Annotated in this window: 51 protein-coding genes and 2 tRNA genes (1 of these 53 cut by a window edge); 28 read left to right on the forward strand and 25 right to left on the reverse strand. The window is 44.0% G+C overall.

The features are described 5' to 3' along the window. Window positions 1–41, reverse strand: a tRNA-Arg gene (locus tag OFY17_RS11620) (it extends 36 nt beyond the left edge of the window). A 445-nt stretch (window positions 42–486) separates the two neighbouring features. Between OFY17_RS11620 and OFY17_RS11625 the strand changes: the two genes are divergently transcribed. Next, window positions 487–1,443, forward strand: a complete 957-nt coding sequence (locus OFY17_RS11625) for an NAD-dependent epimerase/dehydratase family protein (protein WP_263530900.1) — start codon at window positions 487–489, stop codon at window positions 1,441–1,443. Between the two features lie 134 nt (window positions 1,444–1,577). Next, window positions 1,578–1,919: a c-type cytochrome gene (locus tag OFY17_RS11630; protein ID WP_263530901.1), complete on the forward strand. Its 342-nt coding sequence runs from the start codon at window positions 1,578–1,580 to the stop codon at window positions 1,917–1,919. Window positions 1,920–1,938: 19 nt separating this feature from the next. Here the strand turns inward: OFY17_RS11630 and rep are convergent, their stop codons facing one another. Together rep and OFY17_RS11640 are read right to left on the reverse strand one after the other, a co-directional pair. After that, entirely contained in the window at window positions 1,939–3,987 is a 2,049-nt protein-coding gene (gene rep, locus OFY17_RS11635) for a DNA helicase Rep (RefSeq protein WP_263530902.1), read from the reverse strand. A gap of 86 nt (window positions 3,988–4,073) precedes the next feature. Continuing rightward, a complete protein-coding gene (locus OFY17_RS11640) occupies window positions 4,074–4,538 on the reverse strand; it encodes an Lrp/AsnC family transcriptional regulator (RefSeq protein WP_263530903.1) in 465 nt (154 codons plus the stop codon). A gap of 138 nt (window positions 4,539–4,676) precedes the next feature. On the opposite strand from OFY17_RS11640, the gene OFY17_RS11645 reads away from it, so the two are divergent. Next, window positions 4,677–5,621, forward strand: a complete 945-nt coding sequence (locus tag OFY17_RS11645) for a DMT family transporter (protein ID WP_263530904.1) — start codon at window positions 4,677–4,679, stop codon at window positions 5,619–5,621. A 48-nt stretch (window positions 5,622–5,669) separates the two neighbouring features. Next, complete coding sequence (locus tag OFY17_RS11650; protein ID WP_263530905.1) at window positions 5,670–6,848, forward strand: amino acid aminotransferase; 1,179 nt, start codon at window positions 5,670–5,672, stop codon at window positions 6,846–6,848. Between the two features lie 101 nt (window positions 6,849–6,949). Here the strand turns inward: OFY17_RS11650 and urtE are convergent, their stop codons facing one another. The 6 genes from urtE to OFY17_RS11680 all read right to left on the reverse strand — a co-directional run bounded on the left by urtE (window position 6,950) and on the right by OFY17_RS11680 (window position 13,789). Beyond that, window positions 6,950–7,657 (reverse strand): urea ABC transporter ATP-binding subunit UrtE, encoded by a 708-nt coding sequence (gene urtE, locus OFY17_RS11655; protein WP_263530906.1) that lies wholly within the window; start codon window positions 7,655–7,657, stop codon window positions 6,950–6,952. Beyond that, window positions 7,654–8,517: an urea ABC transporter ATP-binding protein UrtD gene (gene urtD, locus OFY17_RS11660; RefSeq protein ID WP_263530907.1), complete on the reverse strand. Its 864-nt coding sequence runs from the start codon at window positions 8,515–8,517 to the stop codon at window positions 7,654–7,656. The genes urtE and urtD overlap by 4 nt, the downstream gene beginning before the upstream one ends. Beyond that, window positions 8,514–9,656 carry an urea ABC transporter permease subunit UrtC gene (gene urtC, locus OFY17_RS11665; protein ID WP_263530908.1) on the reverse strand — a complete coding sequence of 381 codons (1,143 nt, stop codon included), beginning with the start codon at window positions 9,654–9,656 and terminating at the stop codon, window positions 8,514–8,516. The genes urtD and urtC overlap by 4 nt, the downstream gene beginning before the upstream one ends. Further along, on the reverse strand, window positions 9,653–11,275 hold the full coding sequence (urtB, locus tag OFY17_RS11670) for an urea ABC transporter permease subunit UrtB (RefSeq protein ID WP_263530909.1): 1,623 nt from the start codon (window positions 11,273–11,275) through the stop codon (window positions 9,653–9,655). Before urtB ends, urtC begins: the two co-directional genes overlap by 4 nt. Window positions 11,276–11,419: 144 nt before the next feature. Continuing rightward, window positions 11,420–12,703, reverse strand: coding sequence for an urea ABC transporter substrate-binding protein (urtA, locus tag OFY17_RS11675; protein WP_263530910.1), 1,284 nt, complete (start codon window positions 12,701–12,703; stop codon window positions 11,420–11,422). Window positions 12,704–12,892: 189 nt separating this feature from the next. Next, window positions 12,893–13,789 (reverse strand): LysR family transcriptional regulator, encoded by an 897-nt coding sequence (locus tag OFY17_RS11680; RefSeq protein WP_263530911.1) that lies wholly within the window; start codon window positions 13,787–13,789, stop codon window positions 12,893–12,895. 128 nt (window positions 13,790–13,917) lie between these two features. Between OFY17_RS11680 and speB the strand changes: the two genes are divergently transcribed. From speB to OFY17_RS11730, 10 genes are all read left to right on the forward strand, one after another. Next, complete coding sequence (gene speB, locus OFY17_RS11685) at window positions 13,918–14,874, forward strand: agmatinase (protein ID WP_263530912.1); 957 nt, start codon at window positions 13,918–13,920, stop codon at window positions 14,872–14,874. Window positions 14,875–14,912: 38 nt separating this feature from the next. Beyond that, window positions 14,913–15,770, forward strand: coding sequence for a sugar phosphate isomerase/epimerase family protein (locus OFY17_RS11690; protein WP_263530913.1), 858 nt, complete (start codon window positions 14,913–14,915; stop codon window positions 15,768–15,770). A 37-nt stretch (window positions 15,771–15,807) separates the two neighbouring features. Then, window positions 15,808–16,857, forward strand: coding sequence for an isopenicillin N synthase family dioxygenase (locus OFY17_RS11695; protein WP_263530914.1), 1,050 nt, complete (start codon window positions 15,808–15,810; stop codon window positions 16,855–16,857). A gap of 68 nt (window positions 16,858–16,925) precedes the next feature. After that, window positions 16,926–17,726, forward strand: a complete 801-nt coding sequence (locus OFY17_RS11700) for a transporter substrate-binding domain-containing protein (RefSeq protein ID WP_263530915.1) — start codon at window positions 16,926–16,928, stop codon at window positions 17,724–17,726. Window positions 17,727–17,794: 68 nt separating this feature from the next. Beyond that, window positions 17,795–18,523, forward strand: a complete 729-nt coding sequence (locus tag OFY17_RS11705; protein WP_263530916.1) for an amino acid ABC transporter permease — start codon at window positions 17,795–17,797, stop codon at window positions 18,521–18,523. Next, window positions 18,436–19,365, forward strand: a complete 930-nt coding sequence (locus tag OFY17_RS11710; protein ID WP_263530917.1) for an amino acid ABC transporter ATP-binding protein — start codon at window positions 18,436–18,438, stop codon at window positions 19,363–19,365. The genes OFY17_RS11705 and OFY17_RS11710 overlap by 88 nt, the downstream gene beginning before the upstream one ends. Further along, entirely contained in the window at window positions 19,365–20,096 is a 732-nt protein-coding gene (locus OFY17_RS11715) for a class II aldolase/adducin family protein (protein WP_263530918.1), read from the forward strand. The genes OFY17_RS11710 and OFY17_RS11715 overlap by 1 nt, the downstream gene beginning before the upstream one ends. A gap of 17 nt (window positions 20,097–20,113) precedes the next feature. Next, window positions 20,114–21,046: a 2-hydroxyacid dehydrogenase gene (locus OFY17_RS11720; RefSeq protein ID WP_263530919.1), complete on the forward strand. Its 933-nt coding sequence runs from the start codon at window positions 20,114–20,116 to the stop codon at window positions 21,044–21,046. Window positions 21,047–21,086: 40 nt separating this feature from the next. Further along, window positions 21,087–22,223 (forward strand): aromatic ring-hydroxylating oxygenase subunit alpha, encoded by a 1,137-nt coding sequence (locus OFY17_RS11725; RefSeq protein WP_263530920.1) that lies wholly within the window; start codon window positions 21,087–21,089, stop codon window positions 22,221–22,223. A gap of 2 nt (window positions 22,224–22,225) precedes the next feature. Next, the gene (locus OFY17_RS11730) at window positions 22,226–23,164 is read left to right on the forward strand and encodes a LysR family transcriptional regulator (RefSeq protein WP_263530921.1); all 939 of its coding nucleotides are present in this window, start codon (window positions 22,226–22,228) and stop codon (window positions 23,162–23,164) included. Between the two features lie 94 nt (window positions 23,165–23,258). On the opposite strand, the gene gabT is transcribed toward OFY17_RS11730, so the two are convergent. From gabT to OFY17_RS11745, 3 genes are all read right to left on the reverse strand, one after another. Next, the gene (gene gabT, locus OFY17_RS11735; RefSeq protein ID WP_263530922.1) at window positions 23,259–24,536 is read right to left on the reverse strand and encodes a 4-aminobutyrate--2-oxoglutarate transaminase; all 1,278 of its coding nucleotides are present in this window, start codon (window positions 24,534–24,536) and stop codon (window positions 23,259–23,261) included. 60 nt (window positions 24,537–24,596) lie between these two features. Continuing rightward, window positions 24,597–26,063 (reverse strand): NAD-dependent succinate-semialdehyde dehydrogenase, encoded by a 1,467-nt coding sequence (locus OFY17_RS11740; RefSeq protein WP_263530923.1) that lies wholly within the window; start codon window positions 26,061–26,063, stop codon window positions 24,597–24,599. Between the two features lie 325 nt (window positions 26,064–26,388). Continuing rightward, the gene (locus OFY17_RS11745; protein ID WP_263530924.1) at window positions 26,389–27,282 is read right to left on the reverse strand and encodes a LysR family transcriptional regulator; all 894 of its coding nucleotides are present in this window, start codon (window positions 27,280–27,282) and stop codon (window positions 26,389–26,391) included. Between the two features lie 116 nt (window positions 27,283–27,398). Here OFY17_RS11745 and OFY17_RS11750 point away from each other — a divergent pair, with 116 nt between their 5' ends. After that, window positions 27,399–28,388, forward strand: coding sequence for a zinc-dependent alcohol dehydrogenase family protein (locus OFY17_RS11750; protein ID WP_263530925.1), 990 nt, complete (start codon window positions 27,399–27,401; stop codon window positions 28,386–28,388). A gap of 41 nt (window positions 28,389–28,429) precedes the next feature. Beyond that, complete coding sequence (locus tag OFY17_RS11755; protein ID WP_263530926.1) at window positions 28,430–29,239, forward strand: SDR family NAD(P)-dependent oxidoreductase; 810 nt, start codon at window positions 28,430–28,432, stop codon at window positions 29,237–29,239. A 90-nt stretch (window positions 29,240–29,329) separates the two neighbouring features. On the opposite strand, the gene OFY17_RS11760 is transcribed toward OFY17_RS11755, so the two are convergent. Together OFY17_RS11760 and OFY17_RS11765 are read right to left on the reverse strand one after the other, a co-directional pair. After that, window positions 29,330–30,016, reverse strand: coding sequence for a response regulator (locus tag OFY17_RS11760; RefSeq protein ID WP_263530927.1), 687 nt, complete (start codon window positions 30,014–30,016; stop codon window positions 29,330–29,332). 24 nt (window positions 30,017–30,040) lie between these two features. Next, window positions 30,041–31,645: an ATP-binding protein gene (locus tag OFY17_RS11765; protein WP_263530928.1), complete on the reverse strand. Its 1,605-nt coding sequence runs from the start codon at window positions 31,643–31,645 to the stop codon at window positions 30,041–30,043. Between the two features lie 195 nt (window positions 31,646–31,840). Between OFY17_RS11765 and OFY17_RS11770 the strand changes: the two genes are divergently transcribed. The 3 genes from OFY17_RS11770 (at window position 31,841) to OFY17_RS11780 (ending at window position 35,034) form a co-directional block, all read left to right on the forward strand. After that, a complete protein-coding gene (locus tag OFY17_RS11770; RefSeq protein ID WP_263530929.1) occupies window positions 31,841–32,824 on the forward strand; it encodes a tripartite tricarboxylate transporter substrate binding protein in 984 nt (327 codons plus the stop codon). A 187-nt stretch (window positions 32,825–33,011) separates the two neighbouring features. Beyond that, window positions 33,012–33,485 (forward strand): tripartite tricarboxylate transporter TctB family protein, encoded by a 474-nt coding sequence (locus OFY17_RS11775; RefSeq protein ID WP_263530930.1) that lies wholly within the window; start codon window positions 33,012–33,014, stop codon window positions 33,483–33,485. A gap of 4 nt (window positions 33,486–33,489) precedes the next feature. Then, entirely contained in the window at window positions 33,490–35,034 is a 1,545-nt protein-coding gene (locus tag OFY17_RS11780; protein WP_263530931.1) for a tripartite tricarboxylate transporter permease, read from the forward strand. 246 nt (window positions 35,035–35,280) lie between these two features. On the opposite strand, the gene OFY17_RS11785 is transcribed toward OFY17_RS11780, so the two are convergent. Both OFY17_RS11785 and OFY17_RS11790 read right to left on the reverse strand, forming a co-directional pair. After that, entirely contained in the window at window positions 35,281–36,363 is a 1,083-nt protein-coding gene (locus OFY17_RS11785) for a hypothetical protein (protein WP_263530932.1), read from the reverse strand. 191 nt (window positions 36,364–36,554) lie between these two features. Further along, window positions 36,555–38,018: an ankyrin repeat domain-containing protein gene (locus OFY17_RS11790; protein ID WP_263530933.1), complete on the reverse strand. Its 1,464-nt coding sequence runs from the start codon at window positions 38,016–38,018 to the stop codon at window positions 36,555–36,557. Window positions 38,019–38,229: 211 nt separating this feature from the next. Here OFY17_RS11790 and OFY17_RS11795 point away from each other — a divergent pair, with 211 nt between their 5' ends. Then, window positions 38,230–38,571 carry a hypothetical protein gene (locus tag OFY17_RS11795; protein ID WP_263530934.1) on the forward strand — a complete coding sequence of 114 codons (342 nt, stop codon included), beginning with the start codon at window positions 38,230–38,232 and terminating at the stop codon, window positions 38,569–38,571. A gap of 81 nt (window positions 38,572–38,652) precedes the next feature. Here OFY17_RS11795 and OFY17_RS11800 read toward each other — a convergent pair whose 3' ends face one another. Beyond that, window positions 38,653–39,549: a LysR family transcriptional regulator gene (locus OFY17_RS11800; protein WP_263530935.1), complete on the reverse strand. Its 897-nt coding sequence runs from the start codon at window positions 39,547–39,549 to the stop codon at window positions 38,653–38,655. Between the two features lie 183 nt (window positions 39,550–39,732). Between OFY17_RS11800 and OFY17_RS11805 the strand changes: the two genes are divergently transcribed. Beyond that, complete coding sequence (locus OFY17_RS11805) at window positions 39,733–40,260, forward strand: hypothetical protein (RefSeq protein ID WP_263530936.1); 528 nt, start codon at window positions 39,733–39,735, stop codon at window positions 40,258–40,260. Further along, window positions 40,261–40,632: a DUF4260 domain-containing protein gene (locus OFY17_RS11810; RefSeq protein WP_263530937.1), complete on the forward strand. Its 372-nt coding sequence runs from the start codon at window positions 40,261–40,263 to the stop codon at window positions 40,630–40,632. Window positions 40,633–40,729: 97 nt separating this feature from the next. Here OFY17_RS11810 and OFY17_RS11815 read toward each other — a convergent pair. Next, window positions 40,730–40,806: transfer RNA gene (locus tag OFY17_RS11815), tRNA-Ile, on the reverse strand. A gap of 267 nt (window positions 40,807–41,073) precedes the next feature. Between OFY17_RS11815 and OFY17_RS11820 the strand changes: the two genes are divergently transcribed. From OFY17_RS11820 to OFY17_RS11830, 3 genes are all read left to right on the forward strand, one after another. Further along, window positions 41,074–42,045, forward strand: coding sequence for a TAXI family TRAP transporter solute-binding subunit (locus OFY17_RS11820; RefSeq protein WP_263530938.1), 972 nt, complete (start codon window positions 41,074–41,076; stop codon window positions 42,043–42,045). A gap of 256 nt (window positions 42,046–42,301) precedes the next feature. Beyond that, window positions 42,302–43,939 carry an electron transfer flavoprotein-ubiquinone oxidoreductase gene (locus tag OFY17_RS11825; protein ID WP_263530939.1) on the forward strand — a complete coding sequence of 546 codons (1,638 nt, stop codon included), beginning with the start codon at window positions 42,302–42,304 and terminating at the stop codon, window positions 43,937–43,939. 101 nt (window positions 43,940–44,040) lie between these two features. Then, window positions 44,041–46,155 (forward strand): tRNA(Met) cytidine acetyltransferase TmcA, encoded by a 2,115-nt coding sequence (locus tag OFY17_RS11830; protein WP_263530940.1) that lies wholly within the window; start codon window positions 44,041–44,043, stop codon window positions 46,153–46,155. A 135-nt stretch (window positions 46,156–46,290) separates the two neighbouring features. On the opposite strand, the gene OFY17_RS11835 is transcribed toward OFY17_RS11830, so the two are convergent. Next, on the reverse strand, window positions 46,291–46,428 hold the full coding sequence (locus tag OFY17_RS11835) for a hypothetical protein (protein ID WP_263530941.1): 138 nt from the start codon (window positions 46,426–46,428) through the stop codon (window positions 46,291–46,293). A 249-nt stretch (window positions 46,429–46,677) separates the two neighbouring features. Between OFY17_RS11835 and OFY17_RS11840 the strand changes: the two genes are divergently transcribed. From OFY17_RS11840 to OFY17_RS11850, 3 genes are all read left to right on the forward strand, one after another. Then, window positions 46,678–47,670, forward strand: coding sequence for a DctP family TRAP transporter solute-binding subunit (locus tag OFY17_RS11840; protein WP_318013682.1), 993 nt, complete (start codon window positions 46,678–46,680; stop codon window positions 47,668–47,670). A 156-nt stretch (window positions 47,671–47,826) separates the two neighbouring features. Then, entirely contained in the window at window positions 47,827–48,504 is a 678-nt protein-coding gene (locus tag OFY17_RS11845) for a TRAP transporter small permease (protein WP_263530942.1), read from the forward strand. A 15-nt stretch (window positions 48,505–48,519) separates the two neighbouring features. Further along, entirely contained in the window at window positions 48,520–50,133 is a 1,614-nt protein-coding gene (locus OFY17_RS11850; RefSeq protein WP_263530943.1) for a TRAP transporter large permease, read from the forward strand. Between the two features lie 104 nt (window positions 50,134–50,237). On the opposite strand, the gene OFY17_RS11855 is transcribed toward OFY17_RS11850, so the two are convergent. From OFY17_RS11855 to epmA, 6 genes are all read right to left on the reverse strand, one after another. Next, entirely contained in the window at window positions 50,238–50,993 is a 756-nt protein-coding gene (locus OFY17_RS11855) for a GGDEF domain-containing protein (RefSeq protein WP_263530944.1), read from the reverse strand. 89 nt (window positions 50,994–51,082) lie between these two features. Continuing rightward, window positions 51,083–51,841, reverse strand: a complete 759-nt coding sequence (kduD, locus tag OFY17_RS11860) for a 2-dehydro-3-deoxy-D-gluconate 5-dehydrogenase KduD (protein ID WP_263530945.1) — start codon at window positions 51,839–51,841, stop codon at window positions 51,083–51,085. A 103-nt stretch (window positions 51,842–51,944) separates the two neighbouring features. Next, window positions 51,945–52,721, reverse strand: a complete 777-nt coding sequence (locus OFY17_RS11865) for a GGDEF domain-containing protein (RefSeq protein ID WP_263530946.1) — start codon at window positions 52,719–52,721, stop codon at window positions 51,945–51,947. Between the two features lie 96 nt (window positions 52,722–52,817). Beyond that, on the reverse strand, window positions 52,818–54,176 hold the full coding sequence (locus tag OFY17_RS11870) for a sigma-54-dependent transcriptional regulator (RefSeq protein ID WP_263530947.1): 1,359 nt from the start codon (window positions 54,174–54,176) through the stop codon (window positions 52,818–52,820). 11 nt (window positions 54,177–54,187) lie between these two features. Beyond that, a complete protein-coding gene (locus OFY17_RS11875) occupies window positions 54,188–56,476 on the reverse strand; it encodes an ATP-binding protein (RefSeq protein WP_263530948.1) in 2,289 nt (762 codons plus the stop codon). Between the two features lie 74 nt (window positions 56,477–56,550). After that, window positions 56,551–57,528: an EF-P lysine aminoacylase EpmA gene (gene epmA / locus OFY17_RS11880; protein ID WP_263530949.1), complete on the reverse strand. Its 978-nt coding sequence runs from the start codon at window positions 57,526–57,528 to the stop codon at window positions 56,551–56,553. Window positions 57,529–57,671: the final 143 nt, after the last annotated feature.

Consider the following 57,671-nt stretch of genomic DNA (forward strand, 5'->3'; position numbering starts at 1 on the left):
CCTCCGGAGGGCGACGCTCTATCCAGCTGAGCTACGGGCGCATGTCTTGGCTAGAAGAGTGTTAAGCCAATTAGGATGGTGCTGTATTCTAATCGAATTCCTTTAGGATTCCAGTACTTAATATAAGTTCTATCAACTTTCATTGCTTTAGGTGCCCCGTTTTTTTAAAGCAAAGCCAGAAGTGCCTTCTATTTATTACCCCTTCCAGCCATTAAGGTGGCCAAGCAATCATTGTACTGCTAGCCATTACATTCAAGGCTCCAATTATTCACGATACCTCTAACCCAAAACTCAGCTCATTTGTAAGTTACTTATTTGAAGTTAACTTGGGTTTGACCACTACAAAACGAAACATTAGGATAACAATTAGAAAAACATGGATACATAAAAGAAAACCTAAGACAGGCGTGCTTATATTTCTGAAACATCACTCAGAATCAAGGTTAAGCCGTTAAAGTACCTACAGACTTAGTAAAGGGATGTCATATGTGTACTAGGGTTCTTGTTATTGGATCATGTGGTCAAATTGGCACTGAGTTAACTCAACAGCTTCGCTTACTTTATGGTGATAGTAATGTCATCGCATCGGATATTAAGTTCCCTACCCCTCACAACCCGCATGAAATATTTGAGCATCTAGATGTGCTTGATAACGAGAAGCTATCCTTTGTTATCGAAAAACATAAGATTACGGACGTCTATTTGATGGCCGCTATGCTATCTGCCACAGCAGAAAAGTCCCCTGAAGCAGCTTGGTCATTGAACATGCAGTCTCTGCTACATGTCTTAGAGTTAGCTAGAAATAAGAAAATCAAAAAAGTCTTTTGGCCCTCTAGCATTGCTGTTTTTGGCCCGACAACACCGAAAGAGAACACACCTCAGTTTACTATTACCGAGCCGACGACAGTTTATGGCATCAGCAAACTTTCTGGCGAAAGGTGGTGTGAGTATTATCACCAAAATTACGATGTGGATGTGCGCAGCATACGCTACCCGGGAATCATCAGCTGGTTAACCCCAGCAGGTGGCGGCACTACAGATTACGCTGTCGATATTTATCATGAAGCATTTAAGTCCTCAGAATATAACTGTTTTCTCTCAGCCAATACCAAGCTACCCATGATGTATATGGAAGATGCTATCAAAGCAGCCATCGTAATCATGCAAGCACCAAAAGAAAATATTCGAGTAAGGTCTTCTTATAACCTATCAGCAATGAGCTTCACACCAACGGATATTGCCAATGAAATTAGCAAGTACTTCCCTAACTTCAAAGTGACCTACTCACCTGACTTTCGTCAGAGAATCGCCGACAGTTGGCCTTCAAGCATTGATGATAGTCACGCCAGAGATGACTGGGGATGGCGCCATTCTTTCGACATTTTGTCTATGAGCAATGACATCATTACAAATTTAAAAACACAGAGTTCAAAAGCTTCTTAAAAGGTATTGTTAACAGATAACTTCCAAGCAGATAAAAGTACAGCAAAAGTGAAAATCGCCAGCTCATCACTTTTTAGTGCTTTTAAGCTGTTACAATTCTTATTCAAATACTGTTTCGATAAAGGTCTTTCTCTGTGCAGACTATCTCTCAAGCAATTACTAAAGCCATTGGTAAAATAGTGCTTATCGCTAGTATCACCAGCGTTGGCGTTATCAATACCACTCAAGCGGCACGTTCAGGGGAGCAGGTGTTTAACACCACTTGTATAGCTTGCCATATCAGCGGTGCCGCAGGGGCGCCAAGGCTTGGAGAGAAAGCAGATTGGCAGCCTAGAATCGAAAAAGGTTTAGAGAGTTTATTGGCTACCAGTATAAAAGGCATCGGCGCTATGCCGCCTAAAGGTATGTGCGGAAATTGTAGCGATGAAGAGCTGTTAAACAGCATTCAGTTCATGATAGATAACAGCCAAAACTAATAACGGAGTATGCTAGTTGTTAGTCCCCTAGCATGGCTTTTAATGCCGAAAGTGACGCCTGACCACGCTCTTTTTTAACCGTTTCAGATTCATCCCCTCGGCCTTCCCAAACCAAATCTTCTTCCGGTAGTTCATCGAGGAAACGACTTGGTAAACAATCTATTTCTTCACCGTACTGGCGGCGTTTAGAAGCCAAAGTAATGCACAGGGTTCGTTTAGCACGGGTAATGCCCACATAAGCTAAACGACGCTCCTCTTCAATGTCATCACTTTCAATACTGTTGCGGTGCGGTAGCAATTCCTCTTCACAGCCCATAAGAAATACATGGGGGTATTCAAGGCCTTTCGACGCATGCAGAGTCAGCAATTGAACCTTGTCTTCGTCTTCCTCTTCTTCTTGTCGCTCTAGCATATCAATCAGCAGCAATTTACTAATGGCCTGATCTAAGCCTGCGGTTTCGTCTTCTTCCCAAGCCGATTCCATCATGCGCTGGATAGACTCCAACAAGAAACGAACGTTCTCAATACGTCGCTCTGCCGCTTTTGCGGAGGAGCTTTGCTCCTGAATCCAGCCATAATAGTCCATGTCATGAATCATCTGTTCGATCACAGGGACGGGAGACGCCCCTTCTAAGCGACGACGTAAGATAGACATCCAAAACTCGAACTCTTGCAGGCTTTTTAATGATCGCCCTGTCACGGTTTCTTCTAGGGCTTTATCTCCCGATGCTTCAAACAAGCTAACGCCCAATTGAGTCGCTAGGTTGCCCACTTTTTCAAGAGTTGCTGGGCCAATTTCTCGGCGTGGAAGGTTCACAACTCGCAAGAAAGCATTGTCATCCGCAGGGTTCACCAAGAGGCGCAAATACCCCATTAGATCTTTAATCTCTGCACGGGAGAAAAAGGAAGTACCGCCGTTCATCTTGTAGGGGATACGATAAGCCTGAAGCTTAATTTCCAACAATCTTGCCTGATGATTACCACGGTACAGCACAGCAAAATCACGGTAAGGAATATCATGACGCAAATGTTTGGATTGGATTTCGGCCGCGACACGCTCAGATTCAGAATCTTCATTACGGGTCACCATGACGCGTATCGGGTCGCCTTCCCCAAGGTCACTCCATAGGGCTTTGTCATACACGTGGGGGTTATTGGCAATGAGTGTATTGGCGGCTTTCAATATGGTTTTTGTCGAACGGTAATTTTGCTCTAGCTTCACCAACTTGAGGTTTGGGTAATCCACCGATAGGCGCTCAAGGTTTTCTGGTCGAGCACCACGCCACGCATAAATGGATTGGTCATCGTCCCCTACTAAGGTAAAACAACGACGATAGCCAGCCAGTAATCGAATCAATTCATACTGGCTACCATTGGTGTCTTGGCACTCATCCACCAGCAGATAACGCACTTTTTTCTGCCAACGATCACGCAGTTCATCGCTTGCCATCAAAAGGCTTACAGGCAGTAAAATCAAGTCATCAAAATCCACTGCGTTATAGGCGCGTAGATAGCGCTGATACAAAGCATACACCTGTGCTGCTAACAGAAACTCTTCCGTATCCGCATTGGTCATAGCTTCTTGTGGTGTAGTGAGGTCGTTTTTCCAATTAGAAATGGTGTTCTGACAAAAGGCGGTGGAATCCGTTTGACCATTAAACTCTTTATCTAGCACCTCTTTGATTAAGTCAAAAGAGTCTTGCGAATCAAACAGAGTAAAGCCTTCTTTCAGCCCTGCTTGGCGGTATTCACGGCGTAAAATACGTAAGCCTAAATTGTGAAAGGTCGAGATACTCAGGCCACGACTCTCAGGTTTCGACAGCATGCTGACTACCCGCTCTTTCATCTCACGGGCAGCCTTGTTGGTAAAGGTCACAGCGATAATGCTACTGGCCTTAAATCCGCACGTTTGAATCAAATAGGCGATTTTCGTCGTAATTACACTGGTTTTCCCCGAACCTGCTCCTGCTAATACCAAAAGGGGACCATCAATCTGCTTGACCGCATCCAATTGGCGATCGTTTAGATTTTTCAGGCGATGGGAGATAGATGGCAGGGCTTCGCTCATAATAGGGCTGGACTCAAATTAAAGGCTAAAACAAATTTCCCCTAGTGTACCCGAGATTGCACGTTAGGTATAAAAAAGCGCGACGATTAACAGTAAATGGGCAAGGGTTTGTTACTGGCAATTTTTCTCACTGACAAATGGGTATGAATGTCTTTGACACTGGTGATCTTATGCAGCTTTCTGGTGAAGGCTTCATAAGCCGTTAAATCAGCGGCCGCCACTTCTAGTAAATAATCATAACCACCCGACACAATATGTCCGTTAATCACTTCTTCCATATCATTTAGGGAGCGTTCAAAACTTTGAATCGATTCTTCTTGATGGTTACTCAAGCTCACTTCTACAAAAAAGGTCATCGAAATGCCTATTTTGGCCTTATTCAAATTGGCCTGATAGTCCGAGATATAACCTTCATCTTCGAGTCGCTTTAAACGACGAGCACAAGGGGACGGCGATAAACCCACCCTGTCAGACAATTCCGCTGTCGATAAACGACCCTCTTTTTGCAGAACTTCCAATATATGACGATCAATTCTATCCAAGGCACTCATTAGTAATTTCCATCAATATTTGATTAATAGTTAGCGATATCAACCAACAATACCCTATGACAAACCAAAAATCGCCGAATAAATGCGAATAACTTAATTGATAATATCCATACAACATTGAGGAAGGATACTATCAAAATGGAAAAGACGATTTCCCGCACTATTCCACAGCCAACTCTAGGAACAACAACTCAGGGCACAACAACCCTAAGCCCTACGCCGACTTTATTAAAAGGCTATATGGCGATGGGGATAGTATTATTAATTTGGTCAGGGTTCTCACTGACAGCACGAGCGGTTGGCTCATCTCCACTTAGCATTGCTGATATGGCGTTAATTCGTTTTGCCGTTCCCTTGATATTATTAGCCCCTATGGTGATGCCTCACTTAAAAGAGATACGAACAGCACGCTTCTCTGACATTTTGTTCGTTCTTCTAGGAGGGATTCCTTTCTTATTTTTCGCATCTTGGGGGGCGCAAACCACCCCAACCGCCTATGTTGGGACTATTTTAGTCGGAACTCCGCCCTTCTTTATTGCCATTTTGGCTTGCCTTATTTACCGTCAACCCATCCCATTAACCAAGGCGATGCCCTTAGCATTCATTTTTGCAGGCATTGTTGTGATGCTAATGTCTAACAAAAACAATTTCCCTGCGGGAGTCTCTGAAGGTATCTTGTATTTACTAGCCGCTTCTCTATCTTGGGCAGGTTATTCAATAGGCCTAAAACGTGCAGGACTAAAGCCCATGACTGTGGCTATTATTCTGTCTTATGTGTCATTTTTTATTCTGTTAGGCATCGTATTTTTGGGTTTTACCCCAAGTAACTTGGGTTCATTCTCAATGGAAGAAGCACTACCCTTTATCTTGGTTCAGGGAGTCGGTGTTGGGGTGTTAGCAACCATTTTATTTTCATATGCTATTAGCCAACTAGGTTCATCTCAACCCGCTATCATTGGTGCACTATCTTCAGGGTTAACAGCATTATTAGCGGTTTTTATATTTAATGAGCCCCTAACCATTGCCATTGTTACTGGCATCGCATTAACCGTTACTGGTGTTATTTTGTCTCATCGTTCTTAACCGAGTTATAGAACCAGATTACAGAGTTAGATTAAAAGGAAAAGCACTATGTTAGAAAATTTACCTCAAGTTGGAGCAGATCCTTTATGGGAGCTTTTAGCCGAATTTCAGGCTGATAAACGAAAAGATAAAATTGACCTTTTAGTGGGTGTTTATCGCGACGAAACAGGCGTAACCCCTGTCATGGAAAATGTGAAGTCGGCCGAAAATCAATTAGCTAATCAAGCTGCCTCTAAAGCCTACGGCATGCTGTCTGGCAATGGGACATTCAACCGAAACATCGCAAAATTTATCTTAGGTGCAGACAACCCAAGACTGCATAATCAGCGCACAATCCAGACCGTAGGCGCTTCTGGTGCATTACGCGTACTTGCTGATTTCATTAAGCGCTTGTCGCCCAATGTAGTAATTTGGAATACCAACCCGGGTTACATCAACCACCAACCTATTATGGAAGGGGCTGGTCTACAGGTGTCGTCTTTCCGTTGGCAAGATAAGGGCGGGGAATTAGACATTAACGCCTGCTTTGCTGACTTAGAAGATGCGGTAAAAGGGGATGTCATTCTTCTGCACGCCAGCTGTCACAACCCAACAGGTATCGATCCATCACTGGAGCAATGGCAGCAATTTGTGGATTTCTGCAAACGCAAAAAGATCACACCTTTTATTGATATTGCCTACCAAGGGTTTGGGGAAACGCCAGAGCAAGACGCTGCGGGCTTACGCTTATTCGTTGAGCAAATTGACGAAGTCTTAATTACCGCAAGCTGCTCTAAAAATATGGGGCTTTATTGTGAGCGAACGGGAGCTGCCATCGTCATGACCAATGATGAAGAAAAGCTAGCTGGCATATCCACTTTACTTGAACGCATTACCCGCTCTAACTATTCGATGCCACCAAACCACGGTGCCGCCATTGCCAATATTCTTTTTAGCAATCAAGAACCTTGGCTAGAAGAATTGGCAAGTTACCGAGACAGAGTTAATGGCATTCGACAGGGTTTAACCGATGCCTTAACAAAGCTAGGAGCGCCCTCTTCAATGCAAGTAATTGGTACACAAAAAGGTATGTTTTCCATGCTGCCATTAACCAAAGATCAAATGATTGCCCTACGTAAAGACCATGGTATTTACGGTGTGCCCAACGGCCGCATCAACCTTGCTGGATTGAAGCAGTCACAAACAGAAGTACTTGCCAAAGCCCTTATTGCAGTGCTCGATAAGTAACTGTATTTGAAAATAAAAATGCCCTTTTGTTAATTTAACTATTTTAGGAAATAGTCAAAAAGCAAAAGGGCATTTTTGTATAAAGGGTTTGCCTGAGTGGATTAAACCGCTAAGTATTGCTTAATCAAATCGTCATCAAGGTTTTCCATTTTATCCGCCGCCACAACACGACCTTTTTCCATCAAACGGAATTCCTTACCAACACGACGGGCGAAGCCAAGTTTTTGCTCAACCAAGATAACCGTTAGGCCTTCTTCTTCGTTGAGTTTCAAAATAACATCGCCAATCTGCTTAACGATATTAGGTTGAATACCTTCATTAGGCTCATCCAAGATCAATACTTTTGGTTCAAGTACCAAAGCACGGCCGATCGCCAATTGCTGTTGCTGACCACCAGACAAGTCACCACCACGGCGGTGTAGCATGTCTTTCAGTACTGGGAAGAGCTCAAAGATTTTTTCTGGAATATCTTTCGGAGAATCCTGAGTACGTTTACCTCGAACAGGCAAACCAATACGTAGATTCTCTTCCACCGTTAACATAGGGAAAATATCTCGCCCTTGGGGAACATAGCCAATACCAGAATAAGCGCGCTTCTCAGCACTTTGCTTATTTAAGATCTGACCTTCCATGGATATTTCACCACTTTTGATCGGCAACAAGCCCATGATGGCTTTCAACAAGGTGGTTTTACCCACCCCGTTACGGCCCATAATGCAGGTAATCGAACCCGGCACTATGTCTAAATCCAAGCCCCAAAGAATTTGCGTACCACCGTAAAGTTGATCCACGTTTTTAATAGAAATCATGCATCCCCTCCTGCGCCGTTCGCTTCGGCTTGTTCCTCACCAAGGTAAACCTCGATAACGTCTTTATTACTTTGGATTTCATCCATTGTGCCTTCCGCCAACACAGAGCCTTGGTGCAATACCGTCACGGTGCGTGCAATACTACGAACAAACTCCATATCATGCTCAACCACAATAACGGTACGCTCACCCGCTAGGGAGGTCAGTAGTTCTGCGGTGCGCTCGGTTTCTTGGGCTGTCATGCCAGCCACTGGCTCATCGATCAACAATAAACGAGGGTCAGCGGCCAACAACATACCAATTTCTAACCACTGTTTTTGACCGTGAGAAAGCGCCCCCGCCAACATAAAGCGATGTTGCTCTAGGCCGATGATTTTCAACACTTCATCGATACGATCAATTTGCGTCGGTGATAAACGAGAGAACAAAGTCGGCAATACAGACTTATCTGTTTTCAGCGACAATTCCAAATTATCAAACACAGTTTGTGCTTCAAATACCGTTGGTTTTTGGAATTTTCGGCCTATGCCCAATTGGGCGATAGCCGCTTCGTCTTTATTCAATAAATTATGGTTTTGACCAAAGAAAACAGAACCAGAATCACACTGGGTTTTACCTGTAATCACGTCCATTAGGGTGGTTTTACCCGCCCCATTGGCACCAATCAAACAACGTAATTCGCCGTCATTCACATACAGGTTCAAATCGTTTAAGGCTTTAAAACCATCAAAACTCAGATTCAATCCTTCTACATAAAGGATGACATCTTTATCTACATTCACATTCGCCTGAGACGATTGCAACATTGGCCAAGTTTGATCTCGGCGAAAGGTTTCTCTTAAGCTTTCAATTGCACTCATGCTTGAGACTCCTCTGATTTTTGTGGCTTGGCTGTTTTACGTTTTGCCATAAGCTGTGCATAAATTCCCATTAAGCCTTTTGGTAAGTACAGGGTAACGAAAACAAACATAGCACCCAGTGCGAACAACCAAGCATCTGGCAGAATCGCGGTAAAACGTGTCTTCGCATAGTTCACTAAGATGGCACCAATCACAGCACCAATTAATGTGCCACGACCACCAACAGCCACCCAGATAACCATCTCAATCGAGTTGATTGGCGAGAACTCACCCGGATTAATGATACCCACTTGAGGTACGTATAAAGCACCTGCAATACCTGCGATAACAGCAGAGTAAACAAACAACCAAACTTTATAACGATCAGTACGGTAGCCAATAAAGCGTGAGCGAGACTCCGCATCACGAATGGCCAATACCACTTTACCGAATCGAGAAGACAGGATGCGCTGGCTGATCACAAACACAATAGCCAACAAGAAAGCAGTAATCATAAACAAGCTAACCCGTGTGGAATCGGCCTGCAAATCAAAGCCCACGATCTCCTTAAAGTCGGTTAGACCATTGTTACCACCAAAGCCCATTTCGTTACGGAAGAAGGCCAATAGCAAGGCGTAGGTCAAGGCTTGAGTCATGATAGACAAGTACACACCCGTCACTCGTGAACGGAATGCCAACCAACCAAATACAAAGGCTAATAATCCTGGTACCAGTACCGCCATAATCATGGCGAACCAAAACTGATCCATGCCGAGCCAGAACCAAGGCAGCTCTTGCCAATCAAGAAAGACCATAAAGTCTGGTAATGTTGGGTGTCCGTAAACGCCTCGATCACCGATCTGACGCATCAAGTACATACCCATGGCATAACCGCCTAAGGCGAAAAAGGCACCGTGACCTAGGCTCAAAATACCGCAATAACCCCAGATAATATCGACCGCTAATGCCAGCATGGCATAACATAAATACTTACCTAACAAGGTTATGGTGTAAGTACTCACATACAGCGCAGAGTCTTCTGGCAAATACAGATTGGCAGCGGATGCCAAGAAAGTGATGGCCAACAGGATCACCACAAAAGGCATGGTGTGTTTCCCCGTTGAACGACCAGAGGAAAACCATTCTTTTAGACGTGTCATTCTGCCGCCCTCCCTTTTTGTGGAAAGAGTCCTTTAGGACGTTTTTGAATAAAGAGGATAATAAACACCAAGACAATAATCGCGGCTAATACGGCACCCGTTGTTGGTTCTAGGAACTTAGTAGCAATACCTAACGAGAAGGCCGCAACCAATGTACCTAATAGGTTACCCACGCCACCAAACACCACCACCATGAAAGAATCTATGATGTAAGCTTGACCAAGGTTTGGACCAACGTTGGTTAACTGGCTCAATGCTACACCTGCTACACCAGCAATACCCGAGCCTAAACCAAAGGTCATAGCGTCAACTCTGTGGGTTTTTACACCCATGGCTTTGGCCATATTACGGTTTTGCGATACGGCACGAACGTTCAAACCAAGGGAAGTTTTGCGCAAAATAGCGACCAAAATAATGAAAACCAACAGGGCAAAAGCAAGGATGTATAAGCGGTTCAAAGTCAGTGACAAAACTGGGTTAATTTCCCATGAGCCACTCATCCAGCTTGGTGTCGATACTTGACGGTTTAGTGGAGAGAAAATGGTTCTTACTAACTGTTGTAAGATCAAGCTAATACCAAAAGTAGCCAATAAGGTTTCTAGAGGTCGACCATGTAAACGACTAATGACCAATCGCTCGATCAAGACACCCATTAAACCAGACACCATGAAGGCAGCAGGAATTGCCACCCAAATAGAATAATCAATATGGTTTGGCATCAGCAGCTGTACCACATAAGTGGTATAAGCGCCTAGCATGATCATCTCACCATGGGCCATATTAATAACGCCCATTACACCAAAGGTAATGGCTAGACCGATGGACGCTAACAACAACACAGAGCCTAAGCTCAAACCAAAGAACAGCTGATCAATAAATGCGAAACGGTTAGCGCGCTGAGCAATTTTTTCTAATGCGCCATTGGCTGCTTTGACAACAGAGGCGTTATCGTCGTTCGTTAATTTGGTTAAATGATTTCGAACACTATTCTCTAAGCTACCAGATAAGGTCTCTATGGCTTTTAAACGACTCGAAACAGTCGCCGCTTTATCATTGGCAACATTAAGTGCCAAAGCTAAACCCATAGCCTCTTTTACTTTCTTATTGGCTTCTTTAGGGTAGAGCTCTTCAATAATCTCAACGGTATTTTTATCTAGCTTCGCCAATAGAGCGTGTACCGCGTCTTCTCGTACCGCAGGCGATTTAGAGGTCAATTGAATGCCAGCAATAGCCTTACGTAAATAAACACGTAACTTGTTGTTCACGCGTATTTTTTTCACTTCTTTACTACCAAAGCTTGGCTTATCAAGGCCATTAACATCTTGGCTTGTGAAAACATCTTGATAACGTTTATCGCCATCTAAGGTGTATTGGCCGACCACATCTTTGGTCGCCCGAACATAATAAAGTTTACCTGCTAATAAGGTGTTAAAAAGTGGCAAAGCGTCTTCACCAGAAGTCGCTTCTATTTTTGCGACAACGGGCTGTAACTTGCTTAGTTTTGTATCCACCAGCTCCGTCAAAAGCTCTTTCGAAATTGGCGATTCAGCACTAAAGGCAGGCAAGGATAAGAGCCCAAAAAGACAGCAGCAAAGTGCGATTAAATGTCTCAAGGTCATACTCCACGTATTGAAGGGTGTATTGCAAAGAAGGCTAGAACAACAACATTCTTTTAAGGAAAAACTAGAACAGCAGATGGGTTAAAAAAGGCCCTCTAACTACAGAGAGAAAGAGGGCCAACATCAGCATAGGAAGTGCTTAACTTAGTAGTTCTGACCAGAACACGCTTTAGTTTTCGTGTTGTAGTTACCGCACTTAACTGGCGCAGTCCAATCAGAAATTAGGTCTTTAGAACCTGGTAGGAAATCAGACCATGCGTCACCCGCAACAACACCATCTGTTGACCAAACCACTTCGAATTGACCGTCGTCTTGAATCTCACCGATTAGAACAGGCTTGCTCAAGTGGTGGTTTTTGTTCATTACCGCAACACCACCAGTTAGGTTAGGTGTTTCTTGACCAATCATTGCTTGCTCAACCGCGTCTACGTCAGTAGTACCCGCTTCAGTAACAGCGTTAGCCCACATTTTGAAACCGATGTAAGTCGCTTCCATTGGGTCGTTAGTTACACGGTTTGCATCTTTAGTGAAGGCTTTCCACTTAGTGATGAACTCTTCGTTTGCATCGCTTTCAACACTTTGGAAGTAGTTCCATGCTGCTAGGTGACCTACTAGAGGGCCAGTGTCTAGACCAGAAAGTTCTTCTTCACCTACAGAGAAGGCTACAACTGGAATGTCTTCTGCAGAGATACCTTGGTTACCCAATTCTTTGTAGAAAGGTACGTTTGCGTCACCATTGATAGTAGAAACAACCGCTGTTTTCTTACCTTCGCTACCGAATTTCTTAACATCAGAAACGATTGACTGCCAATCAGAATGACCGAAAGGTGTGTAGTTGATCATGATGTCGCTAGCCGCAACGCCTTTTGCTTTTAGGTAAGCTTCAAGGATTTTGTTCGTTGTACGTGGGTAAACGTAGTCAGTACCCGCTAGAACAAAACGCTCAACACCTAGTTCGTTGATCAAGTAATCAACTGCTGGGATAGCCTGTTGGTTCGGCGCAGCACCTGTGTAGAAAACGTTTTTAGAAGATTCTTCACCTTCGTACTGTACTGGGTAGAACATCAAACCGTTCAACTCTTCCAATACTGGTAATACAGACTTACGAGATACAGAAGTCCAGCTACCGAAGATAACGTCAACTTTCTCTTGCTCAAGAAGTTCACGACCTTTCTCAGCAAATAAAGGCCAGTTAGATGCAGGGTCAACAACCACTGCTTCTAGTTTCTTGCCTAGCAAGCCACCTTTTTTGTTCTGATCTTCAACCATCATAAGAACAGTGTCTTTAAGAGTTGTTTCAGAAATCGCCATCGTACCTGATAGAGAGTGAAGTACACCAACCTTGATTGTGTCCGCCGCCATAGATGGCAGGGCAATTAAAGTCGCACCAGAAAGAGCAATCGCAGAAGCAAGCGTTTTAAGTTTCATTTGTTAAACCGTCCTATTGAGATTGAGAAGTTGATTAAAAACTTGGTAATAAGAAGTCAAAGAATTTTCCCTTCCTTCGTATCAGTGACTTAAGTATTAAAAAAGCACGGCAAGAAAGGTATGCGCGAAACACCCTAGAGGAGTACGTCAAATGACGCATATGTGATAATTAATATTAGATAGGTATTACTATTTGGCTTGAAGTTTCGTCTGTTTCACTAGTATTTCTCGCATATAACGAATAAAAACTTCTTTGCTTCTGCCTCTTTTACAGATTAATGAAAAAGGCGCCTGATACCCAAAAACACTCGGGAGTAATGGCCTAAGCTGTCCACTACTAACCAAATTTTGGGCATAATGCTCAGGTAAGTAGCCAACGTATTTACCTGACAAAATCAGTGTGAGTTGAGCCTCCATACTTTCTACCGTAGCCGTACTATGGCCAAACCCCTTTTGACGCAAATCAGCACTATTCCAGTAACTGCGGGTCACTAATCCACACTCTATGACCTGATCTTGTGTAATACGTTTTTGCTCAAACAATGGATTCAAATGGCTGCAATACAACCAATGTTGCTCTCGATACAACTTTTCTTCCACTACATTATTAACACTAGAGGGGTAGTTCCCAATCGCCATATCTAATTCATTATTAAGGATCCCCTGGACTTGTTCATAGGGACTACGCACTTGCAAGTTAAGATGCACTGCAGGAAATTTTTCATTAAATTGTCTAATAATAGCGGGCATAGAAAGCGCTTTATCCAATACGGTAGCGTCTAACACCGCAATTCGAAAAGTACCCCCAAGGTCACCTTTGAGGGTTTGCGCGTGTCGCTCTAGATTATTTAATTCATCAAGCAGTTTTATCGTTTGATGAAAGAATTGCTGGCCTTTTTCTGTTAATCGAAAGCCCGACCGCCCTCTTTGACACAGTACAAAGCCCACATAAGCTTCTAGCTCACTCATATAATTACTGATTGCTGACGTAGAGAGATTTAGCGTCTGTTGCGCACCAGCATAGCCTTGATTTTTAACAACAGTAACAAACACCTCTAACAAACGAACATTAATATGTTTGTCCATGCATCCCCCTGCAAATAATTACTTCAGTAATTCATGAAGTAATTATTTAGGATCTGGTATTTAACAGTCAAGACCTCTTTTCTAGTATCGGAGTTATTCAATAAAACATACAAAGAGAAGATGAGCGTATGTCAACAGAGAAAATATTCCATCAACCACAAAGCGGTAACGACATGCCTCGCTTTGGAGGTCGTGCCACCATGATGAGACTACCTTTCGTTGAGAACTTGGACGAACTAGATGTAGCTTATATTGGTATACCATTAGACGTTGGCACATCACAAAGAGCTGGTACTCGCTATGGACCACGACAAATTCGTGCAGAGTCGGTAATGATACGCCCTTACAACATGGCCACAGGTGCGGCTCCATTTGATTCTTTATCTGTAGGTGACATTGGTGATGTGCCAATCAATACCTATAACCTTCTCAAGTCAGTCGACATCATTGAGGAATATTACACCAAGCTGAACCCTTACCCTCTGATCCCTCTGACACTGGGTGGCGATCACACATTAACACTACCGATTTTAAGAGCATTGAAAAAGAAGCATGGCCCTGTGGGATTGATCCATATAGATGCGCACACAGACACCAACGACAACATGTTTGGTGAAAAAATAGCCCACGGCACCACCTTTCGTCGTGCTGTAGAAGAAGGTTTATTGGATTGTGAGCGAGTAGTACAGATTGGCCAACGGGCACAAGGCTACTCAGCCGAAGACTTTAAATGGGGCGAAAACCAAGGTTTTCAGTTGGTTACAGCTGAACAATGCTGGCATAAGTCTCTAGAACCCTTGATGACAGAAGTACGTAAAAAAATGGGCGATAAGCCTGTTTATCTTTCTTTTGATATTGATGGCATTGATCCTGCTTGGGCTCCGGGCACAGGTACGCCAGAAGTAGGTGGTTTAACCTCAATTCAAGGCCTTGAAATTATCCGTGGATGCAAGGGTTTAAAGCTTATTGGAGGTGACCTTGTGGAAGTCTCTCCACCTTACGATGTGAGTGGTAACACCTCGCAACTTGCCGCCAATTATTTGTACGAGATGCTCTGCGTTTTGCCTAATGTAAACTACCGATAATCTCACTTTTCTAGTGATAAAAGACAGGCTACAGCACGATGAAACTAGAACTTTTTCGCACTCTATGGGGCGTATCAACACCATTAGATGAAATAGCCCACAAACTGAAAGAAGTCGGCTTTCAAGGTGTGGAAGCCCGTTTACCGTTAACAAAAGAAAAGCGTGAGGCATTCAAACTAGCATTAAAGCGAAATGAGCTGGATTACATCGCTATTCTATTTTCTGGTGGAAATGTAATCCCAAATCAAACTGAAACGCCACAAGATCACTTGGCGCGTTTTAGAACGCAAATTGAATTTGCAGCAGAGCTCAATGCGACGTTCATCAATGTGCTACCGGGTAATGATCGCTGGAGTATGTCGCAAAACGTGGATTTCTTTGGTGAAGCGCAAATGCTGTCCGAAAAATCTGGCATGGTTTGCAGCTTTGAAACACATCGTAGCACCTCTTTGTATAGCCCATGGCTGACATTAGAGCTGATTCGTCAGTTACCAGAGCTCAAGTTCACCATGGACATTAGTCATTGGGTATTGGTGTGTGAGCGCTTATTGAATCAAGCGGAAGATGATCTATCCGAGTTTTTAAAACGGGTGTATCACATTCAAGCCCGCGTGGGGTATGACCAAGGCGCACAAGTCCCTCACCCAGCTGCACCAGAATATCAACAAGAGTTGAAGTTTCATCAAAACATGTGGGAAAGGGTTTGGCAGTACCATCAACAGCAAGGTCGAATCACTACCACCATGACCACAGAGTTTGGCCCCGATGGTTATTTACATCATCTGCCATTTACTAATGTACCCGTGGCGGATTTATGGTCATTAAATGATTGGATCGCTACCGAAGAACAAGCGCATTTCAAACACTTTATTGAAAATAACTTAACTAAAAACTGAACACGGAAAAGCCAAAAACAGTAGGAGTAATGGGCAGATGACTTCCCAAAAAACAACATTTACACGCATTCCCGTAGTCAATGTCGCGGGATTATTTAGTGATTCCCTCACTGAGCGCCAGACCGTTGCAGAAGAAATGGGCAAAGCTGCCCGAGAAGTGGGTTTTTTATACGTCACGGGGCACGGTATTCCTGCCGAGAAGATCCAAGCTCTAAGAAGCGCTGCAAAGAAGTTCTTCGCACAATCCCTAGAAGATAAAATGCGCTACTACATCGGCACATCGAAGACCCATAAAGGCTTTGTACCAGAAGGCGAAGAGATATATGGCACAGGTAAGCCAGATAAGAAAGAAGCCTTTGATATTGGCTTCCCTGCCCCAGAAGATCATCCCTATGTTTTAAAAAACACACCCCTCATTGGAGCGAACGATTGGCCCCCTTTAGCGGGATTCAAAGATCCTGCGCTGGACTATTACGACACAGTATTTGCTTTTGGTAGAAAGCTGTTCTCTGGCTTTGCCTTGGCTCTTTCCCTTGAAGAAGACTACTTCGAAAGCATGGTTACCTGCCCACCCGCCAAGCTGCGATTGATTCATTACCCTTACGACAGTGAAGTGGAAGACCGTCCAGGTATTGGCGCTCATACAGATTACGAGTGCTTCACTATGTTGCTATCTGATCAACCGGGTTTAGAAGTAATGAACGACGACGGTGTTTGGATAGACGCTCCGCCATTAAAAAATGGTGAAGAAGAGGCCTTGGTCATCAACATCGGCGATATGCTGGAAGTGTTGACTGCTGGGGAGTTTGTGGCGACCTCACACCGTGTACGCAAAGTGGCGCAAGAGCGTTATTCATTCCCACTGTTTTTTGCCTGTGACTACGACACTTTGATTCGGCCTTTACCGCAATTTGATAAAGGCACAACCGATTATAAGGAACTAAGTATTGGCGATCACATGTACAGCCAAGCACTACAAACATATCGCTATTTACGTGAAAAGGTCACTCGAGGAGAACTGTCTTTGCCTGAAAGAGCAACCGATGTTGCTACTTTTGGTCACCTAAAGAATAACAATAATGACTAAATAAGCCCTAGTCATTCTAGAAAAACTTAACTACACAAACGAAGAATCAACCACAGAGGAACTATCTTATGAAAAAGATCACCAGTGCAATTGTGTCGACATTATCAATATTAACTACAGGGCTTCTTTGCCAAACAGCCGTTGCTTCAACTACGATGACTGAAGGCAAAATGGTTGTTGGTATGGACATTACTTACCCACCGTTTGAGTCCTATGATGGGGACAAAGTAATTGGCTTTGATCCAGAATTAGCCGCTCTCTTGGGTGAGCAAATTGGCGCAACACCTGAGTTTTCGAACAACAGTTTTGCAAGCTTAATTTTAGGGCTTAAGTCCAATAAGTTTGATGTAGTGATGTCTGGAATGTACATCCTACCCAAGCGACTAAAAGTGGTCGATGCGATCCCTTATGCTCGTACTGGTGCGTCTATCATTGTTAAAAAAGGTAGTTCAATCCAGCCTCAATCAGAAAAAGACCTGTGTGGTGTAAAAGTGGGCGTTCAACAGGGTGAATCCTATGTTGGTAGTCTAAATGAATTATCAGAAACCTACTGTAAACCGAATGGCAAGCCTGCTGTTATTGTGCAAGAGTTCCCTTCTGCTCCTGAAGCCGTTCAAGCCATTCTATCTGGCAACATACAAGCACAAATTCTAATTGATGCTGCTGCAAAGCTGATGGTTGAAAAAACTAAAGGTCGTGTAGAAGTGAGTACTCCAGACCTTGTTTATGCTTCAACTATTGGTCTTTTCCTCAGCAAAGAGAATCAAGCATTGAAAAAAGACCTTGAGAAAGCGATGGCTACCATTACTAAAAATGGCTCTTTACCTGCATTACTTGAGAAGTACGAACTGACTCCAGCCTTTAAATAGGCTGGTTTCTTTTCATTTTTTATTTAAACATTCGCCCTGTTATTTGGTTATTTTTTTGAGGAGCAGCTATGAATTTGGATTGGGGATATTTCTTCTCATTATTTACCATGTCAGCCTTTTACCAAGCCTGTGTCACTGTCATTACCTTAAGTACTCTTGGCTGGTTCTTTGGCTTAATACTGGGCTTTGTTACTGCCTGTGCAAAAATGTCCACCAGCCGCTGGTTAAACATTCCAGCGGGAGTATTTATCTGGTTTTTCCGCAGCGTTCCTCTATTGGTCGTGCTGGTGTTTGTGTATAACTTACCTCAGCTTTTCCCTGCCACTGGGCCGTTTCTCGGTGTTCCATATTTTGCTGGCTTAGTCAGCTTGGTAGTGACTGAAGCCGCCTATATGGCAGAGATACATCGCAGTGGTTTATTGGCGGTTGGTAAAGGACAAAAAGAAGCGGGTCATGCGCTTAATATTGGCTTTCTCGGTATACAACGTTTGATCGTTATTCCCCAAGCCTTACGCATATCTATGCCAGCTTTAACCAACGAATACATTACTGCAATAAAACTAAGCTCATTAGTATCTGCCATTTCCTTGCCCGAGTTACTGCAAACAGGTCAACGCTTGTACTCACAAAATTTCCTTGTCATGGAAACTCTGCTCGCTGTCGCTGTGTATTACGTAGGGATAGTCACCATCTTTGGTGGTGCCCTGCAATGGCTGGAAAAAAGATGGATGTGCCTTCTCGTAAGCCAGACACACTCACTGATGAACAATGTAATGCTCTACGCCAAAACGCAATAGCGATGCCAGAAAGACAAGCAGTAACTGGTAAGAAAACTGAAAAGGGTCAACCACCAGCTTTGCAATTAATGAAGATTCGCAAGCAATTTGGTGAGCATGAAGTACTGAAAAAAATCGACATGAACATAGGTATTGGTGAAGTCATTAGCATCATTGGCCCTTCTGGCTCTGGTAAAACGACTCTGATTCGTACCGTAAACAGGTTAGAAACCCTGAATGGTGGCGAGGTAGTGTTGTTTGGTGAAGACTTCATTAAAGGTGGCTTGTCACTTAACAGGCAACAAGTTCGCAGTGGTATGCAACGCATCGGCATGGTATTTCAGAATTTCAATCTATTCCCTCACAAGACAGCGTTGGAAAACATTATGCTGGCACCGCGTTACCACGGAACCACAGGCAATGCCGAACTGAATCGTCAACAGGCCTTATTCCTCTTAGACCGTGTTGGTTTATTGGCTCACGCTAACAAATACCCTCATCAGTTATCTGGTGGCCAGCAACAACGGGTGGCTATTGCCAGAACCCTAGCACTGTCTCCAGATATTATTCTATTCGATGAGCCGACTTCAGCTCTTGACCCAGAGATGGTTGGAGAGGTGTTAAAAGTGATTCAAGAATTAGCAAAAGAAGGCATGACCTTAATCATTGTCACCCATGAGATGGATTTTGCTTTGTCTGTTTCAGATCGGGTCGTCATGATGGAACATGGTGTTGTGCAAGCTGATGCTAGACCACAAAGCATTCTGAAAGCGGATAACAGCACCCCTGAACTTCTGCGCATACGAGAATTTATGGGCATAGAGAATACCGATGCCGCAGACTCTACAAGGAGCGAACCCTAATGCTGAAAACCGAATTAGAATTACGCCAAGACCTCGCTGCTGCCTATCGTTTAGCAGCCATGCTTGGCTGGGAAGATACCCTATACACACATTTTTCTGTACGCCTTCCGGGAGATGGCGAACCGCGATTTTTGATTAACCCGTTTGGCTTTATGTTTGATGAAATCTGTGCCAGTGATTTAATAGTGGTGAATTTAGATGGGCAAGTGGTAGAAGGAAATGCAGATTACAATCCAGCAGGCTTCACCATCCACAGCGCCGTGCATATGGCCAGAGAAGACGCCCATTGCGTGATTCATACCCATACCTTGGCGGGCATGGCTGTCGCTTCATGTGAGAAAGGCTTGTTAAATATTAACCAAATTAGTGCAGAGTTTCATGGCCGTTTGGGCTACCACAAGTACGAAGGTGTAGCGTTTAATCTAGAAGAGCGCGAGCGTATTCAGGACTCCTTGGGAGAGAACATTGCTTTGATGTTAGTGAATCATGGGTTGTTAAGTGTTGGGGAAACAGTCGCCGACGCTTTTCAGATCATGTATTACCTTAACAAAGCCTGCGAAATTCAATTGGCCGCGGGACAAATGAGCGGATTATCACCTATTACAACCATTTCTGACGAATTGGCAACATATGTTTCAGAGCAATTTAAAAAAGTTGAGCATGAGCGCCATACCGTATGGAAAGCTTGGTTACGTAAATTAGACCGCATCGATGACTCCTACAAACAATAAGTAGGAAAGGATCTATCGTGAATAGCATTATCTTATTGGCTAGTAATGAGATAAGTTTTAACCAAGAACTAATCGAATACGCAAAAAAGCATAGGCCCGACACCGAATGGGTACTACCAGATGATGAGCGCGCGTCTCTAGCAAAAGTCGCCGCTTGTTGGTTTCCAGATAAAGAAATACTAAAGAGCTTCCCTAACCTCCAACTTCTTCATTCGTTAGCTGCTGGAGTAGAGCATCTTGATGAGAAATTATTAACTGCGGGACTCCCTATTTGTCGTATCGTCGATAAACACCAACAACAAGGTATGTTTGAATATGTTTTGTGGGGGGTACTTCATGCACATAGAGATTTTGATCGGGCTATTGAAAACCAAAAAAATTGCCTCTTTGAACGTTACGCCCAATGCCCTGCTAAACACATACATATCAGTGTTTTAGGTCTTGGCGTGCTTGGTAAGCACGTGGCACAGTCCTTAGCATCGTTCGGTTATACCGTTTCAGGTTGGTCAAAATCGCCAAAAAGTCTCGACAAAGTAAATTGTTTTTCTGGTGAAGACTCACTAGATAGCCTATTAGAAAAAACCGATATTTTGGTCAACCTATTACCATTAAGTTCAGCAACCTATCACATTTTAAGTAAGCCTTTGTTTGATACCTTACCTAAAGGCTCATATGTAATTAATTGCGGTCGCGGTGGTCATGTAAAAGACGAAGATTTAATCAATGCAGTCACTTCTGGCCACTTACGTGGCGCTTTGCTAGATGTCTTTGAGGAGGAACCTCTGCCTGCGTCACATCCCTTTTGGCACACCGAAAGGGTCGTTATTACTCCTCATATGGCATCTGCCGCATCTATCTCTGTAATAGTGGATCAAGTATCAGATAACACCCATAGTCTATTAATGAATCAAGCTTTACAAAACACCATAGACACAACTAAAGGCTATTAATTTTTATTGATGAGTAACATTCAACTCATTGGAGGAAGGCATGATTGATACCGCCAGCATCAGCATAGACCAAATTCGTCAACACGGATTGCCAGCAGCCACATTTAGAAACAAAGATATTTATCAGCAAGAGTGTGATGCGATATTAAAAAATGGTTGGGCGAGTATTGGCTGCGGCCAACAAATACTAAACTCTGGCGATATATTACCTGCACAGTTATTTGGTCAATCGCTCATTGCTCTTCGCAACAAAGACGGTGAAATCGGTGTTTTTCACAACATTTGCCGCCATAAAGCCGCTCCTTTGGTTGATGAACCATGTAATAAGCGCGCTTTGATGTGCCCATATCATAAGTGGTCATTCAATATGAGTGGGGAGCTGATAAATGCCCCTCTCTACTTTGGTAATAAAAAACAAAAAATGTCGGCCGAAGACAAAGCAGATAAAGGTCTGATCCCTGTCCGTTTTGCTATTTGGTGGGATATTATTTTTGTAAACATTGATGGGGCGGCAGATCCATTCGTCGACTTTATTCAGCCTATTGAAAAACAATTGACCGCCTATTCGCCTGAGGACATTCGCATAATAAACACCACAGACTATGAGGGTCAGGTGAATTGGAAACTAGCAATTGACAACTTTCTAGATGGTTATCATGTACCTTTTGTACATTCCCAAGCCTGTAATGTAAAAGCAGCTCTTGGACAAGAAGAGTTATTCCTATCAGATAATATCGTCGGTTTACGCCTCGCAAATGGAGCCAGCTCGAAGCCTAAAAAAACCAGTAAACAACTACCCCATTTCTCTGGTTTACCTACTGAGAAACAGGGCACTCAACAGTGGTTTTGTATTTTTCCTAACACATTATTTTTTATCGATCCTTGCTGGGTACAAACTATTGTAATCAAGCCGATGGGAGAAGAAAGTACCGCCGAGTCCTTGAGTATTTATGTAGTCAGTAAAGAGGCCGCCAGTGAGGGTTACGAAGCAGAGAGAACAAGCTTGGATGCAGTACTAAACGAGGTTAATCAACAGGATATCGACTTGCTGGATAAGCTCCAACATACTCGCAGTAACGACATAGCCAACAAAGGTCACCTCATTCCAGCATGGGACAACGTCAGCATGGCTTTTCATCAGACATGGCTAAAGAAAATGAACCATAACGAGCGATAATAATGAATGAACGGAACTACTCATTAGGCCAAGTCGGTGATCATGAGATCAAGCAGTTAAAAGTATTCAAAATGGTTGTCGACTGTGGCGGCTTTTCTGCCGCCGAAACCATGCTTAACATAGGTCGTTCGACCATCAGCTCACACATTACCAATTTGGAAGCTCGACTCAATCTTGTGCTTTGTAAACGCGGCCGAGGGGGGTTCTCTCTCACTGAGGAAGGGCGTGTCATTTATCAAATGACAGAAAACTTGCTAGAATCTCTCGACTCATTTCGCACCACGGTGAATAACCTTAACAGCAGCCTGACAGGCAAGTTAAGGATCGCATCCTCAGATAACATTAGCCTTGACCCTCGTTGCTATTTCCCTAGGTTGATACAAGATTTTTCAAGCACAGCACCTGATGTATTTATCAACACCAATGTGTCGTCTATGGCAAAAATAGAACGTATGGTACTCAACGACGAGGCGGATATTGGCTTTATTCCCTACCACCGTAAACTAGAAGGCTTGGAATACTTCCACCTCTATAATGACCAATGTTACCTATACTGCAGGCAAGACCACCCTCTCACGACTATGAATGAAGCCGACCAAGATATCCATATCAATACATTCCCAGCGACTCATGCAGGATTAAAGCCTCATGAATCAATCAGCACAAAAATTGCCAATATGAATTTAAAAGCAGTTTCTTATTTCTACGATAGTCGATTAGCACTTATTCTATCCGGACAATTCATTGGTTTCTTACCAGAGCAATATGCCCAAAGCTACGTTGACCAAGAACAAATCGTATCTATTAAACCTCAAAATAATCACTACACTCTTGGCATTGCAGTGATTTATAAAAAAACAAACCAACCTAACAAAGCCCGTGAATTATTCCTTGATATACTAAGCAGAATATTCAAAGAAACACGTTCTGCTCCTTATTAGCCCCTAAATAAAAAAAACCACTCATGATGAGTGGTTAAAAAGAGCGATGTAGAAAAGCATAGCCTTTCACTCCATCACTTTCGCACGGAAGACCTTAAACTAAGGATTTGAAGCAGCGAGTGAAGATATCCATCCCTTCATCAATGATACTCATCTCAATGGTGAGTGCTGGTAGAAAACGAATCACATTGCCACGAATACCACAGGATAAAAGCACAAGGCCATGTTCAGCGGCCTTTGCTGACAAGGCTTTAGTCAGCTCAGTATTCGGCTGTTTTACGTCCCCTCTCTTCACTAATTCAATGGCAATCATGGCACCTGTTTGACGAAGATCACCGATAATCTCTGGGTACTCGGTTTGTAGCTTTTTTAGGTGCTGCACAAAACGCTGACCAACTTGCTCTGCGCGTCGACACAATTGCTCTTCTTCAATCACATCAAATACAGCCAATCCCGCCGCACAGCCTACAGGTGAACCACCATAAGTACCGCCCAATCCACCGGGGTGAGGCGCATCCATGATCTCTGCTTTGCCAACCACGGCAGCAATAGGAAAACCACCAGCAATGCCTTTGGCCGCTGTCATTAAGTCCGCTTCAATACCCGCTTGTTCATGACAAAATAGAGTACCGGTACGAGCAAAGCCCGTTTGTATCTCGTCTAAAATCAGCAGAATGCCATGCTCATCACAAATGGTTCTTAAGGACTGTAGAAAACTGGCTGATGCTTTATAAAAACCACCTTCACCCTGTATTGGCTCAATAATGATGGCCGCTACTTGGGAAGCCTCAATATCACAGCTAAAACGCATTTTGAGTTCGTTCAACGCTTGCTCTTCACTAATACCTAGATAGTCATTGGGAAATGCCACATGGTAAATATCGTTTGGAAAAGGACCAAAACCCACTTTATAAGGGGCAACTTTACCTGTTAATCCCATGGTCATATTGGTACGACCATGAAAGCCTGCATTAAAGGCAATAACACCCGGCCTACCAGTATAAGAACGGGCAATCTTCACGCAGTTTTCTACCGCTTCCGCCCCTGTTGTCACAAAAATGGATTTCTTCGGCGTTTCACCCGGCGCTGCTGCATTAAGCTTTTCAGCCAAGGCAACGGCGGATTCATAGGGGCTGACCATCACACAGGTATGCGTAAAATGTTCGACTTGTTGTTGTACGGCCGCTTTCACTTTTGGGTGGTTATGACCTGTGTTGACCACTGCAATACCAGCACCAAAATCAATATGACGCTTGCCTTCCACATCCCATAGCTCTGCATTGAGTGCGCGTTCCACATAAACAGGTGCCATGTTGCCTTGACCACGTGCCATGGCTGCTTCTTTACGTTGCTGTAATTCTGTGTTCTTCATTGTCTATTACCTTAAAAGTTCACCTTGTGGTTCCAATACAAAGAAAATGCGCGACAAGGCTTACACCAAACCACCCATGCATAGGTATTTAATTTCTACGTATTCGTCGATGCCGTATTTAGAGCCTTCACGACCACTGCCCGATTCTTTCATGCCACCAAACGGTGCTACTTCACTGGAAATTAGACCTTCATTAATTCCAACTAAACCGTATTCCAAGGCTTCACCTACTCGCCAAGTTCGGCCGATGTTTTGTGTATAGAAGTAAGCGGCCAAGCCAAATGGTGTATCGTTCGCGAGCGCAATGGCTTCTCCTTCTGTGCTAAAACGGAACAAAGGAGCAACTGGGCCGAAGATTTCATTGGAGAAAATCGCCATATCTTGGGTAACATTCGTTAAGATCGTTGGCTCAAAAAATTGTGCACCTGCTTCGCAGGCTTTTACACCACCAAGTAGTGTTTTCGCGCCTTTCCTCACAGCGTCTTGTACTAATTCTTCAACTTTATTGATGGCGGCTGGATTAATTAGTGGGCCAATGGTGACCCCATCTTTAAAGCCTTCTCCTGTTTCAAAGGTGGCAACTCGTGCCGCAAGCTTTTCCGCAAAGGCATCGTAAACACCATCTTGGACAAGAATTCGATTGGCGCACACACAAGTTTGACCCGCATTACGGTATTTTGAGGCAATGGCTCCTTCAACAGCGGCATCTAAATCTGCATCATCAAAAACAATAAAAGGTGCGTTACCACCCAATTCCATTGAGGTACGTTTAACTGTTTGTGCACACTGGGACAATAGTAATTTGCCTACTGGTGTTGAGCCTGTGAAACTGAGCTTACGCACCGTTGGGTGACTGGTCAGCACACCGCCAATGGCTTTCGCGTCTTTGCCCACAACTACATTGAGTACACCTACAGGAATGCCAGCTTGATGAGCCAGTTCCGCTAAGGCCAAGGCTGACAATGGCGTTTCATCAGACGGTTTAATCACAATGGTACAACCCGCTGCCAAAGCAGGGCCTGCTTTACGAGTAATCATGGCAATGGGGAAGTTCCAAGGCGTAATAGCCGCAACCACACCAATGCCTTGCTTGATAGTTAACACACGACGATCATTAGCAAATGTTGGGATAACATCACCGTACAAACGGCGTGCTTCATCCGCAAACCAATCAATAAAAGAAGCGCCGTAGACCACTTCCCCTTTGGCTTCTGCCAGTGGTTTGCCTTGTTCTAACGTCATTAGACTTGCTAAGTCATCTTGATTCTCGAGTATGAGCTGATTCCAGCGGCGTAGTAGTGTAGCTCGTTCTTTAGCTGTTAGCGTTTGCCAGCTTTTCTGGGCTTTTTCGGCAGCTTCTATTGCTAAGGTGGTTTCATCAGCGCCTGAATCGGACACCTCCATAAGGTGCTCACCATTTGCTGGATTAATAACAGAAAAGGTTTTCCCTGATTTAGGCCCTACCCATGTACCAGCAATATAAGACTTGCTTTTAACCAGGGTAGTTTGTGTGAGCAGTTTTTTCATAAGGTCTCAACTTAACTCTTTTATTACCGTCAAAACACGATATTAAGCAAAGCTGGTAGAGAAAAAAATGAGACGGTATCAACCTAATGTTTGAAGTAGATCAAACTTTCCCACACAGGATAGAAATAACAACTATGTTGAGATAAGAGAACATCATTATATGAGTGAAAGAGCTTGAGCAAGGTTACTTTAAGCAGTTAAAAACTGCTCCTTCATAGCCTAACAATCACGTCATTAGTACCCGCAGAATATTCAATAGCACTTCGCTGTGAGACGACTTACAGTAATCAGAATCTCTTGCTACTTCTATAATGTAAAAAAACAATCACTTATCCCAATAAGGGGAAGTGCCGTAAACACTTGAAAAGTAATCAATAAATGCACGTACTTTAGGGGCAAGCTGGCGGCTACTTGGATAAACCGCCCAAATATCCGTTTCTGACACTAGTGGAAAATCCGTTAAAACTTTCACTAAAGAGCCCTTTCTCAACTCTTCATAGGCAATCCATGTAGAACAAATCGTCAAACCTAACCCTTGCACACAAGCATCTTTTACCGCCTCGCCATGGTCAGCACGAAAGTTACCGTGGACTTTAATAGTTTGCTTGCCTTCTGGCGTGTCGAACTGCCAATGCTCAAACCCAGCTAAAGAAATACATTGATGATCACGCAGATCTTTTGGTGTTTTCGGTTGACCATGTAAACGAATATAGTCAGGAGAGGCGCAAACCACTCGTGTATCTGTGGCTAACTTTCTGGCAATTAGGCTAGAGCTTTTCAATTGTGCATTACGAATCGCCACATCAAAGCCCCCTTCTACTAAATCCACAATGGAATCAGAAAAACGACAATCCACTTCCAGCTTTGGATATGCCTCCATAAAGCCCTTCATCGCTGGCATCAAATGCATGCGACCAAAAGAAGAAGGCACGGTAATTCTGAGTTTTCCTGTTGGTGAGGCATTGCCAGCACCCACAGAGGCACGAGCCGCTTCGACACTGGACAGCACATCTTCAGCATGGGGTAAGAAGTCCGCACCGTCTTCCGTGAGCGACACTTTTCGTGTCGTCCTATGAACCAGACGGACTCCCAGCTCTCGCTCTAGTTTATTGATGTAGTTGCTTGCCACCGCAGCTGAGATATCAAGCTCTTGACCAGCTTGGCTGATATTTTGGGTTCTGGCTATGCGGACAAAAAGACGTAAATGCTCAATATTCATATCATTATCAACAAAGTGTAAAAACTAATTTTAATTATATACATATTATCAACAGTTAGACATTTAATTACCATTTACTCATTCAAAATTATCAGTAATTTTTAAAGGACATTATTATGAAAGCCATGGTCATCAATGAGTTCGGTAACAGCAATGTATTCACCGCAGCTGAAGTTGCAAAGCCCCAAGCTACTTCAGGACACATTGTGGTAAAAGTGGCCGCTAGCAGTGTTAATCCTGTGGACTATAAAATTCGTGAGTTTGGTGCCAATTTCCCTTTTGCTCCAAAATTACCAGAAGCCATATTAGGGATGGATTTCGCTGGTGTAGTCGATGCCGTAGGCGATGATGTAACAGACTACAAAGTAGGAGATGAAGTATATGGCTGTGCTGGCGGTTTAGGAAATCTAGCAGGCAGCCTTGCGGAATACATGCTCGTGGATACTCGTTTAGTGGCGAAAAAGCCCACCAACCTCACAATGAGAGAAGCCGCAGCATTACCCTTGGTTGCCATTACTGCCTACGAAGGCTTGCAACGTGCAGGTGTTTCAGCGGGGCAAAATGTTTTAATCCATGGGGGCTCAGGTGGTGTTGGTCACATTGCGGTTCAATTGGCAAAATACCTTGGCGCAAACGTTTCCGCGACAGGGGGTGGTGACAAGCAAATCGCATTAATCGAGAGCTTTGGCGCCCAAGGGATTAACTACAAAACCCAGAGCGTTACAGACTATGTTCAGCAATATACAAGCGGACAAGGCTTTGACGCTATTTATGACACAGTGGGCGATAAGAACCTTCTAAACTCAATTGAAGCGGCTGCGCTGAATGGTCAAATTGCGACCACCAGCACCATGTCGGAACTGGACCTTACCTTTGCCCATTTAAAAGGGCTTTCCCTTCATGTGGTATTTATGCTGATCCCTATGATTCACAACAAGGGTCGAGAAGTTCATGGCAATATCCTTGCGGAAGTCGCTAGAATTGTTGAAGCAGGACACTTAAAACCCGTACTGGCAGAGAAACCATTTTCTTTAGAGCAAGTAGCTGAAGCCCATGATTATGCAGAAAGCGGTCAAGCTATGGGTAAAGTCGTGCTGAGTCATTAAGGAAAATAATTTAAAAGACTAATTAAGAAGGATCACAAGACATGTCAAAACACATACTGATAACAGGGGCGACCGATGGCATTGGTCTGCTCACTGCTGAAAAGTTAGTCACCCAAGGGCACCATGTACTCATCCATGGCCGTAATGCCAAAAAACTTGAAGCGGTTAAAGATAAGCTTATTGCCCTTGATAAAGGCAGCGTTACCTCTTTCCAAGCTGACTTATCCAATCTGTCTGAGGTTAGAGGCTTAATACAAGAGATCACAGCGAGCGTTGCGCACTTGGATGTCATTATTAACAACGCAGGTGTCTACAAAACGAATGCCCCAGTAGTCGAAAACAACCTCGACGTTCGCTTCGTAGTTAACACCATTGCGCCCTATTTGTTGACCAAACATCTGATGCCGCTGATGCCATCAACTGGAAGAGTAGTTAACTTATCTTCAGCAGCCCAAGCACCTGTGGATTTCAAAGCATTGAATGGTGACTACCCAATTGATAATCAGCTGAGTGCTTATGCTCAAAGTAAGTTAGCCATTACCATGTGGACTCGTCATTTATCAAAAGTTTTAGATGATAGTTCGTCTATTGTCATTGCCGTCAACCCGGGCTCTTTATTGGCCAGCAAGATGGTAAAAGAAGGTTTCGGAATGGAAGGCAAAGACCTGAGCATCGGCGCTAACATCTTGATAAAAGCCAGTTTGGACGACAGTTTCAAAGAAGCGTCAGGCTTATATTTTGATAATGACATTGGGCAATTTTCCGAGCCCCATCAGGCCGCTTTGGATGCAAGCCAATGTGAAAGACTCGTCAGCGTGATGGAAGAACTGAGTAAACCACTTTCCCTCTAAGTCTATTACTAACTGACAAAAAGAAACGCCCCTGAATGACCTAGCACTCAGGGGCGCTTTTTATCATTATTTAGAATTAAAGACATCAAACTAACGGCTACAGTAACGCCTCTCTGGGCGGCCAACGGTGCCATAGGACACTTCAGCAGTCACTTCATTGGTACTCACCAAATATTCTAAATAGCGTCTGGCGGTAGTGCGACTTGCGCCTATCATCTCGCCAACATCTTCGGCACTTAAAGAGCCTTCCGCCTCGGCAAAGACAGACTTCACCTTATCTAGGGTTAGGCAATCGACCCCTTTGGGTAAACGAGTCTCCGTAGGAGCCGCCTGACTGCCTTGATGACGAGGCAAAACAATATCCACATCGGTTTGGGCCAGTTGCTGCATCGCCAGCAATTTTTGTAGATGTTGTTGGTAGTTATGCAAAGCTTCTTGTAAACGCTCGAATACCAAAGGCTTTAAAATGTAATCGAATACTCCACCATGCAAAGCTTCCCGCAGGGTTTCCACTTCCTTGGCGGCGGTAATCAAAATAACATCCACGGCGCTGTTACAAGAGCGCAGTTTACGCAGTAGTTCCAACCCTGTACCGGTGGGGAACTGAACATCCAAGAGCACCAATTCTGGCTGCAATACTTCCACCAGATCTTCCGCTTCTTGCAGGCCATGGGCCATACCAACCAATTCATAGCCGTCGATACGCTCTAAAAAACGTTTCTGTATTTCGGCTATTTGCAGATCGTCTTCTGCAATAACAACTCGAATATTACTCATTTTTTTATACTTTTTAGTGAGTGATTAGTCTTTTGGGATGTAAACGATAAAGCGGCTACCAGAGTCTCCGGTTGCTTCTATCATGACTGTCCCGCCTAATTTCTCTAATAGGCTTTTCACTAAATGTAATCCATAACCGTGACCTTCCGCTTCCTTGCTAGAAAAGCCTTTCTCGAAAATTTGTGCTTCTTGTTCAGGGGAAATACCCGGCCCCTGATCTTCAATTTCAAATATTAAATCGTTACCCAGATCCGTCATCGACAACTTCACTTCCCCACCACTGCCGGTATGAACTCGGGTCGCTTCCAAAGCGTTGTCGATTAAATTGCCAATAATGCTAACGAGGTTTTCTCGGGGTAATTTCTCTGGAATTTCTTTCATGTGGCTGTCTTGGTCGATCACCAACAGCATCCCCATTTCACGGGCACGATTGTATTTACCTAATAAGCAGCCAGCGAGAATAGGATCTGGCACTGCATCCAACAAAAGCTTAATCAGCTCTTGATGACTCTGGGTTTCTTGGCCAATTAATGCCAAGGCTTGGTCGTGGGCGCCGATCTGAATGAGGCCAGCAATAGTATGCAGTTTATTCGAATATTCATGGGATTGGCTGCGTAAGCTATCAGCATACTGTTGGATACGAGTCAGTTTTTTACTGACCATAGCCACTTCGTCTTTACGCCGAAAACTCGATACCACACCCGTAATTTTATCCCCCTGTTTTAGGGGTAAACGGTTGGCAATAATACTATGGCCTTCACGCCATACTTCTTCGTCAAACTGAGGAACGCCCGTTTCTAGCACCTTCATCATGGCGCTATCTGGCAAGACGTCTGAAATATGTTGACCGACTAGAGAATGGCCTTGAGGTAAGCCTAACGTATCAATAGCGGTGCGGTTAATGGTGGTAATACGCCCCTCATTATTAATGGCAATAATGCCTTCCCGCACGGATTCCAAGGTGGCTTTTTGCTCTTCAAACAAGCGGCCAATCTGCTCAGGCTCAAGGCCGAAAATCGCCCGTTTGAAATGGTTAGCAAACCAAACCGCCGTAAAAACACTTAACAAGAAAGTAATAACAATGACAGCAATCAGGGTCACTTGATAATGAAATGTCACCTTATCCACTTGTTCTAGGTGATAACCAACGGAAACCAAACCAACAATACGGTCCCCTTCGGATGAAAAAATAGGTGCCTTGCCTCGCATAGACCACCCCAAGCTACCCAATGCTTTGGAAAGGTAAGCTTGTCCATCCACTAGCACAGTGGAGTTGTCATCCCCTTCATCATCAGACATGGAATGACCAATTCTATTAGGGTTGGGGTGAGCTAGCCTGATGCCTTCTCGGTCACCTATCACCACAAAGCGGGCTTGGGTCTCACGGGCTAAGTTCAAACTAATAGGCTGTAAATACTCGCTATCCCCCTGCTCAACCGCAGTAACGATTTGTGGTGTCGCAGCAATCGTCTTGGCGACATCTAGGGCTTTTTGACCGATCTGCTCTTCTAAGGATTGATGTAGATAGTGCACAGCAAAGGCACCAATAAAACCTGTTTGTATGAGCGCCATCAAACCTAATATTAGGATCATACGTCCCTTCAGTTTTAATCGGCGAAATTGTTTCATACTCATTCTCAAACAGTTTTTATTATTAAAATTGTGTGACTTTGATCCTATCGAATTTGATCAAAAAACACCCGTAAACAATATGAACAAAATAGTTTTTATATTCAAAAAAACCATTAAATTCACAAACTTCTACTGAATCACGATTGCGCTACATTTCCCTCACCATAAAAAAATAACTACGAGGTAATTGTGATGCTACGCAAACTAAAAGTAAAAAATAGCCTAGTGACAGCGGTATTAACAACCTGTCTTACTGCGGGCGCTTCTTTCCATGTTCAAGCACTAGACAGTGTGCACTTTCTTATCCCCGGTGGTGCAGGCGGTGGCTGGGACGGTACAGCACGCGGTACAGGTGAAGCCCTATCTAAATCTGGTCTAGTAGACACAATTTCCTATGAGAATATGTCTGGCGGCGGTGGCGGTAAAGCCATTGCTCATCTCATCGAGACAGCGAATCAAAAGCAAGACACCTTGATGGTGAACTCCACACCTATCGTTATTCGCTCACTCTCTAAAGTATTTCCACAATCTTTCCGAGACCTAACACCAGTTGCCGCAACCATTGGTGACTTTGGTGCTTTTATTGTCAGAAAAGATTCTAAATACACCAGTTTTAAAGAAGTGGTTGAAGACTTCAACAAGAATCCTCGCTCAGTAAAAATCGCGGGTGGCTCAGCACGTGGCAGCATGGACCATTTGGTCGCGGCGATGGCATTTAAAGCCGCAGGTGGTGATGCTCGTAAAGTACGTTACGTTGCTTATGACGCTGGCGGCAAAGCAATGGCTGGCCTACTGTCTGGCGAAACACATCTACTGTCTACTGGCTTCTCAGAAGGCCTAGCATTAGCTGAAGCTGGTGAAGTGCGCATCCTAGTCATGACAGGCAGCGAGCGTAACGAAGCAGCACCAGAAGTCCCTACCCTTAAAGAGCTTGGCTACGATGCAGAATTTGTAAACTGGCGCGGTTTCTTCGGAGCGCCGGGCATTTCTGATGCACAAAAAGCCGAGTTCATCGAAGCTTTGGAAAAAATGTACGACACAGATGCATGGGAAAACGTGCGTGCTCGTAACGGCTGGACTGAAATCTTCAAGCCTGATGCTCAATTTGTCACCTTCTTAGAAGAGCAAGAAAAAGAAGTGGGCGCCCTAATGCGTGAACTAGGATTCCTTCGTTAACTAGAACACCGACTTTATCGCCACCCGATAACCTAGGTGAAACACGCAATCTTCTAGTGGGTAATCCTCACTAGAAGTCTTTATCGAAGCCTGCCATGGCGCCCGCTGCTTACAGGCTTCGAATTTTTTAATCCAACCTTTAAAAGAAAATATGGCATGGCAAATAACGCCTTGTCAGGAGGACTCCATGACGCTTAGTAAAGATCATATTGGAGGCTTGGTATTTCTTGGTTTATCTGCCGCCTATGGACATTATGCAGGCGACATTCTGTTGCTTCCTGGCGACGAGTATGAACCTTTCCATGCCCAAACTGTTCCTAATTTTTTAGCTGCAATGGGAGGGTTTCTTTCCATCCTTTTATTGCTTACCGCTGACCGAGACGGTAAAAATGGCCTGTCATTAACAGGTTATGACTTTGCTCTGGTAGCAAAATTACTGGTGCTGGTTGTGCTATTCGGCTTGGCCTTAGAGTGGGTTGGCTTCTTACTTGCCACCGTTATTTTCCTCATCGGAGGATATTGGTTACTTGGGGTAAGAAAAGTTAAAACCCTACTGGTCGCATCCGTTCCCTTTGCTGTTGGCATTTGGTTTTCTCTGACTCAATTACTAGATATTTATCTGGCACCGGGTCAACTCATTAGCCAAATATTTGGAGGTTAATCCCATGTTAGACGGAATTATGACAGGGCTAACCACAGCAGTAATGCCCTTTAACCTAATGATGGTCGTAGTGGGCTGTTTTGCCGGCACCTTTATCGGCATGTTACCCGGCCTTGGCCCTATTTCAGCCGTGGCTTTGATGATCCCTATTACCTATGGACTAGACCCTTCTTCAGGCATCATTTTAATGGCAGGGGTTTACTATGGCGCGGTATTCGGCGGCTCCACTTCTTCTATTTTGATCAACGCCCCAGGTTGTGCCAGTACAGTTGTTACCTCTTTTGATGGCTACCCATTAGCGCAGCAAAAACAAGCGGGTAAAGCCCTCGCTTTAGCAGCCTATTCCTCCTTTACTGGCGGTACTGTGGGTGCCATTGTCTTGCTATTTGCCGCCCCCGCATTGGCGTCGGTATCCCTAAGTTTTCAATCCAGTGATTACTTTGCACTGATGATTTTAGGCTTAACCGCCGTGGCTGCTTTTTCGGGTAAAGGTCAGGTGATAAAAGCCCTGATCATGACGATTTTTGGTTTGATGATAGCGACCGTGGGTACGGATGTTACCTCGGGTACAACACGCTTTACCTTCGGTAGTGTCGACCTGATTGATGGTATCAGCTTCTTGCTTCTGGCGATGGCGACCTTTGCCTTAACAGAAGTGGTGATGACGGTATTGAAAGGTCAGCACCGCGAAGAAGAACAGCAAATGGACATGAGCCAACTTGGCAGCATGAAGCTAAGCAAAGAAGAAGTGAAGCATGTTGCTCCAACCATAGCTCGCTCCTCTGTATTTGGTTTCATAGTCGGCGTGCTACCCGGTGCAGGTGCAACTATCGCATCTTTCCTTGCTTACGGCCTTGAGCGTAACCTTGCCTCTGCCAAAGAAAAACTGAAGTTTGGTAAAGGCGCATTGCGTGGCTTAGCGGCTCCAGAGTCCGCTAACAATGCCGCATCTACTGGCTCCTTTGTACCATTACTAACCTTAGGTATTCCGGGGTCTGGTACCACAGCCATCATGCTTGGTGCGCTTATCGCGTACGGTATTCAGCCGGGGCCTCGCCTCTTCATTGATAACCCAGATGTATTTTGGTCGGTGATCATTTCTATGTATTTCGGCAACCTTGTTTTGCTGATTTTGAATCTGCCTCTGATCCCGTACATCTCACGTTTATTAGTGATTCCTCGCCCGATTCTTATTCCTTTGATTTTGTTCTTCTCAATCACAGGGGTATATCTGGTCAGCTTTAACACCTTTGATATCCACATGATGGCTATCATCACGGTTATTGCTATTTTCTTGAAGTTACTAGAATTTCCGATGGCACCTATGCTATTGGGCTTCATTCTAGGCGGCTTAATGGAAAACAATCTAAGTCGTGCACTAACCATTTCCGATGGTAGCTTCTCATTCCTTTGGGAAAGACCACTCAGCCTTGGCATTGTGATTACCGCAGTCTTAGTACTGGTTATTCCACCACTTAGCGAGTACTGGAAAAGTAGACGCCAAGTAGCAACGAAAAAAGATCCTGAAACGGCCATTTCAGAAGGCTAGTGCTCTAGCTTTCTGTTCCACAGAGATACGTATTAAAGGTAAGATAAAATATCTGGCAATAAACAATCTGGTAATTTAAAAGCCCCTAGTAGCTCAGTTCAAGTGAATTAACCAACTAGGGGCTTATTTATATGGGTCGATTGGAACATACAATTCGGTTACAGACACATTCGTAATTAAGAGCCAAGTTTTCATTTTCTGCTCCGTGGGTGTGTGCGTTCATAGGCTACGCAACGCTGACAAATTTTATTGGTACATTTCTGAGGAACAAGCACTGTAATAGCTTTGTTGTGCGACTTCCATTTCATCTATCAAATTACAACCGGCTACTTTTGCATAACGTTTCATCGCGTTGCCGCATGCCATACTATAGGACTGAATAGGCGCCGTATGGGTGCCTCCATGTGGACACGAATACTGGTATTGTTCATTGATGACAAATGACTTATTAGAGTTCCTGCTTGAGCTACCGGAGGTGCTGTTAGAGGCCGTAGTCTTGTTAATTGCCGCTAAATCAGCATTTAAATTGCCAACCGTTGATTGTAAGTTTGACATGCCACCACCAGAGTCAAAGCTATCTTTTACAATCGATTGCAGTATTTTCGTTTGGCTCTCAATGTCTAATTTACCGATTCCACCTGCAACCGCACCCATCCCCATGGCAATCGCTTTACCCCAATCAAAGCTGCTCGCTTTGCTTTTTTGCGCGGCAATTTGGTTGCGGATTTGTTTGTCTGAGCTTGCCAATTCATCGAATAACGTATTGGCGGTTTCATCTATTTTATTGAGCGTGGTATTCACCTTTTTCGTCACTTCAAACTGACGTTCAACAGCGGCAGAATCAGGGTAATCTTGAGAGCGATTGTTAGCCCAAGCTTGGCAAACCTGAGACACTTGCTGTGTGAGCTGGCGGCTGGCATCTTTTGCAGCTTCCTTTACGTTGGCTTGGTTAAGCCGACTACTATTATTGAAATTATTGTAGCAGTTAGATGAGACACAACTGCAGCGTTTGCTAAGGCGCTTTTCATCCGACGCCAAGCGTGCTTTATTTTGTGTGAGTAACAAACTGTCGCGCGCTTCAAATATTCCGTCTAACGACAGACCTTTGTTTTGCTTTATGGAAGAGCCAGCTTTTGTTGGCTGAGGTGAGGGAGCCAGTGCTGGTGAACTTTCTTGCACTTTTGAGTTTTCAGGACTTGTTGTGCCCATCAGCTCATCTAGGGATAACCCTGCAGCGTTGGCAGTGACGTAACAAAAAAATAGGAATCCGCTTATAACTGCTTTTGTGATCCCTATGCTTACTTGCGAGTTTTTGTCTGAAAATGCCACTGTTTCACTCCGTAAGTTAAGTTAAGTTAGCCATTTTAATTAAACGGGGTTTAGGAAGTATAAATCACCATTCGGTCTAAGGTGTTTAAAGATTTTCTAAATCACCTTCGGCTGCGGTGGCTGAAAGCGAGGTTTAGTGTAAGGCAAGCAATTTTTAGCATCATCAGGTGCTAGGTTCTGTGAAAATCAGCTTACAACTGCGATTCGGCCTTATTGATCAGGGTGAGAGCCTGTGCGTAGTGCTTGGCATTCGAGCCCTGTTCGCTGACATACTCGTACAGCTTGCTCAGCGCCTCGTTTGTATTCCCGGTTCCCAGTAAGGCCTCACCATGGAAAAACTTGAGTGACGGATCAACTTCAACCGTCAGTTGCTCGAGCTTCGGAAAGATCAGCAGAGCCTGTTCGTAATTCTGTTGCTCTAGATCTCGTGACAATTGCGCCATCAACTTGTCACGCCGTATTGAAGGCGGTAATGTCGCTTCAAGTGCGGCAAGTTCCTGCTTTTTGAGTGGCGTCTCAGCTACCTTTGGCTGCAGATCAAGCATTTGTTCTGCATCGAGCATCATTTCTAAGGCTTGCGGGTAGTAAATACCGCTCACGCCAACACGCTGTAAATAACTATTCAGTTTTTCTAAGGCTTCGCTCGGCTGGTTGGTTTCTAACAGACTTTCTCCCCAGAAGAAGTAAAGGCTGTCATCCACAGGTAAGCCTAAATCGTCTAAAAGTTCAGCATAAACAAGTGCAGATTGAAAATTGCGCTGCTTAAGAGCACTAGATAAAGCGAGAAGATATTTATCACGCAGTATTGGTTTGGACACGCCTGCTTCGAGCTCACGTAACTGTGCTAAGCGCACAGTATTTGAACGAGCAGGCGCCACGAATTTTGCCACAGCAGATGCTTTATTCAAGCTAACATAATACGCAACTTTCTCTCTTAAAAAGGCCTCGGTAACCGCTTTATTATCCCTATCGTTTGCTTGTACATAAATACTTTTGTCTTCGGATAAAGTCGTGGCATCTGCACCTTTACTCAGCAACAACTCAACGACACTCGCATTATCAGCCACTATAGCCAAATGCAGCGCTGTAAACCCATCGTCACTCACAGCTTCTAAGTTAGCTCCAGCCTCAAGCAAAAGCGCAACCACATCATGCTCGTTATATCGGGATGCGATCATTAATGCCGTCCAGCCATAAACTGTTTTCGCAAAAGCATCCGAACCAGAATCTAACAGAAGTTCAACCACATCATGCTCGTTATATCGGGATGCTACCATTAATGCCGTCCAGCCATTATTAGTCGTCGCAAAGACATCCGCACCAGAATCTAACAGAAGTTCAACCAGCTCAGGGTCAGCATTGTTTTTGACGGCAATCAGTAACGGCGTCACTCCCCCATTACAAACTCCATTAGGGTCTCCGCCCTTCTCTAATAAGCTCGCCACAATTTTATCGTACCCATCACGCGCCGCATAATACAGAGCCGGACAATAGTAAAAGGTATTGGGGCTGGCGCCTGTCGCCAATAAGTTATTTACACTGTCTAGGTTACCCGTTTCCACCGCCCTTATAAGAGGTGGGGTTGAAGCACAGCCTGCAAGCGTCAATATGAATGTAACGCCACTTAAAAAAACAGCTTTCTTAAATACTGCCATGATTGTCCCCTTATCATCGTGTACCCAGTTCAGTTGCACTTCCGACATTTGAGCAAGAATTTTGAAAACTAACGGCTTTAACCTTAGATTGCCCTAGGTTAGATTTACATACGTTTGGTTAGCACACATTGTCGCCAAGCTTTATACTCACTCTACCACTTCCCTAATACTCTTTTGTAGTGTTGCAGTAAATTCGGCCAACTTTGATATCATGAGCATCTTTGATATCCACATGATGGCTATCATCACAGTTATTGCTATCTTCTTGAAGTTACTAGAGTTTCCGATGGCACCTATGCTATTGGGCTTCATCTTAGGCGGCTTAATGGAAAACAACCTAAGCCGAGCATTAACCATTTCTGATGGTAGCTTCTCATTCCTTTGGGAAAGACCACTCAGCCTTGGCATTGTGATTACCGCAGTCTTAGTACTGGTGATTCCACCACTTAGCGAATACTGGAAAAGTAGACGCCAAGTAGCAGAGAAGGACGCACCTGAAGCTAATAGCGAAGCTTCTGAAAGCGAAGCCGAAGTTTCTGAAAGAAAAAGCTAAGCTCATAAGATAAAAGCGAAAAACAAAAAAGCCTTTGCTCAAGCACATTTGAGCAAAGGTTTTCTTTTATCTTCCCAAGTACTAGCCAGAACTTTTTAAATGCTCAAGAAAAGCAGACACATGAGCTGGTAACACCCTATCTTTCATGGTGACTAAGTCGATGCCTGCGGAGATAGATTTTGAGTTAGGTAGTATTTCTATTACTTCACCGCTGGCGAGTTCTTTTTCCACTAGCATACGCGGTAAATTAGCAATACCAAGTCCAGCCATCACAAAGTCTTTTATGAGGCGATCATCGTTAGCTGCAATAGAAGCTGTTTTCACTTCTAGGCGTTTAATTTGCTTCTTATCGTTCTTGCCTAACCAAGTTTTCATGGATGGGCAATCCATCTGATAATCGATGATATCGAGGTCAACCACCTGACCAAAGTCAGTAACAGCGCCATGTGTAGCAATAAACTGATGACTTGCCACCGTAATGAAGGCTTCCGTTCTAAAAGGGCAGATATCCAATAAACGATGCCCTGACGAAAACACCACCATGCCTATATCCGTTTTGCCATTTACCACATTATTGACAGTTATCGCATCGTCTTGGAGAGCGATATCTATGTGGACTTGTGGGTGTGATTTCTTAAACTTCTCTATGGCTGGGGCTAATAACAAGGTGGCTAATTCCATGGTGCAAGCGATGGATAAACTGCCTACTAGCGCCCCAGATTGCCCCTTCACCTTGATCATCTCTTCTTCTAGTGCAGACAGGTGTTTTTCCGCTGTTACCAGTAATGACCTGCCCTCTGGGGTGAGATGAATTTTTCTATTAGCTCTTTTAAACAGAACAACGCCAAGTTCTTCTTCAAGCTTTTTGATTTGATGGGAAACCGCCTGCTGCGTTAAATACAAGCGGCTGGCCGCCTTAGTCACACTCTCATGCTTTGCCACCTGAACAAAGGTCGCTAGATTATTTAAGTTCCGCATTTCCAGCTCTCCTGTGGCTATTTTCAAAAACGGTTTCCAATGGCGGTTTTAGATGTCGATTCATTCCATCTATACAGAAAACCTTATCACAAATTAAATTTCATAATAGTTAAAAATATACTGTTTTTTATTTGTTAATAAATCCTCCAAACTTTACCTATTCCATACTCAATAGGAGGAGTTATGAAAAACACAATCTCGAGAATGGCCTTTGGCCTCATGGTAAGTACTTTGGCAAGTAACGCCTCGGCACTCGATATAGAAATTGACCCGACAGCCTACCTATTTGGGGGGCATTCCGTGCATTTTGGCTTTGGAGGTGACAACTTCCGTTTTGACATAGGCACATTCGGAATGGAGTTACCGGATGCCTTTAACAGCGATGAAAACTACGATCTGGAATTCGATGGCTTCGGGGTAAAGCTGGATTATTTATTTGGCCGTTATGATGGCTGGTTCGTGGGTGTAGAAGCCAATTCATCGGACGTTACCTACACACGAAAATCCACCAGTGAAACCGCCACTCGTACTCAAGTGTCAGTGGGGCCAAGATTCGGCTACCGCATCATGTACACAGAAAACATCACCATCACACCTTGGCTAGGTATCAACCTGAACCTTGAATATGACGACGTCATACTTGATGGAGAACGTTACGAAAGCGAAGCCGTGACCTTATTCCCAGCAGTACACATAGGATGGAAACTTTAAATGACTGAAATCAGTAGCAATATCAAATGGATTTTACGCCTTGAAGGGGCAGCCGTATTACTCTTGTCATGCCTTGTTTACTTCAAACTTTCAGCAGACTGGCTGCTGTTTATGTGGCTGTTTTTAATACCCGACTTTACCTTACTTGGGTATTTAATAAGTAACAAAACAGGCGCAGTGCTATACAACCTCACCCACTCTTTACTGGGGCCAGCGATATGCCTAGCCATTGGCTTAATTTTCAACAATGAAATAAGTATATCCATTGGCTTAATTTGGACGGCTCACGTGGGCTTTGACCGCGCCTTAGGCTACGGACTCAAATACACTAATGGGTTTAGATATACCCACTTGGGGAAGATAGGGAGATAAACCATTACCCTAAATAAGAATTGGCAATATACAACAGACACCAAAAAGCCCTAGCAGGTCACTTCATGTGAATTAACCTGCTAGGGCTTATTTTGTATGGTGGGCCTGCCCCGACTTGAACGGGGGACCTGCCGATTATGAGTCGGATGCTCTAACCAACTGAGCTACAGGCCCGAAAACGTTGCGCATTATATCCATATGCCGTCAGTATGCCAAGACGAAAGCTTTAATTTCTCAGTTAATTTTTCAAATACGAGAAACCTCCCCTTATCCTTGTCAGCAAAAGCTATTTTCCTTCTACAAGCCTCCCCAGCGTAGGCTGCTGAATAGTGGGAATTACAAAGTCACACTTTGATAAAAATAGCCCCGTGGTACACTGGTGAAATATTATAGATGTTCACCTTTTAACCTATACCAATACGCTTCGTAGGAGCCATAGACATGCTGTCATCGAACAAAATTGCAGGTGCTCTCTTTTCTGCACTTATCGGTTTTTCTTCATCTGCTATTCAAGCCGCTGACCCACAACGTATTTCCATCGGTACAGGTGGTGTGACAGGGGTTTACTTTCCTGCTGGAACAGCAATTTGTAAAATGATCAATCAGGATAGACGTACCCATGGTATCCGTTGTTCTGCGAAAAAAAGTGGCGGCTCTATTGATAACATCAATACCATTCGTCAAGGTGACATAGAGTTTGGCATCATTCAATCTGACATTCAGGCAGCTGCCGTAGAAGGCACGCAAATGTTTGAAGGCAAAGCTTACGGCAATTTGCGCAGCATCTTTTCACTACACCCAGAGCCTATTCATTTAATGACTCGTTCAGGGTCAGGTATTAACAGCTTTGATGACCTAGCGGGTAAGCGCGTCAATATTGGTAACTCAGGTTCTGGTCATCGCAATCTGATGGAATTGTTAATGACGAAGAAAGGTTGGACTAACCAAAGCTTTGCTAAAGTTAGTGAACTGGATTCATCTAAACAAGCTAAGGCCCTATGTAATGATGGGTTTGACGCCGCGTTTTGGGCGGCGGGTTTGCCTAATGCGTCTGCTCAACAAGCCACAATTAGTTGTAATATCAGCATAGTGCCTGTGGCGGGTGACGCTGTAGATGCGGTATTAGCCGACAACCCAGCTTATTCCAGCGCTGTTATCCCGGGCGGCATGTATCGCGGCCATAACTCAGACGTTGCTAGTTTTGGTTCTAAAGGAACCTTGGTAACGGCTGCAGAGGTTCCATACGATACCGTCTATTTATTGGTGAAATCTGTATTTGACGACTTTGAAGCCTTCAAACAACAGCACCCAGCTTTCCAGCGTTTAACCCCACAAGACATGGTAAAAGACTCTCTTGTCGCACCTCTTCATCCAGCAGCGGCGGCATTCTATAAAGAGAAAGGTTGGCTATAAATTCAAAGCCTCTTATTTCTTCTAAAAGCACTAAGAACATTCTTAGTGCTTTTTTTATACCTGTGTTTTAAGCAACCTCTTCCTAATACCCTTTATCTGTAGCAAACAAGCTGAATGTCTAGCCCAGCTCCGTTGGATACATCTTTCGAGCATGAATAGCCTAAGTTCACTGAAAAACACTTAGCCCAAAGTAATGCCTATACTTAAAACACGAATATTCCATTGCCGATCTAAATAATTAAAAGAGGTAATTGAGATGAACCGTGAATCTATGCAATACGACATCGTGATTGTAGGCGGGGGGCCAGCAGGACTTTCCGCCGCTATTCGCCTTAAACAGCTCGATCCAGACTTATCTGTCATTTTATTAGAAAAAGGCTCTGAAATAGGGGCGCATATTCTTTCTGGTGCTGTTTTAGACCCTTCAGGGTTAGACGCTTTATTACCCAAATGGCGTGAAATGGACAGCCCTATACATACTCAAGTCACTGAAGACCACTTTCTCATGCTTGGGGAATCCCGCCATATCAAACTGCCTAATCTACTCATGCCTAAGAGTATGAATAATCACGGTAATTATATTGTCTCCATGGGCAATGTTTGCCGATGGTTGGCGGAGTACGCTGAGTCATTAGGAGTAGAAGTATTTGCTGGCATGGCTTGCTCTGAACTCGTCTACGAAGAGGATAAATTAGTCGGTGTCGTGGCAGGAGAGTTTGGCCGTAATAGTGATGGCAGCGAAGGCGATAGCTACGAAGCTGGTATGGAACTAAGGGGCAAATACGTCTTTCTAGCGGAAGGCGTGCGGGGCTCTTTATCTAAGCAAGCAATAAAGAAATATGACCTAAGCAAAGGCCACGAGCCACAAAAGTTTGGCTTAGGCATGAAGGAAGTATGGGAAATCAGTCCAGAAAAACACCACGAAGGTCGTATCACTCACACCATGGGCTGGCCCTTAAACAATAATGCGGGCGGTGGCTCTTTTATTTACCATGCAGAAAACAACCAGATATTCATTGGCTTTGTTGTGCATCTTAATTACCAAAACCCTTACTTATCCCCCTATGAAGAGTTCCAGCGTTTTAAACATCACCCTGCCGTTGCCGAACTTTTGACGGGAGGAAAGCGAGTTGCCTACGGTGCCCGCGCTATTTCAGAAGGTGGTTATCAATCTATCCCTAAAGTGGTTTTCCCCGGCGGCGCATTACTAGGCTGCTCTGCAGGCTTAGTAAACCTACCAAGAATTAAGGGTAATCATAACGCCATGTTATCGGGTAAAGCCGCTGCTGAAGCCGCCTTTCAAGCCATACAGTCGGGACGAGAGAGCGATGAGCTAACCGAATACGAAACCGAGCTCCGTAACGGTGCTATCGGGCAAGATCTCAAACCCGCAAGAAATGTAAAACCCTTATGGTCGAAATATGGCCTGTGGGGAGGATTGGTATTGGGAGGCTTGGATATGTGGTGGGCGAGTTTACTGGGCAAGCCCCTCTTCGGCACCTTATCACATGGCAAAAACGATGCTCAGTCCACGCGGCTTGCAGAGCAGTTTTCCCCTATCGATTACCCCAAACCAGATGGTCTATTAAGTTTTGACCGCCTTACCAATGTGGCTTTCTCCGCCACTAACCATGAAGAGAGTCAACCTAGCCATTTATCTTTACAGGACAGCGCAATTCCGATTAAAGATAACTTACCTAACTATGCAGAACCTGCCCAACGATATTGCCCTGCTGGCGTTTACGAAGTGATAGAGCAAGATGGTGAAACCAAGTTCCAAGTGAATTTCCAAAATTGTTTACACTGCAAAACCTGCGATATTAAAGACCCAGCCGAAAACATTACATGGTGTACCCCCCAAGGGGGCGATGGGCCTAACTATCCTAATATGTGAAAGTCCAAATATGTAACAGCGCTAGTAGGTTATAGCTGCTATTGGACTAACGTCAGGATCCCAGTATCATGCAGCTATATTGAAATACTAAAGGGGATTGCGTGGTTTTATCTGACGCCCATCGACACTGCTTTATATTAAGAGGCTCATCTCAAGCCATTCTCGCCGATTTTATAAAGCTAGCCGAAAAGCTCACTTCGGTTTTGGTGTGCGCCCATGATATGGAAGCTTATTCCCTATCTAACCCCAAGCTTTCCACTTGCAGCTTTAAACAAGCCAAACAGCACCTTGGCTCTAGTCACGATGCCATTTTAGTAGACCTAACCCATGGTGTGTCGGCCAGCACTTTGGCCATATTGGCGGGTACAGTTCGCGACGGTGGCATTTTTGCTATTGGTTTACCTGAATCAGACTGGCACGAAAACACCGACTTAGACCTACCTAGATATTTGCCTTGGCCTTATGAAGCGGATCAAGTCACTTCTTACTTTAAAGAGTATCTATTGCAGCATTTATTGGCAGAGGACTCGCCGTTTTCTCCTATACATACTTCCGAAATAAAGGCGCTGCCTGCCCTTTCGGAAATACCAGAAAACCCTCCTTTAACAACTGAGCAACTTGAAGCTCAGCAAAGGTTATTCGAAGCCAAAGCGAAATCTTATATCTTGATTGCACCCCGTGGCCGCGGTAAATCCACTCTCTTAGGAGACAGCATTGCGCGGCTAGTTACCGCAGGAAAAGTTAGCTCAGGAAAAAAGGTGGTGGTTACTGGGCCTAATAAAGCTGCCATCGATACCTTAGCCCAACGTTTTTATTCCACAAATGAGAAACTAGGTAACAGTTCTGAGCTACCTTTTATGGCACCAGATGCACTCATTGCCAGTAAGCAAACATGGGATTACCTCTTTGTAGATGAAGCCGCCAAAATCCCGGTTCCGCTTTTGATCGAGCTCAACAATAAAGCCTCCCATTGTGTTTTCAGCACCACAGATTATGGTTACGAAGGCGCAGGAAAGGGCTTTGGTATTCGTTTTAATAAGTACTTATTCGATCAAGTCGGCAGTTATCTGCAAAGCTTAGAATCACTGACTTTAGAACAGCCTATCCGATGGGGAGAAAATGACCCATTAGAAAATTGGATCAATAACTGCTTCTTACTCGCTCCCCCTATCCCAGACGCTTTTTCATCCAAAACCATGTATGAAGCGGCAAGTTACAGACGACTAATGGGAGAAGAATGGCTAACCGAAGACACGCTATTCACTCAAACCTTTACACTGTTAGTAAATGCACACTATCAAACATCACCAGATAATTTAAGGTGGGTATTAGACGACCCTTCCATGTCGGCGTATCTTTCGATACAGGGTTCACAACTAAACAGCGTTGCCATTGTCAGTGAAGAAGGCACATTACCTAAAGAACTTTGTCTTGCTGTTATGCAAGGGACTCGTCGCCCAAGGGGACATCTGGTACCGCTGTCTTTATTAGCCCATGAGGGCATGAGCACAGCAGGCCAGTTCAAATATTGGCGTATTAGTCGAATTGCAACGCAACAAGATAAACAGAATCAGGGACTCGGCAGCGCCTTACTAAAACACATTGAAGAAAGTGCCAGAGGCCAGTGTGACTTCTTGTGTACCAGTTTCGCGGCCACGGGTGATGTATTAAGTTTTTGGATTAAAAATGGCTTTTTACCTGTTCGACTGGGCATGACAAAAGACCAAGCCAGCGGCTGCTACTCTGTGATGATGGTAAAAGCACTCAACCCACAAGCTGCTAAAACAGCGCAGGATTGGCGCCAGAACTATTTGAATAATCTAGCCATCAACTTACCCAGAGACTACCCCGAGTTAGACACAGCCTGCCTAAAGTGGCTTACCGCTGGGGCTCAAGAAGATGCCCAACCACCTCAAGTCTCACATGCCTTTACAGAAAAAGATCGTCAAGATCTCATACTGTTCTCAGAGCACCACCGCCCTTACCTCACGATTCGAGCACAACTCACACGATTAATAGAAACAGCGATAGTAAATGGGGAACTCTCGGACACTCACCCAGATTGCGAAATGCTAACAGCCATTTCGCGTATGTCAGCTCAGCAAATCAACTTTGCAGAATTTGGCTTCAAGGGTAAAAAACAAGCAGAAAAACACCTCAAGAAGCTGGTTAGTACACTTCTAGATCAAATGGGTGGAAGTCCACCCAAAGACTAAAATCTATAAGCGAACATCCCCCCTTTTCTATCTAAAAACCTATTGCACCTTTAAGAGGTTTTTAGATATTTTCCTTACATATCATACCCTTAAAAGAAACCCTCTTTATTGGCACGGAAAGTGTAATACCTACTCCTAAGCAACATCTGCTTTGCTTTGATCTTTGCCACAACGGCTTTCTCCATTAAGCCCGTTAGCGAGAACTAAAATAAGGAAGATACGAACAAGTCCACTGGCTTCAGCGTGTGGATAAACCTTTACTATTCGAGGCAAGTTTCGCAGTCCAATATTGAACATATTGGCAAGAAGCTTAACAAAGAATAAAAAGTGTTTAGCCCACGCCCTTTAGGTCTTTCAGAGAAACGGCCTCTCTGTGTTAAGAGTGATTGAAAGGTATTAACATTCCTGCTCACTCTTGCCTTGATAGACCATTTCTCTGATAAGACTGAAGCTCAGAAGACTTATTTGCACCTTCCTAAAGTAGATACAAAATAATAATTCAAAATATGGAGTCACATAATAATGAAAAAATTAAGCCTTGCTCTGTCTACTATCGCCCTCGCCTTTACTGCCAATACTGCCCTTGCTAACTGTGATGCTGGTGAACGTGTCGTTAAGTTCAGCCATGTAACAGGTGGTACAACTCACCCTAAGGTTGTTGCAACAAATGAATTAGCAAAACGTGTTAACACCGAAATGAATGGCAAATTGTGTGTTGAGGTATACCCAAACTCCACTCTATTTGGTGACTCAAAAGAACTTGAAGCGCTGCTTTTAGGTGACGTTCAATTACTGGCTCCATCTTTATCTAAGTTCGGTTCTTACACAGAAAAATTTGGTGTATTTGACCTACCTTTCATTTTCAAAGATATGGATCACGCTATTCGCTTTACCAACACAGCAGAAGGTAAAGACCTACTAAATGCGATGAAAGAAGATATCGGTTTTGTTGGCCTAGGCTACTGGATGTCTGGCATGAAGTACTTCTCTGCGAAGAAACCTCTGTTGGTGCCTAGCGATGCCTCTGGCATGAAATTCCGTGTTCAAACTTCTGACGTGGCTAAGCAAATGATTGCAGCCATGGACGCTTCTCCACAGGCTATGGCTTTCTCTGAAGTATACGGCGCTCTGCAAACTGGCGTTGTAGATGGCCAAGAAAACACTTGGTCTAACATCTACACCAAGAAATTCTACGAAGTACAAGACAGCACAACAGAAACCAGCCACCAGCTATTGGCTTACTTGTTTATGACGTCTTCTGAGTTCCTAGACAGCCTATCGGATGAAGATCGTGCGCAGTTCCTTGCCATTGCTGACGATGTGACTCAAAAAGCCAACCTTAATGTGAAAGCGGCAGAAGCCAATAACCGTGCAAACATCCTTAAAGCAGGCGGTAAGATCAATACCTTGTCACCAGCACAACGCCAAGAATGGGTTGATGCTATGGCACCTGTTTGGAAACAGTTTGAACGTTCTATCGGTAAAGATTTGATTAAAGCAGCAGCTAGCTCTTAATCCTTTCGAACCAATATCACAGGCCGCCCAATAGGTGCGGTCTGTGAATGTATTTTTCCGGTGTCTGTTCTCGTCATTTTTCTTCTTCATGGTGTAAACACATAACCCCTTTGGCACTGGTTAGCGCTTTAAGCTTTACTGAATTTGGAGATTCCCATGGCAATTTGGCCGCATCTTTATTTATGTTTTTTTATTTTTGTTCTTTGGCTATTAGAACGCTTATTTCCTAAAGCGATGGCAAAGGCAGAAGAGAACCTACTGGTTCTTATCATTTTTTCCATCATGGCGGTGTCCTTTGGACAAGTGATCGCCCGTTATGGATTCAACACAGGCTGGGATGCGGCGCTTGAATTCAATACAATTGCCTTCTCATGGCTAATATTGCTAGGCATGAGCTACGGTATAAAAACCAACCTGCACCTAGGTGTCGATATCGTCCTTAATGCGGTGCCAAAGCGTATCGCTAAAATCTTGTCTTTAGTGGGTGCCGCTGGTGCCATGCTCTACGGTTTGATTCTTTTGGATTCCACTTGGCTCGCTATGCTCGGTATAGATGTACGAGGTGGTGCGATCGAGTACTGGGCGAAGATGTTCAAAATTGGCATAGGTACTGAAGAATTGCGTTACCCAACCTTTATGCAAGATATGTTTGACCTGCGACCACGCGTTCAACGTTGGTTGGTACTGGTCGTGTTGCCAATCAGTTTAGCCCTGCTGGCTTATCGTTCTTTACAAGCTTTCATTGATATCGCCCGTGATAAACGTGCCATGTTAATCAGTGGCCACGAGGCGGAAGATCTTGTGAAAGAAAACAAAAACGTATTAAAAGACTAACGCAGGAGCTTTATTGTGAATTCAATCATTCTATTTTCAATGGTACTCACATTGCTGTTTATCGGCTTGCCTGTGGGTATTACTTTGGGCTTATCGTCCATTTTATTTATTACTTTTTTCTCCCACGATTCTTTGTCATCGGTAGCGATTTCATTGTTTGGCGTGGGGCAACATTACACCTTGCTCGCCATTCCTTTCTTCATCATAGCCTCGTCTTATATGTCGACAGGTGGCGTAGCAAAACGCCTGATTAACTTTGCTATTGCTAGCGTTGGTCACTTCCGTGGCGGTCTGGCTATGGCGTCTGTTTTGGCTTGTATGATGTTTGCCGCTTTGTCTGGCTCTTCTCCTGCTACCGTTGTCGCCATTGGTACCATTGCCATTGCGGGTATGACGCAAGTGGGCTACTCCAAAGAATTTGCAGCAGGCATTATTGCCAACGCGGGTACCTTGGGTATCTTGATTCCGCCTTCTATCGTTATGGTGGTGTATGCGGCTTCAGTTGATGTGTCGGTTGGCCGTATGTTCTTAGCAGGGGTGATTCCTGGGCTTATGGCTGGCGGTATGTTGATGCTGGCGATTTACGTGGTGGCTCGCATTAAGAAACTGCCTGCGGAAGAGTGGAAAGGCTTTGGCAATTTGATTCGTGGTGGTAAAGAAGCAGGCTGGGGATTATTCCTCATCGTTATCATTATGGGCGGTATCTATGGTGGTGTCTTCACACCAACAGAAGCCGCTGTAGTGGCATCCGTTTACTCTATGTTCATCGCACTTTTCGTCTACCGAGATATGGGACCTTTAAAGGGGATCACTTGGACCAATGATAACGATGCCCCCCATGCTCGTATCGGCTTTAATGGTTTAGTTTACGGTGTCTCTTTTTTCCTTGTTTGGGAAATTATGTCTTTCTTCATGTTTGGCGATAGCGAGACCATTACAGGGGGCGATCGAGCTTTATGGGGATTAATTATGTCCCTCGCGTTAACCGTCTTTTATGTTTATAAGCGTGCTGATCACCTCAACGAATCCATTACTACTTGCTTGATGGCTGGCGTACCTATTTGGGGACGCAACCTATCTTTGATGGGGCGTAAGTTCTTCCCAACGCTGTTTGGCAACGAGTCTCGAAAAGTCATGCTAGAGGGGACAAAAACAACCATTATGCTGATGTTCATCATAGCTAATGCCTTGTTGTTTGCTCACACTTTATCTGCAGAACGTATTCCTCAAGCCATTACAGAATGGATGCTAGGGGTTGGTTTCAACTGGTTTACCTTCCTGATTGCGGTGAATATTCTGCTATTGATTGGCGGACAATTCATGGAACCATCAGGTCTACTTGTTATCGTGGCACCTGTAGTTTTCCCAATCGCGATGGAGTTAGGAGTCGATCCTATTCACCTTGGTATCATCATGGTAGTTAATATGGAGATAGGCATGATTACACCGCCAATTGGACTCAACCTCTTTGTGACCTCGGGGATAACCGGTATGAGTTTGGCTCGTGTGGTAAAAGCCGCTATGCCATTTGTTGCGGTTCTGATGGTGTTCCTAATCTTGGTAACTTATATCCCTGCGCTTTCTACGGCATTACCGTACAGCATAATGGGACCTGAAATTGTTCACTAGGTTATCAGTGAATTAAAACAGCGATTTTATAAACCAAAAAAAACGCCCGATTGGGCGTTTTTTTATTTTCGATGTATACATCTGTAGTCTTTACGATACCTATTTTAAAAACTGGCGTCGTAAATCATATAACCGTTTTTCCCTTGTTTCTTCACTCGATATAAAGCTTCGTCTGCTCGTAGTAATGCATCGTCAAATTCGTCACCTATTTCAATAAAAGCAACGCCAATACTCACAGTAATAGACAAATCCGTTATATTCCCCTCGATACTAATATCACGAACCGCTAGAACTAAACTCTTTAATAACTTTGTTAAATCACTCAAGTTTGTTTCCACGAGTAGGCAAACAAACTCATCCCCCCCTAAACGCCCCACGATATTAGGGGAAGGAGCAAACTCTCTCAACAATGAACTCAGCTCGTGTAGCGCTTTATCCCCTACGGCATGCCCTAAAACATCGTTTATCGATTTAAAGTCATCGAGATCAATAATGGCAACGGCCGTATCAATTGACGCTTGTTGATTAGTCAGTTGTGCTAAATAGGCTTCACTTTGCGCATAAAAATAACCTCGGTTATAGGTATTTGTAAGTGAATCTATTGTCGCTAATTTGGTCAACTTTATTTCTAGTTCATCTAGTTCAAATAATAACCCTAACAAGTACCAAGACATCAAAGGGGCAATAATACAAGAAGCGGTGAAAATAAAGGCTAGCTCTCCAATTAATGAAGAAGATATAAAGAAAGTATCAAAAAAATACTTAATGATAAGGGACAACAGAAAAGTCAAAACCGTTAACAGTATGACTAACCTAGGGCGGCCCACTTTTCTGAGAAAAACTCTAGCGAACGGTGCCATACAACCTCCTGTACAACTAGCACCACTACTAATTTTAAATTAGTCCTTAATTAGTAGTGTTCATTTCGACCTTCATGATCAAACTATTGTCACCTTGCTAGCCAGCCACCGTCTACAGCAATTGTGTAACCATGGACATAGCGAGATGCTTCAGAAGCTAGAAACACAATCGGCCCAGCCATGTCTTCGGGGGTTCCCCAGCGACCAGCAGGAATTCTGCCGAGTATCTCGGTAGATCGACCTTCATCATCTCGTAGTGCTTGCGTATTATTGGTCGCCATATAACCCGGGGCAATTGCATTCACATTAATACCATGCTGCGCCCATTCATTCGCCATGGAACGGGTTAAGCCCAAGACGCCACTTTTAGAAGAAGTATAAGAAGGCACTCGAATGCCTCCTTGGTAAGACAGCATAGAAGCGATATTGATAATATTGCCCGTAGATTGTTGCGCTATGATTTGTTTAGCAAAGGCTTGAGACATGAAAAAAACCATTTTCACGTTCACATCCATGACGTCATCCCAATCCTCTTCCGTAAAATCTATAGAGTCGTTACGACGAATAATACCTGCGTTATTCACTAGAATATCGACCTTACCAAAAGCGGTAACGGCTTCATCGATCACCAGTTTAGTGGTTTCCACCTTGCTCATATCGGCAATAACACTATGAAAACGGCGACCTTGTTTTTTCACTAAAGCTTGGGTAGAAGATGGATCACTTCGGTTGACTCCGACAATATCAGCACCCGCTTGAGCTAGCGCGACAGCCATTCCTTGACCAAGCCCTGTATTACAACCCGTAATGACAGCAACCTTGTTTGTTAAATCAAACATATCTTGCATATAGCACACCTATTTTATGATTATTGGATAGTGTTTATTTAAGAAAAGCAGTCAGTTTAAAGAATGAATTGGAGAAAAAGAAAAGCACTAAAAAAGGTATTAATTAATCACGGGCAATTTCTTCATAGATCGCATAATCATTCCGTTCCGCACGCTTAATATGATAAAGCGCAACATCTGCGCGTTTAAGTGCTGAGTCTAAAGACACATCATCACGACAGTTAAAAGAAATACCCGCACTAATCGTAAAGTAATAAGGCTGGCCGTCCATATTTACCGCATAGTCGCGAATCCTCTCAAACAACTCAGTCATAATGGTCTGTAGCTCATGAAGGTTCGTTTCTTTAACAAGAATAGCGAATTCATCTCCACCTATACGGCCGACAATATTAGGCTTTTGGACAACCTTATTAAGTATCATCCCCAAAGCCGTCAGTACATTATCACCACCAGAATGGCCAAAAAGATCGTTAATAGTTTTCAGATTATCTAAGTCGATGATGATGACAGCTGGTTGCAAGTCTTGATCACTTTTATGGGCTGCATAATGACGCGAAAGAAAACGTTCACTTTCTTGGTAGAAGAAACCGCGGTTAAAGGTGTGGGTTAAAGTATCGGTTGAAGCCAACTTAGTCATTTCGATTTCAAGTTTATCAATATGAAACAATAAACCGACGAGATACCAAGACAAAGCGGGGGTGATTGTACAAGTAATGACAGTGACAGAGATTATTTCGTCAACCAGACTATTATCTAGGCCAAGCAGATCAATCAAACCAAAGTTCATTAGATTTGCCGATACTGTGGACAGTAAAGTGAGAATAGCCACGAGGCCTACACGGCCCAACTTTCTCAATATTCTTCTAATAAACAGTGTCACTTAAACCCCTGACCCAATAAAGCACCTAAAAATCAGCCAGAGCTGATTAAAATATAGCCTATTATCATAATACAATTTCTGGCATTAACCCAGTGGCTATTGTTTAAACATATCCTTATCTAGACCATATTTACGCATTTTGTCATACAGAGTTTTACGTGGCAGACCCAAAGCTTCCATTGTGCCCTTTATAGACCCTTTCTGGCGTAAAAGTTCTTGTTCTAATAAAGTTTTTTCAAAACGCTCCATTTGCTCAGGCAAGGTCATCACACCCGGGTTATTTTCATTGGTAATGATCTGATCGAACTCAAAAGAGCCCGCCTCTCCCATTAACACATAGCGCTCCGCCAAGTTACGTAACTCACGTACATTTCCCGGCCAATCGTAGCTCAATAAACTGTGCAACCGTGCCGAAGAAAGTGGTTCCGACTCCCGTTTGTATTGTGCTGTTGCTACTAAGCAGAAGTGTTGCCAAAGCAGTAAAATATCGTCTTTTCTATCTCGTAAGGAAGGGATGTCGACTCGTACAACATTAAGTCGATAATATAAATCCTCTCTGAAGCTGCCACTTTCACACAGGGTTTTTAAGTCTACTTTAGTCGCCGCTAAAATCCGTAAATCTAAGTCAATGGCCGTATTCGAACCTAAACGCTCCAAGCGCCGCTCTTCCAACACTCGTAATAGACGAATCTGCATGGACATGGGCATGCTCTCAATCTCATCAAGGAATAAAGTTCCCCGATTAGCGTGTTCTAATTTGCCGATACGCTGAGCTTTTGCGTCGGTGAAAGCTCCCTTCTCATGGCCGAATAATTCAGACTCCATTATAGAATCCGGCACAGCGCCACAGTTAATGGCGACGAAAGGATTAGCACGACGCAAACTGTGTTCATGGATGTAACGAGCCACCAGCTCTTTCCCTGTTCCCGTTTCCCCTTGGATGAGAATATCCGCTCCCGTATCTGCCACATGCAATAAGGCTTGGCGCAACCTTTGAATACTCTGGGTATTACCAATGATCCGAGGGCCGGGGGCATTTTGGGCTTCTAACTCTAGACGTAGCTGACGGTTTTCTATGGTTAAACGACGCTTTTCTGAGGCTCTACGTACTACTTCAATAAAGTCATCATTGGAAAAAGGCTTTTCAATAAAGTCATATACACCATCACGAATGGCGCTCACCGCCATGCTGATATCACCATGACCAGTAATTAAAATGACAGGGATATCAGGGTCGATGTTTTTCACTGATTCGAATAAATCTAGGCCACTTTCTCCGGGTAAATTAATGTCACTCACAATAACCCCAGCCCAATCTAAAGATAGTGACTCGGCCACCCCTTGAGCAGAAGAAAATGCTTTTACATCAAAGTCTTCCAGCTGAAGAGTTTGAGAGATGGCCATACGAACAGACTGTTCATCGTCTATCAAAATCACCTGATTATTGTCTTGCATGATAACTCCCGTTATTCATTAATTTGCCCTTGAGATGAACCCTGCCTCGGTAGGCAAACTGAAAATACTGCGCCACCCGTGTCATGATTACAGGCTTTAATAACCCCACCCATAGCATCGATAATACGCTGACTAATGGATAAACCTAAACCCAAACCAACACCAGCAGATTTGGAGGTAAAGAAAGGTTCAAAAAGGTGCTTAATCGCCTCTTCACTTAAGCCACCGCCTGTGTCTTGAATGGAGATCATCACCTCATTTTCGGTAGCACTTTGAGTGATGGTAACTTTACGCAACGGCGAGTCTTCTTCGACAATGGCGTCTGCGGCATTAGCTAATAGGTTCACTAGCACTTGCTCTAAAAACACCATATCGCCATTGACAATATAGCTTTGATCTTCCATCACGCTAAGCTCAACACCAGCCTCTTTAAAGCGCGTTTCCATTATTTTCAATGCGCCCAATATGGCTGCCTGAACAGAAATAGGGTGATATTGAATATCGCCTTTTCGAGCAAACACTTTGAAGCGAGCGATAATATCGCCCATGTGATGCCCTAGCTGACTAATATGTTCCAAATTGCTTCGGGCTGAGTCGTAATTTTCTCTATCTAAAAACTTCAAAGCGTTATCTGAAAATGCCCGAATGGCCGTAAGAGGCTGATTTAGTTCGTGATTTATTCCAGCGCTGAGCTGCCCTAACACAGCTAACTTCGCCGTTTGAATCAATTCCCGTTGTGTTTCCTTGTGCTCTTCAATTTCATCCAGTAAACGGCTATTCGCCCCCTCTAGCTCGAAGGTACGTTCTTTTACACGCCCTTCTAAATCGATTTTTGCTTGGGTAATTTCTTGCTCATAACGCTTACGTTCTGTCATATCATGGAAGGTCACCAAATAACCTAAGCGATTTGGCAACACCATTTCACAAAGCGTCATTTCTACTGGAACAGCCATGTCTTTGGCATAACATAAGCGCCCTTCTGTGGTGAGCACCTTTATCCCTAAGCCATTCGCATCTCGGCCTAAGCTAAGCGCAGAATGGGAAGCTGTATCTTGAGAGTCTGCCTGAAACAAGGCATTTAATGATTGCCCGACAAGAGGCGCAAGTGGCTGACCGACTAAGGCCTCTACCGCAGGGTTAAAGGATTCAATTTTATAATCATGATCCAGAGTGACGAGACCTGCTTGAGTGTTTTGAATGACTTCCCGTATATAGGCTTGGTTGTGTTTGGCCATTTCATTGGCATCCGAACGCTCACGGAGCATTCTTGTTCGCAGCATGGCAAGACCAAATAGCAAAGCAGTGATGGTGACAGCGCCAACAAAAATCGCACGCCAAAGGGCGATGTTCTCTTCAATGCTTTTCACTGGCACAAGTATGGATATCTTAAAACCAAGCAAATCAATAGGTCGGCTCATTTGCAAAAATGACAGCTTCTCAACTCGCTCCTGTGCGCCACTTTTCGACTTATGAGATAAGCTAATAATGTCTGCGTTATGATCAAAGGCGGTACGACCTTCAATGTTTAACTCTTCTATAGACTGGTTCTGATAACGCTGGGATTGCTCTATGCGCTTGAGTGCATCAGGAGATAAAACACGCAGAGTTTTATACAACCACTGGGGCTGGGAGCTACTAAAGACAATATCGTCTGAGTCTAATAACAAAAACTCGTAACCTTGGTTGGCAAAGCGTTGCTCAAATTGTGTTAAATCCACTTTAACGACTGCAACTCCTATAATGGAGTCGCCTTCATAAATGGGATATGAGAAGTAATAACCACGGCGTTGAGACTTAATACCTAGGGCGTAATATCGCCCCTGCTTGCCTACAATGGCATCTTTGAAATAAGGCCTAAAAAAGTAATTACTACCCACAAAGCTGGATGCGGTTCTGTAGTTCGAAGCGGCTATGGTGAGACCATCTGTATTGAGGATATAACTGTCTGAAGCTTCTGTGATTCTGTTGATCTGCTCTAACTCTTGATTAAGCAAATTAATGTCTGATTCGAAGCCATCACGCAGGGCTTTTTTCACCCTATCGTTGGAGGCCAACAAGGATGGCATGTGCTGATATTTGGCTATCGCGCTTTCTAAGATATTGGCAAATTGGTTCAATCTATCCGAAGAGTTAATGCGCAGATTGTTCATCTGTTGATTACGCAAAGCTTCGCCACCCTGCCAGACTAATAAAATCATCAGGGTACAAGCGCACAAAGATAGCCAAAGCGTCTTTTTGGATAAGGATACAAACGACATGCTAATGCCGTATTTTTCTTTTAGCTTATTGGTTTTTATCACGTTAACTATGCTGCCTTATTATTATTTTCGAAGCACGGTATTAAAATTAAGGAAGGCGCGAATAAGCCTTCCTTTTAAGCTCTCGAATGAGCAAAGGGTATCACCTCTTTAATATGTGTTTTTTGACACAACAGGATTAATAGTCGATCAATCCCTAACGCTACACCAGAGCAGGCTGGCATACCTTGATGTAAGCCACTAATCAGCCTTTCATCAAACTGTCTATCTACTAGCCCCATGGCTTCACGAGCGGTTTTATCTTCGGCAAAACGCCGTGCTTGTTCTTGTGCATCGGTCAGTTCATTGTAGCCATTAGCTAACTCCATACCCTGCCAATATAACTCAAATCGAGCCGCCACATTCTGACCTAGCTCATCTAAATGGGTATTCGCCAATGCCGCTTGGGATGCAGGGTAACTATGAATAAAACAGGGCTGCTCCATACCTATTTTAGATTCAATCACACTAGAGAAGATAAGTTCTAACAAGGTATCCCTATCCTCTTCTTGCAAGCCATATTCGGTATGTTGATGGGCACAGGCTTGCAGTTCAGCAAGGGAGGCAGAAAAAGGATCGAGTCCGACATGAAGAAGAAAGGCTTTTTGATAACTCAAATGCTCACACTGGAAGCTGTCATCCTCACATAGCAAAGCCAACAAGGCTTGAATTTCTCCCATTAACTGCCAGTGATCAAGGCCAACCCGATACCACTCCAACATGGTAAATTCGATACTGTGACGACGCCCCACTTCTTCCGCGCGAAACACCTTACCTAATTGATAAATAGAGCCTGATCCTGCACATAAAAGACGCTTCATGGCGTACTCTGGAGAGGTTTGTAAATAATAAGTGAGGTCTTGCCCTTGGGAGCGGGTATGGCTAGTCAACACTTCAATATGAGGGTCGGAAATACTGGCTAAAGAAAGGCATTGGGTATCAACTTCCATGACGCCCTTATCATCAAAAAAAGCGCGCACAGCTTTAAATAACTGGGCTCGCTTTTTTAATGTCGACATATCTGCGCTAGGTTGCCATTCAGAAGCTTGGTACATGAACAAAGACTCTTAGAAAGTAAGCCTCCATCATAGCAAATACTGAGTCAGATATTCAGTTTACTCAGCAGTATTTTCACCCCTGCGAAAGCAAAGAAATAAGCCTTCAGTATTTGCTAAATATCAGCATCTACAAAGAAGGC

It is taken from the genome of Marinomonas sargassi, assembly GCF_025716875.1.
Taxonomy (GTDB): domain Bacteria; phylum Pseudomonadota; class Gammaproteobacteria; order Pseudomonadales; family Marinomonadaceae; genus Marinomonas; species Marinomonas sargassi.

Excerpts from the sequence above, each read along its gene's own strand:
- OFY17_RS11625 (WP_263530900.1), top strand. The coding sequence starts at position 487 with ATGTGTACTAGGGTTCTTGTTATTGGATCATGTGGTCAAATTGGCACT.
- rep (WP_263530902.1), bottom strand. The coding sequence starts at position 3,987 with ATGAGCGAAGCCCTGCCATCTATCTCCCATCGCCTGAAAAATCTAAAC.
- OFY17_RS11640 (WP_263530903.1), bottom strand. The coding sequence starts at position 4,538 with ATGAGTGCCTTGGATAGAATTGATCGTCATATATTGGAAGTTCTGCAA.
- OFY17_RS11645 (WP_263530904.1), top strand. The coding sequence starts at position 4,677 with ATGGAAAAGACGATTTCCCGCACTATTCCACAGCCAACTCTAGGAACA.
- OFY17_RS11650 (WP_263530905.1), top strand. The coding sequence starts at position 5,670 with ATGTTAGAAAATTTACCTCAAGTTGGAGCAGATCCTTTATGGGAGCTT.
- urtE (WP_263530906.1), bottom strand. The coding sequence starts at position 7,657 with ATGATTTCTATTAAAAACGTGGATCAACTTTACGGTGGTACGCAAATT.
- urtD (WP_263530907.1), bottom strand. The coding sequence starts at position 8,517 with ATGAGTGCAATTGAAAGCTTAAGAGAAACCTTTCGCCGAGATCAAACT.
- urtC (WP_263530908.1), bottom strand. The coding sequence starts at position 9,656 with ATGACACGTCTAAAAGAATGGTTTTCCTCTGGTCGTTCAACGGGGAAA.
- urtB (WP_263530909.1), bottom strand. The coding sequence starts at position 11,275 with ATGACCTTGAGACATTTAATCGCACTTTGCTGCTGTCTTTTTGGGCTC.
- urtA (WP_263530910.1), bottom strand. The coding sequence starts at position 12,703 with ATGAAACTTAAAACGCTTGCTTCTGCGATTGCTCTTTCTGGTGCGACT.
- OFY17_RS11680 (WP_263530911.1), bottom strand. The coding sequence starts at position 13,789 with ATGGACAAACATATTAATGTTCGTTTGTTAGAGGTGTTTGTTACTGTT.
- speB (WP_263530912.1), top strand. The coding sequence starts at position 13,918 with ATGTCAACAGAGAAAATATTCCATCAACCACAAAGCGGTAACGACATG.
- OFY17_RS11690 (WP_263530913.1), top strand. The coding sequence starts at position 14,913 with ATGAAACTAGAACTTTTTCGCACTCTATGGGGCGTATCAACACCATTA.
- OFY17_RS11695 (WP_263530914.1), top strand. The coding sequence starts at position 15,808 with ATGACTTCCCAAAAAACAACATTTACACGCATTCCCGTAGTCAATGTC.
- OFY17_RS11700 (WP_263530915.1), top strand. The coding sequence starts at position 16,926 with ATGAAAAAGATCACCAGTGCAATTGTGTCGACATTATCAATATTAACT.
- OFY17_RS11705 (WP_263530916.1), top strand. The coding sequence starts at position 17,795 with ATGAATTTGGATTGGGGATATTTCTTCTCATTATTTACCATGTCAGCC.
- OFY17_RS11710 (WP_263530917.1), top strand. The coding sequence starts at position 18,436 with ATGGCTGGAAAAAAGATGGATGTGCCTTCTCGTAAGCCAGACACACTC.
- OFY17_RS11715 (WP_263530918.1), top strand. The coding sequence starts at position 19,365 with ATGCTGAAAACCGAATTAGAATTACGCCAAGACCTCGCTGCTGCCTAT.
- OFY17_RS11725 (WP_263530920.1), top strand. The coding sequence starts at position 21,087 with ATGATTGATACCGCCAGCATCAGCATAGACCAAATTCGTCAACACGGA.
- OFY17_RS11730 (WP_263530921.1), top strand. The coding sequence starts at position 22,226 with ATGAATGAACGGAACTACTCATTAGGCCAAGTCGGTGATCATGAGATC.
- gabT (WP_263530922.1), bottom strand. The coding sequence starts at position 24,536 with ATGAAGAACACAGAATTACAGCAACGTAAAGAAGCAGCCATGGCACGT.
- OFY17_RS11740 (WP_263530923.1), bottom strand. The coding sequence starts at position 26,063 with ATGAAAAAACTGCTCACACAAACTACCCTGGTTAAAAGCAAGTCTTAT.
- OFY17_RS11745 (WP_263530924.1), bottom strand. The coding sequence starts at position 27,282 with ATGAATATTGAGCATTTACGTCTTTTTGTCCGCATAGCCAGAACCCAA.
- OFY17_RS11750 (WP_263530925.1), top strand. The coding sequence starts at position 27,399 with ATGAAAGCCATGGTCATCAATGAGTTCGGTAACAGCAATGTATTCACC.
- OFY17_RS11755 (WP_263530926.1), top strand. The coding sequence starts at position 28,430 with ATGTCAAAACACATACTGATAACAGGGGCGACCGATGGCATTGGTCTG.
- OFY17_RS11760 (WP_263530927.1), bottom strand. The coding sequence starts at position 30,016 with ATGAGTAATATTCGAGTTGTTATTGCAGAAGACGATCTGCAAATAGCC.
- OFY17_RS11765 (WP_263530928.1), bottom strand. The coding sequence starts at position 31,645 with ATGAAACAATTTCGCCGATTAAAACTGAAGGGACGTATGATCCTAATA.
- OFY17_RS11770 (WP_263530929.1), top strand. The coding sequence starts at position 31,841 with ATGCTACGCAAACTAAAAGTAAAAAATAGCCTAGTGACAGCGGTATTA.
- OFY17_RS11775 (WP_263530930.1), top strand. The coding sequence starts at position 33,012 with ATGACGCTTAGTAAAGATCATATTGGAGGCTTGGTATTTCTTGGTTTA.
- OFY17_RS11780 (WP_263530931.1), top strand. The coding sequence starts at position 33,490 with ATGTTAGACGGAATTATGACAGGGCTAACCACAGCAGTAATGCCCTTT.
- OFY17_RS11790 (WP_263530933.1), bottom strand. The coding sequence starts at position 38,018 with ATGGCAGTATTTAAGAAAGCTGTTTTTTTAAGTGGCGTTACATTCATA.
- OFY17_RS11795 (WP_263530934.1), top strand. The coding sequence starts at position 38,230 with ATGAGCATCTTTGATATCCACATGATGGCTATCATCACAGTTATTGCT.
- OFY17_RS11800 (WP_263530935.1), bottom strand. The coding sequence starts at position 39,549 with ATGCGGAACTTAAATAATCTAGCGACCTTTGTTCAGGTGGCAAAGCAT.
- OFY17_RS11805 (WP_263530936.1), top strand. The coding sequence starts at position 39,733 with ATGAAAAACACAATCTCGAGAATGGCCTTTGGCCTCATGGTAAGTACT.
- OFY17_RS11810 (WP_263530937.1), top strand. The coding sequence starts at position 40,261 with ATGACTGAAATCAGTAGCAATATCAAATGGATTTTACGCCTTGAAGGG.
- OFY17_RS11820 (WP_263530938.1), top strand. The coding sequence starts at position 41,074 with ATGCTGTCATCGAACAAAATTGCAGGTGCTCTCTTTTCTGCACTTATC.
- OFY17_RS11825 (WP_263530939.1), top strand. The coding sequence starts at position 42,302 with ATGAACCGTGAATCTATGCAATACGACATCGTGATTGTAGGCGGGGGG.
- OFY17_RS11840 (WP_318013682.1), top strand. The coding sequence starts at position 46,678 with ATGAAAAAATTAAGCCTTGCTCTGTCTACTATCGCCCTCGCCTTTACT.
- OFY17_RS11845 (WP_263530942.1), top strand. The coding sequence starts at position 47,827 with ATGGCAATTTGGCCGCATCTTTATTTATGTTTTTTTATTTTTGTTCTT.
- OFY17_RS11855 (WP_263530944.1), bottom strand. The coding sequence starts at position 50,993 with ATGGCACCGTTCGCTAGAGTTTTTCTCAGAAAAGTGGGCCGCCCTAGG.
- kduD (WP_263530945.1), bottom strand. The coding sequence starts at position 51,841 with ATGCAAGATATGTTTGATTTAACAAACAAGGTTGCTGTCATTACGGGT.
- OFY17_RS11870 (WP_263530947.1), bottom strand. The coding sequence starts at position 54,176 with ATGCAAGACAATAATCAGGTGATTTTGATAGACGATGAACAGTCTGTT.
- epmA (WP_263530949.1), bottom strand. The coding sequence starts at position 57,528 with ATGTACCAAGCTTCTGAATGGCAACCTAGCGCAGATATGTCGACATTA.